68 protein-coding genes and 4 tRNA genes (2 of these 72 only partly in view) are annotated in these 54,491 nt (G+C 41.7%); 7 read left to right on the plus strand and 65 right to left on the minus strand.

What is annotated here, in order from left to right; genetic code table 11:
- The 13 genes from LEPBI_RS09465 to LEPBI_RS09525 all read right to left on the minus strand — a co-directional run.
- Window positions 1-261: the 5' portion of a cysteine desulfurase gene (locus LEPBI_RS09465; RefSeq protein WP_012388898.1), read on the minus strand. It extends 984 nt beyond the left edge of the window; only the first 261 of its 1,245 coding nucleotides appear in the window; its start codon is at window positions 259-261; its stop codon lies off the left edge, out of view.
- Window positions 258-572, minus strand: a complete 315-nt coding sequence (locus LEPBI_RS09470) for a Rieske (2Fe-2S) protein (RefSeq protein ID WP_012476291.1) — start codon at window positions 570-572, stop codon at window positions 258-260. Before LEPBI_RS09470 ends, LEPBI_RS09465 begins: the two co-directional genes overlap by 4 nt.
- Window positions 572-1,735: a SufD family Fe-S cluster assembly protein gene (locus tag LEPBI_RS09475; RefSeq protein ID WP_012388900.1), complete on the minus strand. Its 1,164-nt coding sequence runs from the start codon at window positions 1,733-1,735 to the stop codon at window positions 572-574. Before LEPBI_RS09475 ends, LEPBI_RS09470 begins: the two co-directional genes overlap by 1 nt.
- Complete coding sequence (gene sufC, locus LEPBI_RS09480) at window positions 1,732-2,484, minus strand: Fe-S cluster assembly ATPase SufC (protein WP_012388901.1); 753 nt, start codon at window positions 2,482-2,484, stop codon at window positions 1,732-1,734. Before sufC ends, LEPBI_RS09475 begins: the two co-directional genes overlap by 4 nt.
- A gap of 91 nt (window positions 2,485-2,575) precedes the next feature.
- Window positions 2,576-3,814 carry an EAL domain-containing protein gene (locus tag LEPBI_RS09485; protein WP_012388902.1) on the minus strand — a complete coding sequence of 413 codons (1,239 nt, stop codon included), beginning with the start codon at window positions 3,812-3,814 and terminating at the stop codon, window positions 2,576-2,578.
- Window positions 3,815-3,931: 117 nt separating this feature from the next.
- Window positions 3,932-5,215 carry a sugar phosphate nucleotidyltransferase gene (locus tag LEPBI_RS09490; protein ID WP_012388903.1) on the minus strand — a complete coding sequence of 428 codons (1,284 nt, stop codon included), beginning with the start codon at window positions 5,213-5,215 and terminating at the stop codon, window positions 3,932-3,934.
- A 54-nt stretch (window positions 5,216-5,269) separates the two neighbouring features.
- A complete protein-coding gene (gene purQ, locus LEPBI_RS09495) occupies window positions 5,270-5,917 on the minus strand; it encodes a phosphoribosylformylglycinamidine synthase subunit PurQ (protein WP_012388904.1) in 648 nt (215 codons plus the stop codon).
- Complete coding sequence (gene purS / locus LEPBI_RS09500; protein ID WP_012388905.1) at window positions 5,914-6,162, minus strand: phosphoribosylformylglycinamidine synthase subunit PurS; 249 nt, start codon at window positions 6,160-6,162, stop codon at window positions 5,914-5,916. The genes purQ and purS overlap by 4 nt, the downstream gene beginning before the upstream one ends.
- Window positions 6,144-7,001: a phosphoribosylaminoimidazolesuccinocarboxamide synthase gene (locus tag LEPBI_RS09505; protein ID WP_012388906.1), complete on the minus strand. Its 858-nt coding sequence runs from the start codon at window positions 6,999-7,001 to the stop codon at window positions 6,144-6,146. The genes purS and LEPBI_RS09505 overlap by 19 nt, the downstream gene beginning before the upstream one ends.
- A complete protein-coding gene (locus LEPBI_RS09510) occupies window positions 6,998-8,125 on the minus strand; it encodes a PP2C family protein-serine/threonine phosphatase (RefSeq protein WP_012388907.1) in 1,128 nt (375 codons plus the stop codon). Before LEPBI_RS09510 ends, LEPBI_RS09505 begins: the two co-directional genes overlap by 4 nt.
- 6 nt (window positions 8,126-8,131) lie before the next feature.
- Window positions 8,132-8,830 (minus strand): cytochrome c biogenesis protein CcsA, encoded by a 699-nt coding sequence (ccsA, locus tag LEPBI_RS09515; RefSeq protein ID WP_012388908.1) that lies wholly within the window; start codon window positions 8,828-8,830, stop codon window positions 8,132-8,134.
- A gap of 54 nt (window positions 8,831-8,884) precedes the next feature.
- Window positions 8,885-9,538 carry a heme exporter protein CcmB gene (locus LEPBI_RS09520; RefSeq protein ID WP_049756005.1) on the minus strand — a complete coding sequence of 218 codons (654 nt, stop codon included), beginning with the start codon at window positions 9,536-9,538 and terminating at the stop codon, window positions 8,885-8,887.
- Window positions 9,528-10,136, minus strand: a complete 609-nt coding sequence (locus tag LEPBI_RS09525) for an ABC transporter ATP-binding protein (protein WP_012388910.1) — start codon at window positions 10,134-10,136, stop codon at window positions 9,528-9,530. The genes LEPBI_RS09520 and LEPBI_RS09525 overlap by 11 nt, the downstream gene beginning before the upstream one ends.
- Before the next feature lie 8 nt (window positions 10,137-10,144).
- Here LEPBI_RS09525 and LEPBI_RS09530 point away from each other — a divergent pair, with 8 nt between their 5' ends.
- Complete coding sequence (locus LEPBI_RS09530) at window positions 10,145-11,161, plus strand: tetratricopeptide repeat protein (RefSeq protein WP_012476292.1); 1,017 nt, start codon at window positions 10,145-10,147, stop codon at window positions 11,159-11,161.
- Here the strand turns inward: LEPBI_RS09530 and LEPBI_RS09535 are convergent.
- On the minus strand, window positions 11,116-11,904 hold the full coding sequence (locus LEPBI_RS09535) for an ABC transporter ATP-binding protein (RefSeq protein WP_012388912.1): 789 nt from the start codon (window positions 11,902-11,904) through the stop codon (window positions 11,116-11,118). The two genes, LEPBI_RS09530 and LEPBI_RS09535, sit on opposite strands and share 46 nt — an antisense overlap.
- A gap of 75 nt (window positions 11,905-11,979) precedes the next feature.
- Here LEPBI_RS09535 and LEPBI_RS09540 point away from each other — a divergent pair, with 75 nt between their 5' ends.
- Both LEPBI_RS09540 and LEPBI_RS18895 read left to right on the plus strand, forming a co-directional pair.
- Window positions 11,980-12,879, plus strand: coding sequence for a hydroxymethylglutaryl-CoA lyase (locus LEPBI_RS09540; protein ID WP_012388913.1), 900 nt, complete (start codon window positions 11,980-11,982; stop codon window positions 12,877-12,879).
- A complete protein-coding gene (locus LEPBI_RS18895) occupies window positions 12,869-13,765 on the plus strand; it encodes a TIGR02757 family protein (RefSeq protein ID WP_012388914.1) in 897 nt (298 codons plus the stop codon). The genes LEPBI_RS09540 and LEPBI_RS18895 overlap by 11 nt, the downstream gene beginning before the upstream one ends.
- Here LEPBI_RS18895 and LEPBI_RS09545 read toward each other — a convergent pair.
- The 4 genes from LEPBI_RS09545 to LEPBI_RS09560 form a co-directional block, all read right to left on the minus strand.
- Window positions 13,725-13,799, minus strand: a tRNA-Glu gene (locus LEPBI_RS09545). The two genes, LEPBI_RS18895 and LEPBI_RS09545, sit on opposite strands and share 41 nt — an antisense overlap.
- Before the next feature lie 40 nt (window positions 13,800-13,839).
- A tRNA-Lys gene (locus LEPBI_RS09550) sits at window positions 13,840-13,912 on the minus strand.
- An 80-nt stretch (window positions 13,913-13,992) separates the two neighbouring features.
- Window positions 13,993-15,267: an adenylosuccinate synthase gene (locus LEPBI_RS09555; protein ID WP_012388915.1), complete on the minus strand. Its 1,275-nt coding sequence runs from the start codon at window positions 15,265-15,267 to the stop codon at window positions 13,993-13,995.
- Between the two features lie 7 nt (window positions 15,268-15,274).
- Window positions 15,275-16,300, minus strand: coding sequence for an ATP phosphoribosyltransferase regulatory subunit (locus LEPBI_RS09560; protein WP_012476293.1), 1,026 nt, complete (start codon window positions 16,298-16,300; stop codon window positions 15,275-15,277).
- A 122-nt stretch (window positions 16,301-16,422) separates the two neighbouring features.
- Here LEPBI_RS09560 and LEPBI_RS09565 point away from each other — a divergent pair, with 122 nt between their 5' ends.
- Window positions 16,423-18,441, plus strand: coding sequence for a 1-acyl-sn-glycerol-3-phosphate acyltransferase (locus tag LEPBI_RS09565; protein ID WP_012388917.1), 2,019 nt, complete (start codon window positions 16,423-16,425; stop codon window positions 18,439-18,441).
- On the opposite strand, the gene LEPBI_RS09570 is transcribed toward LEPBI_RS09565, so the two are convergent.
- The 45 genes from LEPBI_RS09570 to LEPBI_RS09780 all read right to left on the minus strand — a co-directional run bounded on the left by LEPBI_RS09570 (window position 18,431) and on the right by LEPBI_RS09780 (window position 50,293).
- A complete protein-coding gene (locus LEPBI_RS09570) occupies window positions 18,431-20,251 on the minus strand; it encodes a PAS domain-containing sensor histidine kinase (protein ID WP_012476294.1) in 1,821 nt (606 codons plus the stop codon). The genes LEPBI_RS09565 and LEPBI_RS09570 overlap by 11 nt on opposite strands.
- A gap of 112 nt (window positions 20,252-20,363) precedes the next feature.
- Window positions 20,364-20,882 (minus strand): 50S ribosomal protein L17, encoded by a 519-nt coding sequence (gene rplQ / locus LEPBI_RS09575; protein ID WP_012388919.1) that lies wholly within the window; start codon window positions 20,880-20,882, stop codon window positions 20,364-20,366.
- Between the two features lies 1 nt (window position 20,883).
- A complete protein-coding gene (locus LEPBI_RS09580) occupies window positions 20,884-21,861 on the minus strand; it encodes a DNA-directed RNA polymerase subunit alpha (RefSeq protein ID WP_012388920.1) in 978 nt (325 codons plus the stop codon).
- 25 nt (window positions 21,862-21,886) lie between these two features.
- Window positions 21,887-22,519: a 30S ribosomal protein S4 gene (gene rpsD / locus LEPBI_RS09585; protein WP_012388921.1), complete on the minus strand. Its 633-nt coding sequence runs from the start codon at window positions 22,517-22,519 to the stop codon at window positions 21,887-21,889.
- 9 nt (window positions 22,520-22,528) lie between these two features.
- Window positions 22,529-22,942: a 30S ribosomal protein S11 gene (gene rpsK, locus LEPBI_RS09590; protein ID WP_012388922.1), complete on the minus strand. Its 414-nt coding sequence runs from the start codon at window positions 22,940-22,942 to the stop codon at window positions 22,529-22,531.
- Window positions 22,943-22,953: 11 nt separating this feature from the next.
- Window positions 22,954-23,331 (minus strand): 30S ribosomal protein S13, encoded by a 378-nt coding sequence (gene rpsM, locus LEPBI_RS09595; protein ID WP_012388923.1) that lies wholly within the window; start codon window positions 23,329-23,331, stop codon window positions 22,954-22,956.
- A 6-nt stretch (window positions 23,332-23,337) separates the two neighbouring features.
- Window positions 23,338-23,451 (minus strand): 50S ribosomal protein L36, encoded by a 114-nt coding sequence (rpmJ, locus tag LEPBI_RS18900; protein WP_002974084.1) that lies wholly within the window; start codon window positions 23,449-23,451, stop codon window positions 23,338-23,340.
- Window positions 23,452-23,460: 9 nt separating this feature from the next.
- Window positions 23,461-23,679 (minus strand): translation initiation factor IF-1, encoded by a 219-nt coding sequence (gene infA / locus LEPBI_RS09600; RefSeq protein ID WP_012476295.1) that lies wholly within the window; start codon window positions 23,677-23,679, stop codon window positions 23,461-23,463.
- Window positions 23,680-23,692: 13 nt separating this feature from the next.
- The gene (locus LEPBI_RS09605; protein WP_012388924.1) at window positions 23,693-24,253 is read right to left on the minus strand and encodes an adenylate kinase; all 561 of its coding nucleotides are present in this window, start codon (window positions 24,251-24,253) and stop codon (window positions 23,693-23,695) included.
- A gap of 3 nt (window positions 24,254-24,256) precedes the next feature.
- Entirely contained in the window at window positions 24,257-25,636 is a 1,380-nt protein-coding gene (secY, locus tag LEPBI_RS09610) for a preprotein translocase subunit SecY (protein WP_012388925.1), read from the minus strand.
- Between the two features lie 6 nt (window positions 25,637-25,642).
- A complete protein-coding gene (gene rplO / locus LEPBI_RS09615) occupies window positions 25,643-26,176 on the minus strand; it encodes a 50S ribosomal protein L15 (RefSeq protein ID WP_012388926.1) in 534 nt (177 codons plus the stop codon).
- Between the two features lie 4 nt (window positions 26,177-26,180).
- Window positions 26,181-26,360 (minus strand): 50S ribosomal protein L30, encoded by a 180-nt coding sequence (gene rpmD / locus LEPBI_RS09620; protein WP_012388927.1) that lies wholly within the window; start codon window positions 26,358-26,360, stop codon window positions 26,181-26,183.
- A gap of 14 nt (window positions 26,361-26,374) precedes the next feature.
- Complete coding sequence (gene rpsE, locus LEPBI_RS09625) at window positions 26,375-26,878, minus strand: 30S ribosomal protein S5 (protein ID WP_002973816.1); 504 nt, start codon at window positions 26,876-26,878, stop codon at window positions 26,375-26,377.
- A gap of 3 nt (window positions 26,879-26,881) precedes the next feature.
- Entirely contained in the window at window positions 26,882-27,250 is a 369-nt protein-coding gene (rplR, locus tag LEPBI_RS09630; RefSeq protein WP_012388928.1) for a 50S ribosomal protein L18, read from the minus strand.
- Window positions 27,251-27,256: 6 nt separating this feature from the next.
- A complete protein-coding gene (rplF, locus tag LEPBI_RS09635; protein WP_012388929.1) occupies window positions 27,257-27,796 on the minus strand; it encodes a 50S ribosomal protein L6 in 540 nt (179 codons plus the stop codon).
- 14 nt (window positions 27,797-27,810) lie between these two features.
- On the minus strand, window positions 27,811-28,209 hold the full coding sequence (gene rpsH, locus LEPBI_RS09640) for a 30S ribosomal protein S8 (RefSeq protein ID WP_002973604.1): 399 nt from the start codon (window positions 28,207-28,209) through the stop codon (window positions 27,811-27,813).
- A gap of 17 nt (window positions 28,210-28,226) precedes the next feature.
- Window positions 28,227-28,412 (minus strand): type Z 30S ribosomal protein S14, encoded by a 186-nt coding sequence (locus LEPBI_RS18905; protein ID WP_012476296.1) that lies wholly within the window; start codon window positions 28,410-28,412, stop codon window positions 28,227-28,229.
- A 10-nt stretch (window positions 28,413-28,422) separates the two neighbouring features.
- Complete coding sequence (rplE, locus tag LEPBI_RS09645; protein WP_012388930.1) at window positions 28,423-28,974, minus strand: 50S ribosomal protein L5; 552 nt, start codon at window positions 28,972-28,974, stop codon at window positions 28,423-28,425.
- Between the two features lie 2 nt (window positions 28,975-28,976).
- Entirely contained in the window at window positions 28,977-29,360 is a 384-nt protein-coding gene (gene rplX, locus LEPBI_RS09650; RefSeq protein ID WP_012388931.1) for a 50S ribosomal protein L24, read from the minus strand.
- Window position 29,361: 1 nt separating this feature from the next.
- On the minus strand, window positions 29,362-29,754 hold the full coding sequence (gene rplN, locus LEPBI_RS09655; RefSeq protein ID WP_002974152.1) for a 50S ribosomal protein L14: 393 nt from the start codon (window positions 29,752-29,754) through the stop codon (window positions 29,362-29,364).
- The gene (rpsQ, locus tag LEPBI_RS09660) at window positions 29,751-30,020 is read right to left on the minus strand and encodes a 30S ribosomal protein S17 (RefSeq protein WP_012388932.1); all 270 of its coding nucleotides are present in this window, start codon (window positions 30,018-30,020) and stop codon (window positions 29,751-29,753) included. Before rpsQ ends, rplN begins: the two co-directional genes overlap by 4 nt.
- Window positions 30,021-30,023: 3 nt before the next feature.
- A complete protein-coding gene (gene rpmC / locus LEPBI_RS09665) occupies window positions 30,024-30,296 on the minus strand; it encodes a 50S ribosomal protein L29 (RefSeq protein ID WP_012388933.1) in 273 nt (90 codons plus the stop codon).
- Window positions 30,293-30,706, minus strand: coding sequence for a 50S ribosomal protein L16 (rplP, locus tag LEPBI_RS09670; protein WP_012388934.1), 414 nt, complete (start codon window positions 30,704-30,706; stop codon window positions 30,293-30,295). Before rplP ends, rpmC begins: the two co-directional genes overlap by 4 nt.
- A 22-nt stretch (window positions 30,707-30,728) precedes the next feature.
- Window positions 30,729-31,406 carry a 30S ribosomal protein S3 gene (rpsC, locus tag LEPBI_RS09675; protein WP_012388935.1) on the minus strand — a complete coding sequence of 226 codons (678 nt, stop codon included), beginning with the start codon at window positions 31,404-31,406 and terminating at the stop codon, window positions 30,729-30,731.
- 3 nt (window positions 31,407-31,409) lie between these two features.
- The gene (rplV, locus tag LEPBI_RS09680) at window positions 31,410-31,760 is read right to left on the minus strand and encodes a 50S ribosomal protein L22 (protein ID WP_012476297.1); all 351 of its coding nucleotides are present in this window, start codon (window positions 31,758-31,760) and stop codon (window positions 31,410-31,412) included.
- A gap of 8 nt (window positions 31,761-31,768) precedes the next feature.
- Window positions 31,769-32,047 carry a 30S ribosomal protein S19 gene (gene rpsS / locus LEPBI_RS09685; protein WP_002974021.1) on the minus strand — a complete coding sequence of 93 codons (279 nt, stop codon included), beginning with the start codon at window positions 32,045-32,047 and terminating at the stop codon, window positions 31,769-31,771.
- A 13-nt stretch (window positions 32,048-32,060) separates the two neighbouring features.
- The gene (rplB, locus tag LEPBI_RS09690) at window positions 32,061-32,897 is read right to left on the minus strand and encodes a 50S ribosomal protein L2 (RefSeq protein WP_012388937.1); all 837 of its coding nucleotides are present in this window, start codon (window positions 32,895-32,897) and stop codon (window positions 32,061-32,063) included.
- 2 nt (window positions 32,898-32,899) lie between these two features.
- Window positions 32,900-33,205 (minus strand): 50S ribosomal protein L23, encoded by a 306-nt coding sequence (locus LEPBI_RS09695; protein WP_012388938.1) that lies wholly within the window; start codon window positions 33,203-33,205, stop codon window positions 32,900-32,902.
- Window positions 33,206-33,209: 4 nt separating this feature from the next.
- Entirely contained in the window at window positions 33,210-33,845 is a 636-nt protein-coding gene (gene rplD / locus LEPBI_RS09700) for a 50S ribosomal protein L4 (RefSeq protein WP_012388939.1), read from the minus strand.
- An 11-nt stretch (window positions 33,846-33,856) separates the two neighbouring features.
- Complete coding sequence (rplC, locus tag LEPBI_RS09705) at window positions 33,857-34,480, minus strand: 50S ribosomal protein L3 (RefSeq protein ID WP_012388940.1); 624 nt, start codon at window positions 34,478-34,480, stop codon at window positions 33,857-33,859.
- An 11-nt stretch (window positions 34,481-34,491) separates the two neighbouring features.
- Window positions 34,492-34,800 carry a 30S ribosomal protein S10 gene (rpsJ, locus tag LEPBI_RS09710; RefSeq protein WP_002974412.1) on the minus strand — a complete coding sequence of 103 codons (309 nt, stop codon included), beginning with the start codon at window positions 34,798-34,800 and terminating at the stop codon, window positions 34,492-34,494.
- 4 nt (window positions 34,801-34,804) lie between these two features.
- Window positions 34,805-36,010, minus strand: coding sequence for an elongation factor Tu (gene tuf, locus LEPBI_RS09715; protein ID WP_012388941.1), 1,206 nt, complete (start codon window positions 36,008-36,010; stop codon window positions 34,805-34,807).
- A 49-nt stretch (window positions 36,011-36,059) separates the two neighbouring features.
- A complete protein-coding gene (locus LEPBI_RS09720; RefSeq protein WP_012388942.1) occupies window positions 36,060-37,991 on the minus strand; it encodes an elongation factor G-like protein in 1,932 nt (643 codons plus the stop codon).
- Window positions 37,992-38,061: 70 nt separating this feature from the next.
- Window positions 38,062-38,535, minus strand: a complete 474-nt coding sequence (gene rpsG / locus LEPBI_RS09725) for a 30S ribosomal protein S7 (RefSeq protein ID WP_012388943.1) — start codon at window positions 38,533-38,535, stop codon at window positions 38,062-38,064.
- A gap of 14 nt (window positions 38,536-38,549) precedes the next feature.
- Window positions 38,550-38,924, minus strand: coding sequence for a 30S ribosomal protein S12 (gene rpsL, locus LEPBI_RS09730; RefSeq protein ID WP_004783543.1), 375 nt, complete (start codon window positions 38,922-38,924; stop codon window positions 38,550-38,552).
- Window positions 38,925-39,071: 147 nt separating this feature from the next.
- Window positions 39,072-43,373, minus strand: a complete 4,302-nt coding sequence (gene rpoC / locus LEPBI_RS09735) for a DNA-directed RNA polymerase subunit beta' (RefSeq protein ID WP_012388944.1) — start codon at window positions 43,371-43,373, stop codon at window positions 39,072-39,074.
- Between the two features lie 14 nt (window positions 43,374-43,387).
- Complete coding sequence (gene rpoB, locus LEPBI_RS09740; protein ID WP_012388945.1) at window positions 43,388-47,074, minus strand: DNA-directed RNA polymerase subunit beta; 3,687 nt, start codon at window positions 47,072-47,074, stop codon at window positions 43,388-43,390.
- 125 nt (window positions 47,075-47,199) lie between these two features.
- Window positions 47,200-47,583, minus strand: coding sequence for a 50S ribosomal protein L7/L12 (gene rplL / locus LEPBI_RS09745; protein ID WP_012388946.1), 384 nt, complete (start codon window positions 47,581-47,583; stop codon window positions 47,200-47,202).
- A 35-nt stretch (window positions 47,584-47,618) separates the two neighbouring features.
- The gene (rplJ, locus tag LEPBI_RS09750) at window positions 47,619-48,152 is read right to left on the minus strand and encodes a 50S ribosomal protein L10 (protein ID WP_012388947.1); all 534 of its coding nucleotides are present in this window, start codon (window positions 48,150-48,152) and stop codon (window positions 47,619-47,621) included.
- A 12-nt stretch (window positions 48,153-48,164) separates the two neighbouring features.
- On the minus strand, window positions 48,165-48,857 hold the full coding sequence (gene rplA / locus LEPBI_RS09755; RefSeq protein ID WP_012388948.1) for a 50S ribosomal protein L1: 693 nt from the start codon (window positions 48,855-48,857) through the stop codon (window positions 48,165-48,167).
- 25 nt (window positions 48,858-48,882) lie between these two features.
- A complete protein-coding gene (rplK, locus tag LEPBI_RS09760; protein ID WP_012388949.1) occupies window positions 48,883-49,308 on the minus strand; it encodes a 50S ribosomal protein L11 in 426 nt (141 codons plus the stop codon).
- A gap of 39 nt (window positions 49,309-49,347) precedes the next feature.
- Window positions 49,348-49,902, minus strand: coding sequence for a transcription termination/antitermination protein NusG (gene nusG / locus LEPBI_RS09765; protein WP_012388950.1), 555 nt, complete (start codon window positions 49,900-49,902; stop codon window positions 49,348-49,350).
- Window positions 49,903-49,911: 9 nt separating this feature from the next.
- Window positions 49,912-50,100, minus strand: coding sequence for a preprotein translocase subunit SecE (gene secE / locus LEPBI_RS09770; RefSeq protein ID WP_002973751.1), 189 nt, complete (start codon window positions 50,098-50,100; stop codon window positions 49,912-49,914).
- Between the two features lie 41 nt (window positions 50,101-50,141).
- Window positions 50,142-50,215, minus strand: a tRNA-Trp gene (locus LEPBI_RS09775).
- Window positions 50,216-50,221: 6 nt separating this feature from the next.
- A tRNA-Thr gene (locus tag LEPBI_RS09780) sits at window positions 50,222-50,293 on the minus strand.
- Between the two features lie 213 nt (window positions 50,294-50,506).
- Here LEPBI_RS09780 and LEPBI_RS09785 point away from each other — a divergent pair.
- The 3 genes from LEPBI_RS09785 (at window position 50,507) to LEPBI_RS09795 (ending at window position 52,489) form a co-directional block, all read left to right on the plus strand.
- Entirely contained in the window at window positions 50,507-51,199 is a 693-nt protein-coding gene (locus LEPBI_RS09785; RefSeq protein ID WP_012388951.1) for a hypothetical protein, read from the plus strand.
- Window positions 51,200-51,272: 73 nt separating this feature from the next.
- On the plus strand, window positions 51,273-52,040 hold the full coding sequence (locus LEPBI_RS09790) for an SDR family NAD(P)-dependent oxidoreductase (RefSeq protein WP_012388952.1): 768 nt from the start codon (window positions 51,273-51,275) through the stop codon (window positions 52,038-52,040).
- 149 nt (window positions 52,041-52,189) lie between these two features.
- Window positions 52,190-52,489, plus strand: coding sequence for an ArsR/SmtB family transcription factor (locus tag LEPBI_RS09795; RefSeq protein WP_012388953.1), 300 nt, complete (start codon window positions 52,190-52,192; stop codon window positions 52,487-52,489).
- 3 nt (window positions 52,490-52,492) lie between these two features.
- Here the strand turns inward: LEPBI_RS09795 and rfaD are convergent, their stop codons facing one another.
- Together rfaD and LEPBI_RS09805 are read right to left on the minus strand one after the other, a co-directional pair.
- Window positions 52,493-53,464: an ADP-glyceromanno-heptose 6-epimerase gene (gene rfaD / locus LEPBI_RS09800; protein ID WP_012388954.1), complete on the minus strand. Its 972-nt coding sequence runs from the start codon at window positions 53,462-53,464 to the stop codon at window positions 52,493-52,495.
- A gap of 82 nt (window positions 53,465-53,546) precedes the next feature.
- Window positions 53,547-54,491, minus strand: partial view of a UbiD family decarboxylase gene (locus tag LEPBI_RS09805; protein ID WP_012388955.1) — the 3' portion only. 828 nt of this gene lie beyond the right edge of the window; the window shows 945 of its 1,773 coding nt (coding positions 829-1,773); the start codon falls outside the window, past its right edge; its stop codon occupies window positions 53,547-53,549.

Consider the following 54,491-nt stretch of genomic DNA (forward strand, 5'->3'; position numbering starts at 1 on the left):
CTTTGCACACTGTGCTTGGAAAAAATGGGATGTTTTAATCCTCGTCCTTTCAAAGAGTTCTGTTGCATGTTGTGAAAGATAATACACACCCCGATGGATGTTCGCATTTTCTTTCACATAATAATCGTTTGTTGCCTGGATCACCGAGAGTGGTTTTTGGGAAGTAGCTCCATTGTCTAAATAAACAAGTTCTTTCCCATTGGGCATGGTTTGAGAAAGGATTGGGAAATCTTTGCGTAAATTGTATGGATCTAAACTCATACGGACTCCAAATCCACTTCCAAATCATCCCCATTCACTTTTGTAGGAAACATCGTCAATGGTTCTGTCGCGGGCAATGCCAGTACACTTCCATCACGAATGTCAAATTTGGCAAAGTGCCTGGGGCAAGTGATCACACATCCTTCTAATTTTCCACAGGAAATTTCTTCCCCATCATGGGTACAGGAATCTTCAAATGCAAAATATTGATTTTGCCATTTGGTGACAACAACGGAAAAATGCCGAGTTTTGATGACAGAAAGTTTCCCTTCTTCAATTTCCTGAATGGAAATTAATTTTTTAAACGCCATCATTTCCCTCCCACAAGTAAACCATGAATGGTAGATTCCAATCCTTCTTTGATCTGATCCGAAAAACCAATTCGTTGGATGGTTTCCCCGTAGAATGCAGTGACTAGCAGTGATTTTGATTCTTCAGGGCTCAAACCCCGCGACAAAAGATAAAAATACTGTTCTTCATCAATATCCCCTACGGTAGCACCATGGGTACATGAAACATCTTCGGCAAGAACTTCGAGTTTTGGATTGGCTTCCGCTCTTGCTTTTTTATTTAGCGAGAGATTGAATGACTCTTGGTGGGCCACCACTTTTTTTAAGTTAGGTGGGATGATCAAATTACCTGTAAAAATATGATGGGACCTGTCAGTGACAATTGTTTTATAACTGATTTTACTTGTCGTATGGTCTGCATGATGGATCATTTCCATATCCAAATCTTTTAGGTTCCTTTTGGAAAGTGCAGACACTCCATCGATTGTCACCTCTGCCCCTTTACCCAATAAATGAGAATGTAAAAACAATTTTGAACGAAAACCACCAAAAGGGAAATGGTGCAGTTTTACGGAGGCATTTTCTTTGGTTAAAACAAGGACACTCCTAAATTGGATGAGGTCTTCATCACAATTTTCTTCATCCAAGATTTCAACATGAGAATCCCCTTCTGAAACAAAAACATCAAATATGGTTTGTAAGTGGAGTCGTTCAGTATCATGTTTTGTTTCTGTGTATAATTTGATTTGGGACGTATACCCTCTCGGAACATAAAAAATTCGAACCAAGGACCGAGCATCGTCTCCTAACAAACTGCGATAGACATCGTTTGTTCCATCTTCGCAGACCACAATTTGAATCTCTCTTGCAAACAAAACAGAAACATAAGTAAAATAATCTTTTGGCAAATGGTGTTTCACCAAATTCAAAATAACATCCAAGGTATCCTCCGATACCAAAGGATTCGCAGAATCGTCGGTTTGCCCTTCGTAATGATCATTTTTGAGCTTAGGATCAAAACCAAGTTCATTCCAATCAATGGAACTAATAGGAAACTTACGATAGGATTCATCTTTTTCTGTGGGAAGAGCCAAAACCTCCCAATCACCTAGAAGAGACGAACAAAATTGATTTCGTTTTTTTTGGTTTAATATAAAATGATTTTTGATGAGTGAGGAATTCATTTGACCCCTTCTCTCTCCAAAATCCAATCATAACCAACCTCTTCTAATTTTAAGGAAAGGTCTTTTCCACCAGTCTCTAAAATGCGACCATCAGCAAACACATGCACAAAATCAGGAACAATATAATTCAACATCCTTTGGTAATGTGTGATGAGTAAAATTGATCGTTCAGGGTTTCGGTTGGCATTGATCCCTTCGGAAACAATGCGAAGTGCGTCAATGTCGAGACCAGAATCGGTTTCATCCAAAATGGATAAAACTGGCTTCAACAAATTCATCTGTAAAATTTCGGCACGTTTTTTTTCACCACCAGAAAATCCATCATTCACATAACGGCCAATAAACGATTGTGGGACTTCCAGAAGATCCATGGCAGTCTTCAACTCTTGTTTGAATTCTTTCACAGGGACATCTTTGCCACGGTGGGCTTTGAGAATGGATTTTAAAAAATTACCGATGGTGACCCCTGGGAGTGCTGTTGGGTATTGGAAAGACAAAAAGAGTCCAAGTCTTGCCCTTTCGTCTGTGGATAATTTTAAAATGGATTCTCCCCGAAATAAAATATCACCAGATGTGATTGTGTATTTTGGGTGGCCCAAAATGACGTTGGATAAGGTACTCTTTCCTGAACCGTTCGGCCCCATGATGGCATGGACTTCCCCCGCCCCAATGGTCAGGTTCACCCCACGGAGGATTTGTTTGTCTCCGACATTTGCATGTAGCGATTGTATTTCGAGAATTGCGGACAAGGTCGTATCCTGTTTTTTTATTTAGAATGATTCTATATTATAGACGAATCCCTTCTACCAGGAAAAACGACCAGTCAAAAAAAACAAGATTCTATTCCGACCAACTCACTTGTGCCACAAGGATCTTCCCTGCCATCAGAGAAAAGGTAAAAATCACATATTGGTTTTGGTTATTGATGTCATACAAAGGGTAAGTCACACCCCATTTCTTACGGAAACGTTCGGACTCCTCTTTGTGTTTTAAAAAATAAGGTTTCCAAGCATAATTGTTTCCAATTTGTCTCGACCGTTCCAAATACCCACCGTTCATCCGATCCAAGTCATACGTAGGAGTGATTTGGTAACCTTCTGCATCACAGACAAACACCTTTAGGATTTCTCGTGGGAGAGAACCAAGGATTTGCCCAAAACGAAAGGGAAAGTCTTCTTCCTTTGAATCCGAAAGCTCATAGAACAAATCTTGCAATTGGTCGATGATCTTCTGTTCCCGGATTCCCTTTTCTCGGAGCTCCCGAGAACGAACGCTGGAAAAGGTTTCGAGGACGGATTTCATTTTATCGGAAAACGTATTCCGATTTAAAAAATGGGGGTTCGGTGTGGAAAAATAATACCCTTGTAAGAGATTGGCTCCCATCGAAAGGGCTAAATTCACCTCTTCCTCCGTTTCAATCCCTTCAAACAGCAGTTGGCTCCCTAATTTTTGGCTCATTTCGGAAATGGCACCTAGGACCTGTTTGAAAGAGTTTTTATTCAAACTCTCTCGCATGATCCGAATGTCCACTTTCATGATGTCGGGGTGGAGGTAACCAATTCGTTCCAAATTGGAAAATCCAGTCCCCAAATCATCAATGGCTATTTTTAAGCCATAATCCCGAAAGATTTGCACAATTTGGATGAGGCGTTCTATGGATCCATCAAATTCATCCTCGGTGATTTCAATCACAACCTGATTGCGATCAATCCCATACTTTTCGATCAGTTGGATGATATGGAAATTTTCGGCAAATAAATCGGTATGATGGACTCGTGAGAGGAAGTTCGGCATCATATTAAAAAATAGTTTAGTCCGCAGGGAACTCTCTTTTAGAGTCTGGACCGCCTTCTCTCGTAAGATCCGGTCAATATTATAAATGGGAACCGGGTCGTGTTCGCGGTTGTGGAAGAGTCCACCTAAAGATTGGTAGGTGTTCTCCTCAGGATTGAACTGCCGGCCGAGTACCTCGTAGGCAGAAATGGAGCGATTGATGGCATTGACGATGGGTTGGAAATGAGGGACAAAGTATGTCTCGTTCCAAAACTGGTTTCCTTCCGTTGATTCCGTTGTGAACATGGTTCCCTTTCTTCCAACCTAGAACTCAGTTCCAAACTGGCAAGAAAAATTCCACATTTTTGGAACAAAATGGACTCATTTTTGACCAACAGAATCCACAATTGTGTCATTTTTGACTCAAATTATGTAGCCGTCTGGGATCGCGGAGTGCCTAGGAACGACGATGATCCCATCTCGGATGCGAACGTATTCATCTTCGTACTCTTGTAAGTTTTGTTCGTTTAACAGCCGAACGTTGGCACCGATGGCACAATCTTTATCGACAATTGTCCGTCGTATTTCGCAGTTAGGTCCAATCCCAATCGGGATTTTCCCTGACTTCCGATCAAAGTAACCATAGTGGTCAAGGCCCATAATGATGGAATCGTAGATTTTGGTCCCGGAAGCTATGAGTTGCCTCACTCCAATGATGGAACGGTGCACCTCACATTGGTTAAGGATGGTCCCTTCTGAAATTAAAGCTTGGTTCACCACCGCCTGATTGATCTTTGACGGTGGCAGGGCCCTTGCCCTCGTATATATAGGGGTTTTCTCTAAGTATAAATTGAATTTCGGAATATGGTCGGTTAACATCAAATTGGCTTCATAAAAGGCTTTGATGGTCCCAATGTCCTCCCAATAACCGTCGTAAGTATACGCTTTTACCTTTCGTTCTTTAATGGCCCTCGGTAGGATTTCCTTTCCGAAATCGGCCATACTTCTGTCTTCTAATACATCAATTAATGTAGAGGTATTAAAGATATAAATCCCCATATTGGCAAGGAAGGATCCGTTTTCTGTCCGACACGATTCTACTTGTGAAAGATCTTGTGGTTTTTCAATGAACTCTTGGATACTCCCACCTACGCCTGCTTTGACGATGCCTAAACCATAAATTTGGTCTTCGGGAATGGCATTTGTGGCCACAGAGATCTGGGTTTCTGGATCCATCAAATGGCTTTGCATAAAGTCAGCAAGGTCCATATTGTACAATTGGTCACCGGAAAGGATGAGTACATACTTTGGTTTTTGTTCTCGGATATAAGGTAAAACCTTCCTTACGGCATCCGCAGTCCCTTCAAACCAATTGGCACTGGAAACTGTTTGTTCCGCCGCAATGATTTCAACAAAACTCTTTTGGTGGATGTTGTTTGTGGCATAGGTCCGATTGATGTGTCGGTTCAGCGAATACGAGTTAAACTGTGTAAGGATGAAAATTTTTTCAAATCCACTATTGAGTGAATTCGAGATGGGGATATCGATCAACCGATACTTCCCGCCAAAACTCACAGCGGGTTTGGAACGTTTTTCCGTTAGAGGCAATAACCTTGTGCCTTTTCCCCCACCTAAAATGATTGTGAGCACTTCATCTTTTTTTAAGATAAAATCCACACAGTCGATTGAGTCTTCTTGGAATCTCATACCTATCCTTATAATGGGATTAGACGAAAAAGCAAGAAAAGGAAAAAGAAGATTCTAATTTTTTAATAGTGCTTCTAAGATTTGTTTGCCGTCCATTTTTCCTGTATAAGGATTCATGGCTCGTTCAGGGTGAGGCATCATTCCCAAAACATTTCCCCTCTCATTACAAATCCCTGCGATGTCATGTAAGGATCCATTTGGATTTTCCCTGTACCGGAATACGACTTGCCCATTTTTTTCTAATCGTTCTAAGGTTTCTGGATCGGCAAAATAAGCACCTTCCCCATGGGCAATGGGAATGGAAAGAGTTCCTTCCATTTTTTTTGCAAAGCTGTTCTCTTTCACTGGGACAAGCTCCACATCCTTACAGATATATTTCAATGTCCTGTTGTGTAATAATGCTCCAGGGAGTAATCCTGATTCGGTGAGAATTTGGAATCCATTACAAACTCCAAGAACCTTCCCACCTTTATTCGCATACTTCACAACTGATTCCATCGACGGGCTAAATTTTGCCATGGCCCCGCATCGCAAGTAATCACCGAAGGAAAAACCTCCAGGTAAAACCACAAGGTCTGGAACATCCTCAAAGGATTCTTTGTACCATGTGTAAATGACTTCTGCTTGGAAGGATTCCTGTAAAACAGAACCAACATCCTTATCACAATTCGAACCAGGAAAGGTGACAACACGAACTTTCATTGAGACTCAACCACTAGTTTGTAAGTTTCAATCACTTGGTTCACAAGCACAGATTCACAAATCCCTTTGGCAATTTCTTCTGCTTCTTTTTGAGAAGAAGCATTCAATTTGATTTCAATGTACTTTCCAACGCGTAAGTCTTGGATTTGTAGTTTCCCTTGGTCGTGAAGGGTACGGAGAACGGTTTGTCCTTGTGGGTCAAGGACCGATTCTTTGAGGGTGACATTTATTTTTGCGACAAACATAAGTTGATTTTCTCTTCCAATTCCAAGTATTTTTTACGTAGTTCCTGAATCAAGGATTCGGGGAGTTGTGGTGGTGGCGGATTTTTGTCCCAAGGAGTCGTTTCGAGCCAATTTCGAAGGATTTGTTTGTCGAAACTGGCGGGAGTTTTTCCCAGGGAATACGTCGATTTGTCCCAATACCGCGAAGAGTCTGGGGTCAAAATTTCATCAATGAGGATGGGTTCGTCGCCTATGAGTCCAAATTCAAATTTGGTATCACACAGTAGGATCCCTTGTTTTGCCATCAAATCATGGGCTTCTTCATAAAGTCGTAGGGATATTTGTTTTACCTTTTGGAAGAGAACTGACCCAACTTCCCTTTCCATGGTTTCTTCGCTCACATTTTCATCATGACCCGAATCATTTTTCCTCGCGGGAGTGAAAATGGGAGAAGGAAATTGGAAAGACTCTTGGATCCCTTTCGGATAAGGAGTTTCTGCAATTGTGCCCGATTGTAAGTATTCTTTCCAAGCAGAACCAGTCAGATACCCCCGTACCACACATTCAAAATCAATTCGTTTTGCTTTTTTGACTAGGACAGAACGTCCAAGTAAACTTGGTTCGTTCTGATACGGTTTTGGAAAAAGATTGGGGTCGTCGGTGACCAAATGATTCGGAATATTTGAAAAATACCGGAACCAATTTGTAGAGATTCGAGTGAGGATTTTTCCTTTGTCTTCGACCGGTTCAGAAAATACAACATCAAAGGCTGAGATCCGATCGGTAGCAACAAGCAAAAGTTTATCCCCTAAATCATAAACATCTCTCACCTTACCTTTATAATGCGGATTTGGTATCATAATTGGATACACACCATTGCCATATCATCACTAGGAGTAGAAACCCCACAAAACTCTAAAATTTTATTTTGAACAGTGGGAAGGATATCCCCTCCAGATACTACAGACTCGTGAAAAATATCTCGCATCCCTTCTTCCGTTATATATTCCATATTTGCATTCATTGCTTCACTTGCCCCATCCGTGTACATAAAAAACTTGGATCCTTGTTTTAAGGAAACAGATTGTACTTCATCATTTGTAATCATATTGATCCCCATAATCATCGGGCTCATACCTTTGAGTAACTTGGTCTCGCCATCCAAATAAATGATAGGAGCTGGGTGTCCCCCATTGATATAAGATAAATTTAAATCTGGATCTATGATCGCATAACAAAATGTAATTGCATAATCTTCAGGTAACACAAGCTCCATATTCTTTCTTAAATGAGAAACTCGTTCTTTCAGACCCATATTGGCCACTAAGTTAAAAAGTTGCATTTTAAACATTGCCCCGATGAGAGCAGCACTCGGTCCATGCCCTGAACAATCCGCGATGACGATATGAAGTTTTTTTTCTTCGATCCAAGTATCCACAAAATCCCCACCAATTTGTAAATAGGGATGGAATAAGGTTTGGGCCTTTATCCCATTCCAAATGAAACTTTTTTCTGGGATGAGTTGGTCTTGGACACGTCTTGCCGTTTGTAATTCTTTTTCGTATTTACTTTTTTGTTGGTATAGTTCGTCTTGCAGGTCTTTTAATCGAATTACAGAATGGATCTTTGCGACTAACTCTCGTTTGTTAAATGGTTTATTGATAAAATCATCACCACCATTTTTCATCGCTTCTTGGAAACCCACTTCCCGGTCAATAGAAGTGATAAAAAGTATAGGAAGCAGTTTGAATTGATCCATCGTTCTTAATTCTCGACAAAACGAAAATCCATCCTGTTCTGGCATATTCACATCCAGTAGGAGTGTGTCGATTGATGTGTTTAGGAGTACGAGTCTTGCTTCTTCCGCTGAATAGGCGGTATAGGTTTTGAATCCTTCCTGTAACAAAAGGTATTTGAGTAGTTCCACATTTTCTGGAACATCGTCTACAATGAGAATTGTATGTTGGCTATCCTTCGGTTCCATAGAAGATTAATTCAATTCAGACCTAAGAGTATTTTTCAGTTCTTGGATCTTTTCGTTTCGATTCGAAAGTAGAAATAAAAACAAAAACAAAAAATGATAAGCCAATACGCCAAGCCACATCGTTTGTTTCATATCCGAATCCATTCCCCCTTTTCCAAGGACACTGCCTGGATGGTTGCCTGGATTTTCAATCCAACGAATGGCACCCCAAGTGAGAACGGCACTCACTGCACAAAGTACAGAAAGGTAGGCAGATAATATGGCCTTTTTTTTTCGGGAAGGCACTAAATAACGGAAGATAAAATAACTGAGTAAGGAAATGCAGAGGATAAAAAATGACTGTAACCTAGCATCTGTTTTGTCCCATGGAACACCCCATGCGCTGTATGCCCAAATAGGACCCGAAAACAAAACTCCGATCGCAAAAACAAAAGCGAGTTGGTTTGCAGTAAAGGCAAGTCGATCCCAAAGTAGATCTTTTTTAAGAAAATAAATCAAAGAAAATACAAAAGACAAGAGGGGTCCGTATAATGCAACCCAGGCGACCGGTACATGGAGGTAAAAGATTCGATGGCTTAGTCCTTGTTCCAAAATCACATTGGGATAAAGGATGGAAACAAAAACGGCAACAACCAATGTGAAACAAACAACGAAATAAAAAATAATGTCGATTGCCGGGTGAATCAGTTTGATTTTACGTTCCATTTTTTTCCAGATTTTCAGACTAGAAAAGAAATTCTAGGAGAAAATACAACTGCCCTACTCATTCTTTAAGGTTTCCACCATCACAGACCCTAAAGTCCCATAAAATAAAAGGAAAAAGAAAAGTAAACCCACCGATGGTAAATAAAACCCGTTCTCAAGCCAATACCGGTTCTCTGCCTCCAGTCCAAATAAAAACAAAGGGATGGAAAACGGTAATTGTAAGAGTGGGATGATGATTTCCTTCAATCGGCTTTCAAAGGCGATGACACCAAGGGATACACCCAAAAACACCAAACAACCACTTCCTAAATTGGCAAAAAGCCACTCCCCTAAGTACCGGTCCAAAGACATATTCTGAAAAAATACCGATAGGACAAGAACAAGGAGTGCATTCACAAGGATGGTACAAAACCAAATGGTGAGGGACTTACTGAGATAAAGTGCGGTTGGACTTACAAAACTTAAACTTGCTTCCCAACCCATCGATTCTCTTTCTTCCCATAAACTTTGGCTGATGATGACAAAATTTAAAATGAATATGATCGCCCATTTCAGGCCTCGAATGCTCCGAGTTGATAAGATCTCATTGACTTCGATCGCAGTATAAAAAATAAAAACGACTGAAACACTTAAGGTAAAAAGCGAAACGATCCCACCGAGGGACCTTCCTATCAGATAAAAATCTTTTTTTAACAGACTAAGAAACAAAAACATTCCCCTGCTGAATGGAAATTTTCCCCGAACATTCTAATTCATTGGGAATGGAATGGAGGACAACAAGGATGAGTCTAGATCCTTTTTCTTCATTGAGAATTCTACTGAGGATGTTTGCGGAATCAAAATCAAGACCCGTGTAAGGTTCGTCGAATAGAATCACTTCCGCAGAAGAAAGTAAAACCCTCATGATCGCTACTTTCTGTTTCATCCCACGAGAAAACAAATGGATGGGATCCCAAATCCGTTTTTCCAATCGAAACAATTTCAAAAGTTGGTTCCTTCGTTCGATCGAATGGGCTCCATCCAAACTAGCAAAATAATCCAAATTTTCTTCTAAACTTAAAGAGGAGTAAAATCCAAGCTCATGGCCAAGGTAGGCAATTTTCTTTTTTCCATTCGGCCAGTGCCAACCGGGTGAGGTTAAGGCTTCATGGAAGATTTTTTTCAGTAAAGTGGACTTTCCCGCGCCATTTTCACCTAGGACGGCGAAAAGGCCATTCTCAAAAAAACTAAGATTCACCTCTCTCAGGATGGTTTTTTCGCCGACAGTAATAGTGAGTCCTTTTGTCTCCAAAAGCATTCGGTTCATTCTACACCATGTTCCATTCACTCTTTACATTCGCACTTCTGTTTTTATTCCCCACTCTCCTATTGGGACAAAAACTAATCGGGAACAAGGAATACCCAGAACTCCTTTGGGGAAAGGATGAAGAGTTCGACACTACCGATTTTCCGAATGGCTCCTATATTTACCATCGAGATGACTTTATCCTCACGCGTGGAAAACTGTATACGGGAGATCCACCCAAATCCAATGGAAGTTTTGTCTATGGAACCGAAACCATTACCAATTCTGGGAAATGGAACAATGATACGATCGATTTACTATTGAATGGGAAACCGAATGGCAGAGGTGAAGTGATCAAACGCCTGGAAGCGGGTGTTCGTTTTGACCCACAGTTTTTTCCGTTCCGATATAATTTGGGAAGATTGTATTCCTTGGAAATGAAATATGAAAAAGCTCTAGTGGAATTTGAATATGCAAAGGCAGAAATGCCAGAGTATTACAAAACCTATTTGCACATTGCAATCCTTTCAGAGATCACAAGACAAATCTATTATGCCATCATGAATTATAAATTGGCAGTACAAAAAAATCCATATGATACAGAAGCGTTGATCCGACTCGCCGATCATTATTTAGCAACAGGATTAAAGAACCGCGCGCTACTTTATCTCAACAAAGCACTCAAAATTGAAGAAGAGAGTCCGAATGTCAAACTTGGATTTGCAAGGCTCGAAATGGAAAAAGGAAACTACCATATTGCCTATAAAATATTTAACCGAACTAGTTTGACAACTGGAGAGGGAAAAGTAAAACCTTACGATAAAAAATTTCATTATTATTTTGCAGAAACAGCATCTAAGGTGACAGATTACGAAACTGCGGAAGAACAATATACAAAGATGTTGAGTTTTGCCAATGATCCATTCTTTGCGACAGTATCCTCAAAGGTGATCGCAAGGAGAAGAGACATTGCGAAAAAATTTGCTGAAGCAAAACGCACTCAATTGGATGATTCTGAAGAAGAAGTCGCACCACCAAACGAATGATCTCTGGATTGTATCAATTCCTTTAAAAGATTTGATTTTGGGTCTTTTAACAACAATTTTGGGTTTCCAAATTCTGTGATCACCCCATCTTCCAAAACAAAAATCTCATCACACATATAAGATAAAAATCCTAAATCATGCGAAACAATGAGCATTCCCAATTTATTTTCTAGATTGATGGATTTTAATTCTTCTGCAATTTTTTTTTGAACCAGGACATCGAGGGCAGTCACCGGTTCATCTAAAAGCAAAAATTCTGGCTTTAATAGTATCGCACGAAGGATTGCGAATCTTTGAAGCTGACCACCACTTAACTCTTGTTTTGTTTTACTTAATAGAGAGATTGGTAAGTCAAATTTTTCGCAAAAAACCTTGATTTGATTTTCTGCTTCTGTTTTTTCTTTGTGATTCAAAAAAAGATTCTTTTGGATTCGAATTGGTTCCAGTAATAACTCACCCATGGTTCCAAAGGGAGAAAAACTTCCAAATGGATCTTGGAATACAGGCTGCAGTTTCGGATTCATTTCCTTGCCTAAACTGATCCCATTCCAGTCCATCTGCCCCTTCCATTGATAACCTTTCACTTTGGGAAGGAGGCCAAGAGCCAATCGAAAGAGAGTCGATTTTCCTGAACCAGACCTTCCAATGAGGCCAGTGATTTGATTCGATTTAGCTTCTAAATGGATCTCTTTTAAAAGGATTTGGTTCCGAATGGTCAGGGAAAGATTTTTGATTCTAAACATATTTTGAATTCGATAAAATCATTGCATTCTCATTTTTCCAAACAACAATGATTGGTAGATGAAGGAGAACAAGAATTGGAGAAAGTAAAAATCACAGAAGTAGGTCCAAGAGACGGATTACAAAATGAAAAAACCATTCTCTCCACTCAGGATAAATTCGAATTCATAAAACGTCTAGTAGAATCTGGTGCCAAACACATTGAACTCACCTCTTTTGTCAGAAAGGATCGGATTCCACAAATGGCAGATGCCATGGAACTCTCCGCTTTAGTTTTACCCTTGTATGCAAAAGATGTTCAATTTTCTTGTTTAACTCCCAATACTAAAGGGTATGAAGGAGCCAAACTTGCTGGATTCAATGAAGTGGCCGTGTTCACTGCTACCTCTGAATCGTTTACCAAAAAAAATATCAACATGACAGTGAAAGAAAGTTTTGAATCCTTCCAACCAATCTTTGGTTTGGCAAAACAAGATGGAATCAAAGTCCGAGGTTATATATCTACTGTTGTTGCCTGTCCCTATGAAGGAAAAATTCCACCTGAAAAAACCTTGGAAGTCGCAGAACGTTTATTAGATGCAGGTGCCTATGAAATTTCTCTAGGAGAAACCATTGGCGTTGCCGTTCCGAATGAAATTGAATCTCTGCTTTCAGTTTTACTGAAAAAAATACCAATCTCTTATCTCAATTGCCATTTTCACGATACCTATGGGATGGCGATTGCCAATACAAAACAAGCACTCTCGATGGGCATTCGTAGTTTTGATAGTTCCGCAGGAGGACTCGGAGGATGTCCTTATGCGAAAGGGGCAGCGGGGAATGTGGCAACAGAAGATTTGGTATATTTTTTATCGAGAGAAGGGTATGATACAGGGATCAACTTAGATTCACTCATACAAGTGAGTCAGTTTATGGAAGCCAAATTGGACCGATCATTCAATTCGAGAACCTATATTGCCAAAAAAAATGTTGGATGATGGATCCCTTCTTAAAACCAAATTAGAAAATTTAATCTCCAAATACCAAAACATATCGTATTTGGAAACAGATCCCATTTGTTTTCCCAAACAATACAAAAATCCACTCGATATCGAATTGGTTTCTCTCATCTCTTGTTTATTTGCTTATGGGAATGTCAAAAACATTCAAAATTTTCTAAAACCTATTTTCTTAGAGATGGGTCCCTCTCCCTATGAATTCTTTGTTTATTCCAACCCTTCTTTTTCAAAATTTTTAAATTCACAAAAAGGTTACCGGTTCCAAACAAAAGAGGATGTGATTGTACTTTTTCTCACCTTACAAAGGATTCTCACAAAAAAGAAACAAACCTCCCCTCTTTTTGAATCCTATTTTTTAGATACAAATGGTAGATTTGATCAAAACACATCGATCCAAAATTTCCAAAAACATTTTGAAACGGAACTGATCAGCACCCTAAAAACGGAAACACTGAGTTATGGATTACAATTTTTAATCGGAAAATGGAAATCAAAATCTCCCAAAAAAAGAATTTCACTTTTTTTACGTTGGATGGTTCGCAATGATTATCCTGATTTTGGATTGTACCAAAACATCAAACCCAATCAAATACCCTATCCAATGGATGTGCATATCCAAAAATTAATCAAGGTTCTTGGGATCAAAAACCAAAAACAAATTCAATTAAACGATGCATTTTTACTCACTGAATTTTTTAAAAAAATCAATTCCAACGATCCGTTGTTATACGATTTTTATCTCACGAGGGTTGGGATTATCGATAAATGTAGAGGGAGTTTTGAAGAGAAGATTTGTAAGGTTTGTGAGTTGAGGGAAGTGTGTTTGGTAGTGCCACGGGGAATTGAACCCCGATTGCAAGGATGAAAACCTTGTGTCCTAACCATTAGACGATGGCACCGTTTCGAAGAACGTGATAAGAGTTGTAGAACTCTTACTTTTGAGTCGTCGGGGATTCGAACCCCGGACCCATTCCTTAAAAGGGAATTGCTCTACCAGCTGAGCTAACGACTCGTTCTGTAGCCAAGAATATCGAACCACCTTTCTCGGTCAACAACTACTTAAAAAAAAGATCGTGAACTCCCCTTTTTTTTTTAGTCCATGATGATCGTGTGATCACGATCGGGTCCAGTCGATACGATCCCAATTTTTGTATTCACTAACTCTTGTAAGGACTTAATATATGACTGACACAGCGGAGGAAGTTTTGCAAAAGAATTGATTCCAGAGATATCATCTTTCCAACCTTTATATTCAGCGAACAATGGTTTAACGTCTTCAAGTCCTTGTGATGGAAAGAAATCCAATTTTTTACCTTTATACTCATATCCAACAACGACTGGGATCGTTTCATAATGACTGAGTACATCTATTTTTGTTAAAACTAGTGAATTGATACCATTTACTGTCACTGCATGTTTGATCATCTGTACATCAAACCAACCGCAACGTCTTGGTCTACCCGTTGTGGATCCATATTCACCACCTAACTTTCGTAAAACATCGCCAGCCTCACCTAAAATTTCAGAAGGGAAAGGACCTTCCCCAACTCGCGTGGCATAAGCTTTTGTAATCCCAATCACATCTTTCAAATACCGAAAACTTACACCTGAACCAGCAAGTGCACCACCCGTGGTAGGATTGGAGCTTGTTACATAGGGATAGGTTCCAAAATCAATATCAAGTCCAGTACCTTGGGCACCTTCTAGTAATACCCTTTTGCCTTTTTCCAATTCAGAATTGAGGTAATACACAGTATTAATGATGTTTTTTCCCATTTTATCAGCAAAATCCAATAAGAAGTCATACATTTCATTTGGATTCACTGGTTCCAAATCGTAGTATTTGACAAGCTCTTGGTTTTTTACTTCCAAGATATGATTCAATTTTCGTTTTAAATTTTCCTTATCAAGTAGATCACCGGCGCGAACTCCATTCCGAAGCATTTTATCCGCATAACACATACCAATCCCTTTTTTCGTGGTACCAATTTTACGTTCAGGAGAAGAACCTGCTTCTCTTGCTTCATCGATCAATCTGTGGTAAGGAAGTAGGATATGGCAGGAATCACTGATGAGAACCTTGTCTTTCACACGAAAGCCATGTGTCTCTAGGTCCGCACATTCTTTCAAAAAATACTCAGGATCGAGAACCACACCATTCCCAATCACACAAGTTGTATTGTCATAAATGATTCCAGATGGAACCAAATGGAAGATATACTTTTTTCCACCAACAACAACCGTGTGACCGGCATTAGCCCCACCTTGGTAACGTACAATGATATCTGTATCTTTTGAAAGGTAATCAATTACTTTTGCCTTTCCTTCATCACCCCACTGGGCTCCAACGACTAAATTTGCAGGCATAAATCCCTCATTTTTCCTTATTTAACATAACTTCGATTGCATCCAAATGCAGTGCAAAACCACATGCATCCTTTTGAATTCCAGTAAAACTTGCATATAAATCATTATAAACACCACCCGCAAACACAGGTTCCGGATCTTGTTCCACATATCCCTGGAACATAAAACCAGTGTAATACGAGAGATCTCGGACGAGAGCAGGATCAAAGATGCAAAAAATCCCTTTCATTTCTTTGTTCCAAACTTCGAAAAAGGAAGTAATGGATTCCAAATCATGTTTTACTTTTAATAATTCATCTTTTGATAAAACAGTTTCTAATGTTTTTTTAAAAACACCCATTTCCGAAGATAGGATCGGTTTTAGTAATAATTGGATGATCTGCATATGAGTCTCAGAAGTATTCTCCCGAGCAGCCAAAGAAACTAGTTCTGGTAAGTTTTTAGTGTATAAAAACTGTCGTAGAACATTTGTTTGTTCTTCGTTCCAACCAAGGATTTCCAAAATCGTACGAAAAAAGGAAGAATGCCCAAATACGAGAGTAAAGGTTTTATTGGGCAATGTATTGTCCCAAAGTTTTTTTAGAATTTTAATTTGCGAAATCAAATGATTTGTATCACTATTTCCCAAACTCTCCACACCTACCTGGAGGACTTCTCGCCGTGATGCGTTCCGTTTTTTATGATCTCTAATTTTTTTGGCAAAGTAATAGACGTTTTGGTTTTCTTCCCAATGAGACCTTGCCGCCATCCCTTTTACCACTTGGAGTGTTAAATCCACACCAGGCGAAAGTTCATTCCCATCCCAATCTTTGGCGACGAGTAAACTTTCCAAACCATCCTGTAATTGAGAACGAAACGAATTGGAATAATCGAAGCTGGGTAAGGTGATTTCAGAATACCCTTCTTTTTCAAAAAGTTCTGAAAACGATTGTAGTAAATTTCGCCGGTTTTTACTTTCTTCCGGACCTAAAAAATGAAATCCATCGGGTATCCATTTCTGTTCCGAGGAAATTGGTTTGTTTTTATGATTCATACCGGGATCTCGATCACCCAAGAAGTCAGTTTAGAGAAATCCTAGATTTACGCAATCAATTGTAAAAATCGAATAGACAAATCGAAACTTTTCAGTACGCTGATGTCGGTTTAGAGGGATACATGACAGAAAAAGAAGCCACTTTGGGACGTTGGCACAAAGAATTTTTTGAGAACATTCACTTATTTGTAAAATCCGGTCTTTCGGAACAAGAAGCAAAGTCCATTTTAGAAGAATTTTTAGTTTTATCCCAATCCACGCCCAAACCCAAGGTGATGGAAATTTTCCAAGAACCAGAACGCCTGGAAGAAATCGGAGTGTACACAGACATCCGTCCAGAACCACGCGATTTTATGCTCAAATTTCTGGATCCGATCATGAATAAATTTAAGGTCGAAGGGACTGAAAATTTAAAACTACTCGATGGGATCATTGGCAGATACCCTGTCACTCTCATCTCAAACCACTTGAGCCATTTGGATGCGCCTGCCATTTTTACCTTACTTTACAACTCAGGCCCAGAAGGTCGTAAGATTGCCGAATCCCTTGTTTTCATTGCAGGTCGCCTCGCCTTTGAACCAGACTTCACTCGCCTCGGTCTTTATATGTTTGGGACCTTACTTGTTTGCTCCAAAAAGGACATGGCAGACAACCCATCCCTTTCCGATGTGATGACCAAAATTAACATGCGTGCCTTCCGTAATTCTCAAAAATTACAATCAGATGGAAAGGTGATCTCCATCTTTCCGGAAGGGACAAGGTCTCGTGATGGAAGGCTTATGCCGTTTGTGGACACAGTTTACCATTATGTGGCAAACAAAGTCATCTTGCCAATCTCACTCGAAGGTACAGAAAAAATCCTTCCCATTGAAGGCTTACTTTTCAACCAAGCAGTTGGTAAACTTGTAATCGGCAAACCTGTGCTAGTCGGTGAGTTAACCAAAAAGGAAATGGAAAGTTTCCCATCTCATATTGAACAAATTTCGTTTCCTGGCACTGGTGACAAAAAACAATTCATCATTGATAACCTTGCACTCCTAGTGGGAAGTAATCTCAATAAACACAAACATGGAACATATCGAAACTTGTATCGAGGTGATGTTAGAGAAACAAACCAACTCATTTCATTACCAAAAAAACCAGAAGAACATGTGGTGATTATTGGTTCTTCCAATATGTCCGTGGCTTTCGCTTGTATCGTCGCCAACAAAAATGTAAAAGTAACAATTTACCATCCCGACTCGGAAATGGTGGCTCGTAGTAATGAAGAAAGACGTGACATCATCCACTACCCAATTTACAAACTGCCACCTAACATAGAGTTTTCGGACAAACCTGATGTGTTAGAATCAGCGACTCTTTTTGTCCAAGGAACAAACCCTTGGGAGTTTGACGCTGTTTATTCAAAAATCAGAACGTATTTACAAAAAAACAAGTCCCCAATGGTGAATGTGATCAAAGGATTTACCGGATCCAAAAAAGGACTCATCCTGGAAGATCTAAATGAATTACTTCTCATCGAAAGGGAACGTTTGGCGGTTGTATCTGGTGCCTGTTACCCAGACCAAATCATGGAACGTAAGATATCTGGTTTTGAAATCTCTGCTTTTGAAGATTCTCTCATCCCCAAATTAAAAGAACTCCTCTCGAATAATTATGTGTTCACAAGACCTGCGATCAACTCAAGAGACACCAAAGGTGTCCAACTCGGAGGAGCGCTCAAAACCATTTATGCACTTGCAATGGGACTTGTGGAAGGTTATTTCAAACGCGAATTAGGTGGTAATGTCGATAACACCCTATTCCATTTAAGCAATCGATTCTTCAATGAAATGGTTTCGATAGGAGTTTTACTCGGCGGGGATCCAACCACATTCAATGGATTGTCGGGTATGACCGATTTTATGTTGGCTTGTTTTGGATCCGACACTCGGGACCGTAAGTACGGATATGATCTTGCCTATGGTACAAGACCAGAAAAGATCACCAATGGTTTTTATGGTTTAAAGGTATTACCGAATCTCATCCAACTTGACGAAAAAAGGCACCCGATCGTCGCTTCCGCTTACAAAACTGTCATCCAAAATCAAAACTTTGACGTCGTCGCAGAAGAATTGCAGAAGCAGTTGGCTAGAGTTTAGGAAGAGAAACGAGAAAAACAGTCTGGCCAGGTTCGGAAAACAATTGAATTTGGCCTTTATGCCTTTCTTCCACTGATTGTTTGACAATCCCGAGGCCAAGCCCAGTCCCTTCTCCTTTTTCTTTTGTGGTAAAAAAAGGTTCAAAGATCCGCCTTTGCACAGCCAATGGGATTCCAGGGCCATCGTCTTTGATGGAGACCTCAACATCAGTTCCAGTTTCTTCTACTTGAATGGTTAATTTCCCTTTAAAGTGCATCGCTTGTAATGCATTATAAATCAAGTTGGTCCAGATTTGGATGAGTTCATCTGGATACCCCATAATCATAGGGTTGGCATTGTACAAACGAATGCACTCAATCCCTGACTTCATTTTATTTTGATACAAAGTAAGAACAGTTTCAATTGTATCAATGATATTGATCTGGATTTTTGCAGATCCACGGTCCATTCTTCCATAATTTTTTAAACTATAAACAATCTTTGAAGTACGTTCCACTGCCAAACGAATGGATTCAATGCTTCGTAAAGAATAGAGTTCGTTCAAAATGATACTTAAAATGGGGGTGTTTTTAAGTTTCACAACAAAATTAGTATTTTCTAATATAAAATCGGAAACGCCTAAATCAACGATACGGTCCGCTAAATCATATGGCGAATCGATGCTTACTGATACAAATAAGGCTTCTAAATTCTTTTTAATTTTCCTTGTTTCGGCAAAACTATGCGTTTTTGGTTTCGCTTGGAATAATTCGGAAATCCATTGAATGATCCCTTCTGCATCCTCATCAGAATATTTCCCCATACAATTCCTGATTTCCAGAAGACGAGATGCAAAATCACCCAATCGGTTTTGTAATTGTTCACTAAAGGCTGAGATTGCCGCAAGAGGGTTATTAATTTCATGTGCGACACTCGCGACAAGTTGGCCAAGGGTTGCCATTTTTTCGGAAAGGATCAATTGGTCTTGGGTTTTTTGTAAATCTTCCAGGATCCGATTAAGATCCTTCGTCCGTTCTTTGACTGCAAATTCGAGTGCTTCTTTGTTTTGTTTGGCTTCTGTAATATCAATGAGGATTGCAAGGAGGGTAGAACGTCCATCGTGGTTGAGTATGGTATTACCCGATACAATATGCCGAATTTCTCCAGATTTCATTCGGAGACTTGCTTCCATTCCCGTACTCCAACCTTTTTTTTGGACTTCGGCCAATAACCTCGCACGATCCAATTTGGTGATCCAAATATTCAATTCATGTGAGGTTCGTCCGATGATTTCTTCACGGTCAAATCCGACGAGTCGGCAATACGCTTCATTGACATCATCGTATCTTCCTGTTTCTGCATTCGATAAACTGACAGCTGCAGGGTTTAACCTAAACACACTTTCAAATAATTCTTTGCTGATTTTTAATTCTTTTTGGAGGGCATTGGCTAGTGTTTCTTTTTCTTTCAATGCCGAGATGTTTTGTCCCGCACTCAGAAGGTATTTGCCACCTTCCACAATTTTCCCACTGAATAGAATTGTGACCGTCTCACCCGTTTTTGTGACGAGCGGAACTTCAAAGTTCAAAACAAAACCTTCTGAATTTAATTTCGAAAGGATTATTTCCCGATCTTCGAGATTTGAATAAATACCCAAATCCACTGTCGTTTTTCCAATTACCTCATCCCTATTTCGCCCAAGCCACCTGCAATACACCTCATTTGCCTCAACATAAAGTCCAGTTTGCATATCAGTGATGGCCATCCCAATAGGACTTTCAATGAAGCTGGTTTGCCAAATGGGATCAGAAATAGGTAAAGAAGAATCCATAGTTTTCGGAGGTTAGAATTTAATGGAAATAAAAAGGTTGGCAATAAAAAAACCTACCTAAGCGGACACTTAAGTAGGTTTTTCACCACGGAATTCGTGTTAGCGGAGAAACTTAATTGGAAGCAGCGGCCTTTTCTTTTTTGGCTTTTTTAGGCTTTTCTTCTTTTTTTGCTGGTTTTTTCTCTTCACGTTTTGCTTTCGCTTCCGCTTTGAGTTCGTCTTGTGTTTTTCTGTCCACAAGTTCCAAAATTCCCATTGCCGTGTTGTCAGAAGGACGGTTTACCAATCGAATGATTCGTGTGTATCCACCCACTCTTTCTGCATATCGGTTCGCAAGGTCTTTCAAAAGTTTTGTAACGATTTCTTGATCACCAAGATGACTGTAAAGGTATCTTGTATTGTGTAAAATCGCAGCATTTTTCTTTTGTTCGTCAAGATTGGCTAAATTTGCATCCAAATTTCGTTTTGCTCTAGTGATGATTCGTTCTGCATAAGAACGAGCCACCTTCAGTTTCGCAACGGAAGATTCAATTCTTTCGTGGCGAAGTAAAGAGATTACCATATTTTGGATCATAGCTTTTCTATGATCAGCGGATCTGTTGAGTTGTTTAACTTTATTACGTTTATTCATCTTAAAAATCTCTCATACCGAACGAAAGTCCCATAGAGGAAAGTTTTGCTTTCAACTCTAACAAACTTTGTTCGCTGAAATGTTTTGATTTCGTCATTTCGTCTTCTGATCTCTTCACGAGCTCACCAATGAAGTCAATTTCCAAACTGCGAAGAACGTTTGTAGAACGAACAGAAAGTTCCAATTCTTCAACGTGTTTTGATAAAGCTGCTTTCAGTTTTTCATCAGCTTCATCCAACTCTTCTTCTTCTTCTTCGATTTCTTCTTCAAAGTTAATGAAAACAGTTAAGTGGTCTTTTAGAATTTTGGCTGCTTGCGCTACTGCATCTTCTGGAGATACAGAACCGTCAGTCCAAACTTCCATCGTCAATTTTTCGTAATCAGAACGTTGTGCGACTCGAGTTTCTGATACTTCAAACAATACTTTTTGAATCGGTGAAAAGATAGAATCGATTGGAATCGTTCCCAATACTTCAATGTCTTTCTTTTTGTCTTCCGCAGGAACGTAACCACGTCCTCTTTGGATTTCCAAATCCATTATCAAATTGGCATCCTCATTGAGGGTTGCAATATGAAGGTCTGGGTTCATGATTTCAATCGAAGAATCAACTGCTAGGTCAGCCGCACGAAAGTAACCTGCACCTTTTAATTCAAGGTGGATCACTTTGCTTGCTTCTTTGTCTTCCGGCTCGTATTTGATTCGAACTTGTTTTAAGTTAAGAATGATACGAGTTACGTCTTCTGCTACACCTTCAATATAAGAGAACTCGTGTGAGACTCCTTCAATCCGAATCGCGGAGATCGCCGCGCCTTCAATAGAAGACATAAGTGTACGACGAAGGGAGTTCCCAATCGTTGTACCAATTCCTCTTTCGAAAGGTTCTGCAACAAACTTACCGTAGTTTGGTGTATTCACATCGGTAGTGAATTCGATTTTTTTGGGTCTTTTAAAACCTTTTAATAAATTCTTTGGAGACAATGTCGTATCCTTCTTCTCTAAATTCTTACTTCGAGTACAACTCTACGATTACCTGTTCTTTCACAGGGATATCAATATGATCTCTTGTTGGAAGTGACAACACTTCTCCTGAGAACTTGGCATAATCAACGCTCACCCAAGAAGCAGTACGATTGATCGCTTGGGCTAATTTGATATTTTCTTCGATAAACGCGGATTTTTGGAATTTCTCACGGATTTCGATTTTATCACCAATATTCACTCGATAAGAACAAATGTCCACTCGGTGTCCATTCACAAGGATGTGTCTGTGTGCCACAAAGTTACGAGCTTGTCTTCTAGTTACAGCAAATCCCATACGATAAAGAACGTTATCCAATCTTCTTTCGAGGAATTGGAGTAAGTTCTCACCAGGAATTCCTGGAGTGTGAGACGCTTCTTCAAAGTATCTACGGAATTGTTTTTCTAAAACTCCGTAAGCGCGTTTTACTTTTTGTTTTTCACGAAGCTGAGCTCCGTATTCAGTGATCTTTCCTTTTTTCTTAGGAGGAAGACCTGGTGGGTACTTTCTCTTTTCAAGGGAAGATTTTTCTTTATGTAATGTATGACTATTTTTGAGAAAGAGGTTAAGTCCCTCTCTTCTCATCAATTTAACAACTGGACCTCGGTAACGTGCCATATCTAATTCCTACACCCTTCTTCTTTTTCGTGGTCGGCACCCATTGTGCGGGAGCGGAGTTACGTCTTTAATGAGTTTGATTGATAGACCTTTTGTGGTCAAAGAACGAATGGCAGATTCACGTCCAATCCCTGGACCTGATACCATTACATCCACTTCAGAAAGACCTGCTGCTTCAATTGCTTTGTCTGCAGCGTTGGTTGCTGCCACTTGTGCAGCATAAGGAGTGGATTTTTTGGATCCACGAAATCCCATCATTCCAGAAGAAGACCAAGATAGAACGTTTCCAGCCATATCCGTAATGGATACGATTGTATTGTTAAACGAAGCTTGGATATAAACCTTACCCCGTGGAACGTTCTTCTTCTCTTTTTTCTTAACCTTTTTGGTATCTTTTTTATTTTTTGCGTCTTTTTCAGCCATGGATTAGTCCTCTACTTAGTAGCCTTTTTCTTGTTAGCTACAGTTTTCTTGACTCCCTTACGGGTTCTTGCGTTGGTTCTCGTTCTTTGTCCGTTGACTGGTAGTCCACGTCTATGTCGGAACCCTCTGTAGCAACCAACGTCCATCAATCGTTTGATGTTAAGGTTGACTTCAGAACGAAGATCCCCTTCTACCTGGTATGATTCTTCAATGACTCGTCGGATCGCGGCTTCATGTTCGTCCGAGAGGTCCTTCACCCTGATAGATTCGTCAATTCCTGCTTTTTTCAGGATATTTTGAGAGGATGTCTTACCAATACCAAATATGTATGTAAGACCGATCACTATTCTTTTGTTTGATGGTAAATCAACACCCGCGATACGTGCCATATCTTCCTATCTTTGCCTTTGTTTGTGTTTTGGGTTCGTGCAAATCACTCGGATTACACCTTTTCTGCGAATGACTTTGCATTCCGGACAGATTTTTTTGACTGATGCTCTAACTTTCATTATAGGTTCCTATTTCTTTCTGTAAGTGATACGGCCCTTGGTTAAGTCATAAGGAGAAAGTTCCACAGTGACTTTGTCTCCAGGTAGGATACGAATGTAATGCATACGCATCTTTCCTGAAATGTGCGCTAGAACTTTGTGCCCATTCTCTAGTTCCACACGGAACATCGCATTTGGTAAAGGTTCTAAAACGGTTCCGTCAATAGTGATTGCTTCTTCCTTAGCCAGGGTCTATCTCCTACTAGATTGATTTTAAAATAGTGTTAGTGATTTCTTCCATACTTCCCAAACCATTGATTTGCCGAAGGATCCCTGTGGCTTTATAAAAGTCAATGAGGGGCAACGTCTTGGTGTTGTAAGTATGCAGACGGTTTTTGATGGTCTCTTCGTTGTCATCCGAGCGTCCTTCTTTGATCGCTCTACCTAGCAACCGTTTGACGAGTTCTTCGTCAGGAACGTCTAGGTTGACAACGGAGTCGAGCTCCATGTGAAGCTCTTTGAGGATTTCCGAGAGAGCCTTTGCTTGCTCCACCGTCCTAGGAAATCCATCCAAAATGAATCCATTTGCACAATCAGCTTCGACCAAACGGTCGCGGATAATGCCTATAACGACAGCATCTGGAACAAGGTCTCCAGCGTCCATATATTTTTTTGCTTCAATCCCCATAGCGGTGCCATTTTTTACAGCCGCACGGAGGATATCACCTGTGGAAATCTGAGGGATATTGTATTTCTCTTTGATGATGTCAGCTTGTGTTCCCTTTCCAGCACCTGGAGGGCCCATAAATATGAGTCTCTTCATTCGTTACACTCTTCCCTTGATTTTAGTCTTTTTCATGAAACCTTCGTAATTTCTCATGAGGAGTTGGGCTTCGATCTGTTTTAAGGTTTCGAGTGCCACACCCACCATAATGAGTAGAGAAGTTCCCCCGAATGTATACACTAAAGTTCCGCCACCGGTATTAGATCCGAGATTTAAGAATTTAATGATAAGATAAGGAGCAAGAGCAAGACCAGCAAGGAAAAGAGCACCCGGTAAGGTGATTCGATTCAGAATTTTCTCAATCATTTCTTTGGTTTGGCTTCCTGGACGAACTCCTGGAATGAACCCACCATATTTTTTTAAGTTATCAGCTAACTCTTGTGGGTTGAACTGAATCGCTGTATAAAAATAAGCAAAGAAGATGATGAGAGAAGTATAAATCACATAATAAAATAAAGCATGGTACCAGATTTGTGAAAATGGATTAAAATAGTCCATAATCACAGCCCAACCTGCCCATTGACCACCCTTCGACGATAACCACTGAACAATTGTTTGTGGGAATAGAATCAAAGATGATGCAAAGATAATTGGCATTACATTCGCACTGTTCACTTTAAAAGGGATGGATTGGCTACGAGCCTGAACCATCTTTCTACCCACCATTTGTTTTCCATAATTCAATGGTACCCGGCGGACCCCTTGGGTTAAAATCACAGTTAAGGAAATGAGAACAATAAAGATGATGATGAGAATGAGAATGCTAAGCGCATCTGAAGTATCAGAAGTAAACATCGCAATGAGTGCTTCTGGCATACGACCAATGATACCCGCGAAAATAATGAGAGAGATACCGTTTCCGATCCCTCGTTCCGTGATCTGTTCCCCGAGCCAAATGAGAAGCACAGTCCCTGTTGTGATGGAAAGCATCGCAATTGGTAAAAAGTAACCTTCCACTGACGGATTGATAAGACCAGGATACTTGGCTTGTGCGTTTCCTGATCCAGTAGACCAAGAATTTGCCAATTGGATCACAGCAAGAGACTGAATCGCACAAAGGATGAGCGTTCCGTACTTCGTATACTGTTGGATCTTTTTTCTGCCCTCTTCTCCTTCCTTTTGCATCTTTTGCAGACTTGGAATGAGAACCATCACAAGTTGCATGATGATGGAAGAAGAGATATAAGGCATGATCCCTAATGCAAAAATAGAAAATTTGAGAAGAGCACCACCAGCAAACAAATCCACCATTCCAAGGAAACCTTCACTTGGATCGGCAGTAATGCCCGTCACAATCAAACTGTTGATACCAGGAATGGTCACGTGAGTTCCCATTCTAAAAAGTAACAACATACCGATCGTAAATAGGATTTTAGATCTTAATTCCGGGATTCGAAAGATGTTAGCGATGGTTTGAAACATGGGTAATTAGTTTTTTTTCTCTTCTTTTTTCTTTTCTCTGATGATGACTTTTCCACCTGCTTTTTCAATTTTCTCTTTTGCAGAGGCAGAAAAAGCATCCACCGTGATGGTAATGGCAGTCGTCACTTCGCCAGTTCCGAGCAATTTGATGGGACCAGCTTCCGACTTAATCAAAGATTTTGCTTTGAGAATGGCAGGAGTCACTTCCCCAGATAGACCCGCTTTTGTTAAAGAGATCAAGTTGACTGGTTGGAACACTTCAGAGAAGATATTGGTAAAACCACGTTTTGGCAAACGTTTGTGAAGGGGCATCTGTCCACCTTCGAAACCACGTTTCATAGAAGATGCACGAGCTCTTTGTCCTTTGGAACCACGAGTGGAAGTTTTTCCCATCCCCGATCCTGGACCTTGGCCCACACGTTTCGGAGAGGTTTTTGCACCTACCGGAACTGGAACCAAGTTTTTGTTGCCGAGAGATGTGGATTTTTTCGCACGTTTTGCGCCAAACCCACGACCTTGTTCGATTCTATCTTGTGCCATACAATTATACCTTTTCCACTTTCAACAAGTAACCTACTTGTCGTAACATCCCTTTCAATTGGGGAGTCATTTTGTGTTTTTTGGATTGACCTTTCTTTTTAAGGCCGAGTGCAATGAGAGTTTTTTTGTGCATTGGGATAATCCCAATTGAACTTCTATCTTGCGTTACGATCACTTCTTCCATAGTCAGATTCCTTCTTATAGATCTTGCCCAAACAAATGTTTGAGACTAACACCACGTCGTTTCACCGCCATAGACGGAGTTTCCAATTGTTGTAATGCATCCATAGTCGCCTTCACAATGTTCATCGGGTTTGAAGATCCCCATGATTTTGTCAAAACATCTTGGATCCCTGCTCTTTCCAAAACGGAACGAACAGAAGCTCCCGCGATGATCCCCGTTCCCGGAGAAGCAGGCTTCAAAATCACTCGAGCAGATTTGAACTGTCCCACAACATCGTGCGGAACTGTATGACCGATATAGTGAATGGATTTTAAATTCTTTTTAGCCGATTCAATGGACTTTCGGATGGCATCTGGAACTTCGTTTGCTTTTCCAAATCCAATTCCTACTTTTCCTTTCGAGTCGCCGACGACAGAAAGTGCGTTGAAAGAGAAACGACGTCCCCCTTTCACAACTTTGGCAACTCGGTCGATTTTAACGACCTTCTCAGTAAATTCTTTTGTTTCTTCTTCTAACATCATTTAGAACTCCAATCCACCTTCGCGGGCAGAATCAGCAAACGCAGCGATCCTTCCGTGGTATACCATCCCAGAACGGTCAAGAACCACTTGGGAAACACCCGCTTTTTTCGCCTTGTCAGCGACTACTTTACCGAGTTCGGTTGCAGCCGATTTACTCTTCTTAGAATTTTCATGTTTCGGAAAATCTTTCTCGAGGGTGGTTGCGTAAACTAATGTTACACCTTTTGCATCATCAATGATTTGTGCAGTGAGGTAACGGTTTGTTTTGTTAAACACTAACCGAGGTCTTTCCGATGTTTGGCGGAGTTTGTATCGAACTCTCTCCGCTCTTCTCAATCTTTTCGTATTTTTAGCTGTCTTGTTGATCATGACGTTCTACTTCTTACCGGTCTTTCCGGCCTTTCTACGGATGTATTCGTTCTGGTATTTGATCCCTTTGCCTTTGTAAGGCTCAGGAGGTCTTTTGGAACGAATATCAGCCGCAACTTGTCCAACCAGTTGTCGGTCAATTCCCGATACTTTGATTTTGAGCTGATCTGCGACTTCAATTTTGATGCCATTGGGTTCAGGGAACACCACTTCATGAGAATAACCAAGTGCCATCACTAGATCCTTACCACGTTTTTGTGCACGGTAACCGACCCCGGTGATTTCCAGGTTTTTTTCCCAACCAGAAGTGACTCCTTTCACGCAGTTCATCGCAAGGGAACGAACGAGACCATGGAGTGCCACAGTCTTTTGGTCTTCACTTTTACGAGTAAAAACCAATTCTCCGTTTTCTACGTTGGCACTTACACCTTCGTAGATTGGAGTTTTTAATTCCCCTAACGGCCCTTTGATGGTAAGGGCTTCTGCATCTGCTTTTACTTCTACCTTTGCAGGCAATTTGATGATACTTTTTCCGACTCTAGACATAGTGTTATCGTTCTCTAGAATACCTTACAGAGAACTTCCCCTCCTACTCTGAGTTTACGAGCACGTTTCCCAGTCATCACACCTTTCGAAGTCGAAAGGATGAGCGTTCCGATGTTATTTCGGAATGGGCGGATTTCACCAGATTGGATGTATACTCGACGACCTGGAGTCGAAACTCTCTCGATCATACGAATCACCGGTTTCTTTTCCGTGTCATATTTTAGTTTTACTTGGAAGTCATCAAAACTTCCATTTTTTACAGTTTGGACATCATCTACAAAACCTTCTTCTTTGAGAAGATCTAGGATGGACTTTTTGATTTTGCTACCAGGAATCACACAAAGCTCATGTTTAGCTTGTTGTGCGTTTCTAATTCTTGTTAGCATATCTGCGATTGGATCTGAAAGACTCATATCTTACCTTAACCTAATTACCAGGAGGACTTTTTCACACCGGGGATCTGAGCCTTGCTAGCAAGGTCCCGGAAGCAAAGACGACACATATCAAAGCGGCGCAAATAAGCGCGTGATCGACCACAAAGAGGGCAACGATTGTACTCTCTCACTTTGAATTTTTGCTCTTTGGCGTGGCGTTCCATCATTGATTTTTTCGCCATGAGTAATCTCCTACTTACCTGCCGTTCGGTAAGGCATACCGAAGGCTTGGAATAATTCGAACGCTTCTTTGTCCACTTCCGTGTTCGTTACGAAAGTGATATTGATTCCATAGATCGTATTGATTTTATCAAATTGGATCTCTGGGAAAATGATCTGTTCTCTGACAGAAAGGTTGTAATTCCCTCTTCCATCAAAACCTTTCGGGTTGACACCACGAAAGTCACGAACCCTTGGAAGGGCTACGTTAATGAAACGATCAAGGAACTCATACATATGATGACCACGAAGAGTCACTTTGCAACCAAGCACCATTCCTTCTCTCACTTTGAAACCAGCGATGGATTTCTTTGCGAAAGTTTTGACCGGTCTTTGGCCAGTGATTTGGCCAATTTCCACAAGGCATGCTTCCATTGCTTTCGGGTTGGTATGAGCTTCGCCCATCCCGACATTGATTACGATTTTTTCGAGTTTAGGAACTCTCATCACACTTTGAAAGCCGAGTGACTTTTGAAGTGTAGGACGAATTTCCTTTTCGTATTTTGATTTAAGCCTAGGTACCATATCTATACTTCTTTCCCTTCTGGTCGAGTCACTCGTACGGATTTACCATCCTTCTTGGCAAAGCCCAAGCGTACAGCCTTAATTTTCTTCTTAGGCTTCGCTTTGTTCTCTGCTTTTGCGTCGTGAAACATCACATTGGAAATATGGATTGGGAATTCGATTTCAATCGCTCCCCCACCAGGGTTTTCTTGCGTCGGACGAACGAATCTTTTTCGTTTGTTCACACCTTCGATGTAAACGCGGTCTTTGCGTTTATCAACAGCAAGAACCTTCCCTTTTTTTCCTTTTTCTTTTCCAGAAATCACAAGGACTTCATCGTCCTTTTTGATTTTTGTTTTTTTGAATTTAGTAGGCTCGGAACCTCTATATGCTAATTTAGTCGCCATTCTAGAGAACCTCCGGAGCTAGAGATATAATTTTCATGTATTTTTTATCACGAAGTTCGCGGGCAACAGGTCCGAAGATCCTTGTTCCTTTTGGATTCCCTTTATCATCGATAATGGCAACCGCATTGTCATCAAAACGGATATAGGTTCCGTCTGGACGACGAACTTCTTTTTTCGTTCTTACGACAACGGCTCTTTGAACCGCTTTGTTATGCACCTTCTTACCTTGCCCGTCACGAAGACCATATGCAGGTTGTGCTTCCTTCACAGCGACGATGATTTCGTCACCAAGCGTTGCGTAGCGTTTTTTGGAACCGCCAAGCACTTTTACGCACATGACTTTTTTCACACCCGAGTTATCGGCTACTTGTAAAATAGTTTCTTGTTGGATCATACTAATTTAGCCTTCTCAATTACCTTTACAAGTTTATGGTGTTTCTGTTTAGAAAGTGGTCTTGTTTCCACAGCGATGACTCGATCACCAACTTGACACTCGTTCTTCTCATCGTGAATTTTCACGCGGGAAGTTCTGGTCATAATTTTCTTAAACCGTGGGTGCACTTTTCTTGTGATGATTTCAATCACTACGGTTTTATCCATAGCATCGCTCACGACTACACCCTGAATGGTTAAAGACTTTTTAGAGTTTTTATCTTCCATAACCTACTTCTTCTTACCTTTGCTCGTTTTAGCAGCTTTTGGAGCTGAACCAGCCTTTGGTGCGATTTGTTTGAGTTTACCTTTCGCAGTGAGTTCCTTCTCACGAAGAACCGTCAACGCTTGGGCAATTCTCTTCTTATGATTGCGGATTACTTTTGGATTCTCAAGAGATCTTGTGACACCAAATTGGAATCTTGCTTTTCTTACTTCTTCGGAAGAGGAAAGAATTTCTTTCTTCAAATCTTCTGGAGTAAGTGATTTGAAATCGTCTTTCATAGAACGTTCCTCTTTACAAATGAAGTTTCAACTGGCAGTTTGAACGCTGCTAAATGAAGTGCTTTTCTTGCTGTTTCTTCATCAACACCAGCCATTTCAAAAAGAACACGACCTGGACGGATTTCAGCAATCCAGAACTCAGGGTTACCTTTACCTTTACCCATACGAGTTTCGGCAGGTTTTTTCGTGATTGGTAGATGAGGGAAGATCCTGATCCATAATTTCCCACCTCGTTTGACTTGGCGGTTGATGGTGATCCTTGCAGCCTCAATTTGGCGCGCAGTGATGCGACCGGAAGAAATGGCTTTTAAACCAAACTCTCCGAACGCAACGTAAGAACCTCTTTCGTCCTTACCTTTTAAGCGCCCTCTTTGGCGTTTTCTAAATTTTACTCGTTTAGGTGCTAACATGATGGTTTCTCTTTAGTACTTCTTAACTCGTTCTACGTTTTACAGCGTATTTATCTTCATCGGACTCTTCTTTTGTTGGGAAGTAGTCCCCTGTATAAGTCCATACTTTCACACCAATCTGACCGAAAGTCGTGAGAGCTTCTTTGAATCCAAAATCAATTTTGGCACGGAGAGTATGAAGAGGAACTCGTCCTTCCATATATTTTTCCGTTCTTGCCATATCAGCTCCGTTGAGTCGTCCGGAGATTTGAATTTTCACACCTTCCACTCCACCGCGCATGGCACGACGAAGTTCTGCTTTCATCACACGTCGGAATGGCATCCTTTGTTCGATTTGAAGGGCCACTGTTTCCGCAATTGCTTGTGCAATGATCTCAGGTTTTTTCACCTCGATGATGTTCATTCCAATCGGTTTATCAGCGAATTTTTTAAGTTCTTGTTTCACCGCTTCGATGTTTTGGCCTTTTTGACCAATCACCATACCTGGTTTAGAAGTATGGAGGTTTACGTTGATCTTCTCAGGGAATCTTTCGATGATGATTTTGACAACGGATGCATTTTTGAATTTCTTCTGAAGGAATCTACGGATCTTGATATCTTCGTGAAGATTTTTAATGTAATCTTGTTTGGAAAACCAAACCGAATCCCAGTTACGTGTGATTCCGATTCGTAGTCCGATTGGATTTACTTTCTGACCCATAAATTAGCTAACCTTCTTTTCGATTTCAGATACAACAACAGTGATGTGGCTCAAACGTTTACGGATCCTGGAAGCACGACCTCGTGCTCTTGGTCGGAAACGTTTCATGATAGGGCCGTCATCCACATAGATTTTTTTAACAAAGAGTGAATTTGGATCCAAACTTTCGTTCATCTGGATGGCATTTGCCACTGCTGAATTGAGAAGGTTAATGATCATTGAACTTGCGGCTTTATTTGTAAAACGCAAGATATCAATGGCTTCCTTATAATCGTATCCACGAACTTCATCAGCAACCAGGCGAGCTTTTCTGGCAGAAATTCTTAGGTGTTTTCCAACTGCTTTTGCTTCCATCACTCTACCTATTTCTTCGCTACTTTTTTGTCTCCACCATGACCCTTGAAGGTTCTAGTGGGAGCAAATTCACCAAGTTTGTGACCGATCATGTTTTCATTCACATAAACAGGAACAAACGCTTTGCCATTATGAATCATCACAGTGTGACCAATCATATCTGGATAAATTGTACTTCTTCTGGACCAAGACTTGAAGGGAGTTTTTTTCCCTTCAGAATTTAACTTGGTAATTTTTTTCATGAGGTGGTCGTCGATGAACGGACCTTTTTTTAAGCTTCTAGCCATGAGTATCTAGACCCTACCTATTCCTGTTTTTCTTACGTCTTTGGACAATAAAACGATCAGACGGTCTCGTCTTACGCGTTTTAAAACCTTTCGTAGGTTTACCCCATGGAGTCACTGGGTGACGTCCACCGGAAGTTCTACCTTCACCACCACCGAGTGGGTGGTCCACAGGGTTCATAACGACCCCTCTTACTTTCGGTCTCTTTCCTAACCAACGGTTACGACCTGCTTTTCCAATGATGACTAAATTGTGGTCCTTATTGGAAAGTTCCCCAATGGTTGCCAAACACTCTTTACGAACCTTTCGGATTTCCGAAGAAGGAAGTTTGAGTGAAACATAGTCTCCATCTTTTGCAGAGATGACAGCAAAGGAACCAGCCGTTCTTGCGATTTGGCCACCCTTACCGATATGGAGTTCGATGTTGTGAACGTTTGTTCCTGCAGGGATTTTATCTAAAGGAAGTGTATTCCCTAGTTTGATCTCTGCTGCTGGACCTGATTCAATTTTGTCCCCAACTTTTAAACCGTTAGGAGCTAAAATGTATCGGTATTCTCCATCCGCATAACAAACAAGTGCAATGAATGCAGAACGATTCGGATCGTACTCGATTGTTTTTACTGTTGCAGGGATTCCAAATTTATTACGTTTGAAGTCGATGATCCGGAACTTTCTTTTGTTACGTCCACCTTTGCGTCTAACAGCAATTCGTCCCTTATTGTCACGACCAGCTTTATAGGAAATGTTGGCAGTGAGCGGCTTGTAAGGAACCACTTCTGTGATTTCTTTGAAATCTAAAACCGAATAATACCGGCTAGACTGCGTTGTGGGTTTAAGTTTTCTAATTCCCATAATTAAACCTTAGCAAAATCCAAATTTGCTCCGTCTGCAAACGTCACTACAGCTTTTTTGTAGTGAGGTCTTTGTGACGGCATGTTTCTAAAACGTTTCATTTTTCCGCGGTAAACAGCGACGTTTACATTTGTCGGAACGACGTTATACATTTGTTTCAGAGCCTGTTTGATCAAAGTTTTGTTCGCATCCGGGTGGACTTTGAACGTATACTTGACAGTTCTTTTTCCCATACGTTCTCCAATTGTTTGAAGGTCTTGCGACTTTTCTGTAACAACTGGTGATAAGATTACATTCTCTAGGTTCACTGTCTTATCCTTTCTTAGAATACTGAGCCTGAAGCTCTTTTAAAGCGCTTTCAGAGATTACTAAATTGTTATTATAGAGGATGTCTCGGCAAACGACACGTTTGCTGTTCACATATTTGAGGTTCTCTATATTGCGAGTGGATTTTTTGAGGAATTGGTTTTCACCAGCTACCACAAAACCCACGTTACCCTTCTCTGCAATGTCCATGTTCTTCAAAATGTTGTAGATGGACTTTGTGGAGTAAGAAGAAGGTTCTACGTCTTCTATGATCGCGATTCTGTTTTCTTCTGCCTTTTTGTTAAGGATGGAGAGAACAGCCTTTTTCTTTACGCTGCGTGACAAGTTAGAGGAATAATCTCTTGGTTTTGGTCCATGAATGATACCACCACCAACGAAATGTGGAGCTCTGATGGATCCTTGTCTTGCACGACCAGTTCCTTTTTGAGCCCAAGGTTTGATTCCCCCACCGCGAACTTCGGAACGATCCTTTGTAGAATGTGTCCCTTGTCTATTGTTCGCATTTTCAGCTTTCACCGCATCATAGATGGCTCCAAGCGAAATGCCGGTAGCAAATAATTCTGCCGGAAGTTCAACTTCGCTTACGAATACGCCTTCTTTATTGTATTTACGCGCTTTCATGTTCTACCTATCTATCCGATTTTTTCTATCGTAACGATACCACGTTCCCTTCCTGGAACTGGACCGGATACAAATACCAAGTTGGCGTCTGCATCAATTTTTACTACTTTGAGGTTACGAACAGTAGTCTGCTCAGAACCCATTCTTCCGCCCATTTTCAAACCCTTGAACACGCGTCCAGGAGTTGTGTTCGATCCAATCGAACCAGGGTGTCTTTGAAAACGAGAACCGTGTCCTGCGGGACCACCAGCAAATCCATGGCGTTTTACAACACCTTGTGTTCCCTTCCCTTTTGAAGTTCCGGTCACTTTCACTGTATCATCCAAAGCAAAGATATCTGCGAGTTTCACTTCTGAACCCACTGCCACACCCTCAAATCCTTTGAATTCAACCAAAGTTTTTTTAGGAGTCGCGATATTCGCTTTTTTAATATGTCCGAGCTCAGCCTTTGTTAAGTGTTTTTCTTTGGCATCTCCGAATGCTAACTGGACTGCTTCATAGCCGTCGTTAGCTTCCGTTTTTACCTGGGACACAAAACAAGGACCCACGCGTAAAACAGTTACAGTAACCATCTTACCGTCGTTATTGAATATGTGGGCCATGCCCAATTTTTCGCCGATTAAACCTTTAGCCATGGATCCTATCCTTAGGATTTAATATCTACGGAAACTCCAGCAGGGAGTTGAAGCTTCATCAGGGCTTCGACCGTATCTTCATTCGTATTTAAAATATCGATGAGTCTCTTATGAGTTCTCATTTCAAATTGTTCTCTAGCTTTTTTATTCACGTGCGGAGAACGTAATACCGTGTAGATTTCTTTTTTCGTTGGGAGTGGGATTGGACCGGAGACAGTTGCCCCGGTCCTCTTCGCAGTCGCAACGATTTCAAAGGTTGATTGGTCAATCAACCGATGATCGAAAGCTTTTAATTTAACGCGAATTCTTTGTCCAGCCATTGTATTACTCGACGATCTCCGCAACAACACCAGAACCAATTGTTCTTCCACCCTCACGGATAGCGAACTTCAAACCTTGGTCCATAGCAATTGGGTGAATTAGTTCGATTGACATCGTAACGTTATCACCTGGCATTACCATCTCCATTCCACCAGGAAGGTTACAAACACCAGTGATGTCAGTAGTTCTGAAGTAGAATTGAGGGCGGTAGTTGTTAAAGAATGGAGTATGACGTCCACCTTCGTCTTTTGTAAGAACGTAAACTTCTGCCTTAAACTTTCTGTGTGGAGTGATTGTACCCGGTTTCGCAAGAACTTGACCTCTTTCGATGTCTTCTTTTTTCGTTCCGCGAAGAAGAGCACCAATATTGTCTCCAGCTTCTGCTTGATCGAGTAGTTTACGGAACATTTCAATACCAGTAACAACTGATTTTGTAGTATCACGAATACCAACAATCTCGATCTCGTCGTTGATCTTAAGAACACCTTGCTCTACACGACCTGTTGCAACAGTTCCACGACCAGTAATTGAGAACACGTCCTCAACTGGCATTAGGAAAGGTTTATCAACAATACGAGTAGGGTTTGGAACGTAAGTATCAACTGCTTCCATTAGTTTTAAAATGGATTTCATACCTAGGTCAGAATCTTCACCCTCAAGAGCTTTTAATGCAGAACCAGAGATGAAAGGTGTTTTATCACCTGGAAAGTTGTATTTGTTAAGGAGGTCTTTGATTTCCTCTTTTACCATTTCAACCATATCGTCTCTTTCATCAGCAGCTAACATATCAGCTTTGTTGAGGTAAACCACGATGTAAGGAACACCAACTTGGCGAGCAAGTAGGATGTGTTCTTTCGTTTGTGGCATAGCACCGTCAGTGGCAGATACTACGAGAATCGCAGCGTCCATCTGAGCAGCACCAGTAATCATGTTTTTTACATAGTCAGCGTGACCTGGACAATCTACGTGTGCATAGTGACGGTTAGGAGTTTCATATTCCTGGTGAGACGTTGCAATAGTAATCCCACGAGCCTTTTCTTCTGGCGCGTTGTCGATTTGGTCATAAGCAATCGCTTTGTTTTTTCCACCTACTAACTTCGCAAGCGTTGTTGTGATTGCTGCCGTTAGGGTTGTTTTACCGTGGTCAACGTGACCAATTGTTCCGATGTTTAAGTGTGGTTTTGAACGGTCAAATTTTTCTTTAGCCATTGTTAGAATCTACTCCTCAATCGTGGTGCAAGACCCGATATTCGGTTCTTTACTCCTTTAGAACTGCATAAAATTCAGAGGTAAAAGCAGTCCTTTCCCAAGAAATGCCAATCCCTTTGGTCATGTTTCTAAGAGCCCCTGAAAAGCCAAGCAGGTTTTGGGCCGGTGCATTGGCTTTTAAGTGACTCTTCCCTGCCACAGCCTCAATGATGGAAACCACCTTTGCGTCCCTGCGACTTAGATCAGAAAGAACTACACCTAAGTGGTCTGAGTCTACCATCACTTCAATTTCAGTGAGGGGACCAACCAAATATGTGTTTGACGGAAAACATTCCTTCACTCCCGCAAGTATTGCTACTTTGAGAAGAGTGAGAGTGGTTTGTAAGTCTCCCTTCGGCATCTCATAAGAGAGAATACGAAGCCTAAGACCACAAACTTCCTCACCGTAAAACCCGTGTAAGCAGGCTTCCTTAAAGGACATTTCTATCGAATTTTTTACTTCTTCCGGAAGACTTACCTCGAAGGCAATTTGCTTCGAAAAATCGGCAGTATCTTCCAGGACTGCGATGAGCGTGCCGCTTGACTTTTGGTCTTCAAAGGCACGATGCTCTAGGGCAACCTTATGAGACATTTTTTTAAAAAGCTCTAATTTGGCAATGTTTATCGAACTAAAAGTGAGTTTTTTTTCTGTTTTCCCGGAAATTCGTTTGATCCCAATTTCCAAATGGAGTTCCCCTCGCCCAAAGAGGACAATTTGTCCTGTATCTTCCTTGATTGCCGTCTGATACCCCGGGTCTTCCCACACGAGTTCCTCTAGGCGACATAACCAAAACTCTTTGTCCGAGGATTCTTCCGGTTCAATCACAAGAGAAAAGGGACTTGGGGAACGTTGGTCTTTTTGGTTCTCGTTTCCTATTCCCTGAACATTCCGTAAGGCAACGGGCTCACCTGGATACAGAAGAAAACGTTCATTGTGTTTCAAGAGGACAAGTTTTCCCTTATGGATCTCTTGGGTTGTTTCTTCCGTCTCCGGGTCGATGAATTGGAAAAGACCAGCGTTCGAAGCGTTCGGAGGCAAAGGAACGGATTGGAGAAAGGTTTCCGTCATGGAAAGAAGGTCTAATTCGCTCAAATCCTTTAGTGGATACACAACGGCATAAGGACCAATTCCCTCCGCCATCCTTCGGGATAAAACAAGTAGAGGATAGGCCAATGGGATTATGTCAGTTGGAACTTTGGGATTTGTCCAAAGGAGGAGGTCTAAAAGTTCCCGAACCCCTTCCCCTGTTTTAGCAGAACCTCCATACACAGGAAAAAGTTTTCCGGATTTGGGACCATCCTTCAAACCGATCCTCGCAAAATCTGCCGAAGACGAAGATTGGCTCCAAGAAGAAATCAAAAGTTCATCATTCCAAGAGAGAAGTTCCTCATCCACCTTCTTCGCAAAAGAATGAGAATGGTTTAGATAGTATTCTAATGCTCCTGACTCTGTTTTTTGAAATAGGCAAACAGGTGCCACACCTAAAATTTCCTCGAGGGACACCAGCGTGTCCAAGTATTCATCACCAAATCGGTCCAGTTTGTTAATAAAAAAGACAATGGGCACACTTGCCTTTCGCAGTTCTTCTATCACGAGTCGTGCCTGCGATTGTACCACTGTACCTGCTTCCAAAACCACAACCGCTGTTTCCATCGCAGGGAGAAGATCCGTGACTTGGTTTCGAAAGTCAATATGACCGGGCGTGTCTACTAATTGGATTTGGAATGTCCCGAAGTCGGTTTGCCAAGGTAAGGAATGGAAAGTGGTTCGAATGGAAATCCCACGTTCAATCTCCTCTTGTAAAGAATCCGATTCCGTATTTCCATCTTCAATGGAACCCACCGCCGAAATTTTTCCAGACTCATATAATATCCGTTCGGTGAGGGTAGTTTTTCCCGAATCAATGTGTGCAAAAATTCCTACTGTTCGGTAATATTTCATATTGGTGTGTTAAAACAAAAAAGCCAGGTTTCCACCTGGCTCATCAATGTTTGGAATCGATTGGATACTACTACCAGCGGTAGTGAGAGAATGCCTTGTTGGCATCTGCCATCTTTCTGATATCTTCTTTTTTCTTGATCGCAGATCCTGTGCCTTTTTGAGCTTCCATAAATTCTGCAGCCAATTTATTTTTCATAGATTTTTCGTTTCTACCACGGCTGTATTTGATCAGCCATCGGATTCCGAGGGCAAGTCTTCTTTCCGGACGAACTTCGATTGGTACTTGGTATGTCACACCACCCACACGGCGGGATTTCACTTCCACTTGTGGTTTTGCATTTTCCAAAGCTTCTTGGAAAACAGCAAACGGATCTTGTCCTGTTTTTTTCGCAATGACTTCTAATGCATCGTAGAACACAGATTCAGCGACACTTTTTTTACCATCTACCATCAGGCAGTTGATGAATTTCGAGATCACTTTGTCGTTGTATTTTGGATCGCCTTCGATGTGGCGCGGTTCAACTTTTCCTCTTCTTCTAGACATATACCTTTCTCCGATTACGCTTTAGGACGCTTCGCGCCGTATTTAGAACGTCCTTTGCGACGTTTGTCCACACCGAGTGTATCCAGTGTTCCACGAATGATATGATAACGAACCCCTGGTAAATCTTTTACCCTTCCCCCACGAATGAGAACCACGTTGTGTTCTTGGAGGTTATGGCCTTCGCCCGGAATATAAGCAGTCACTTCGATCCCCGTTGTCAAACGAACCCTTGCCACTTTACGAAGTGCCGAGTTCGGTTTTTTAGGAGTGAAAGTCATTACCCGTGTGCAAACACCACGTCTTTGTGGGCATGCTTTTAGAGCGGGAGATTTAGTTCTTTTCTTTTGGTCTTCTCTTCCAATGCGGATGAGCTGGTTAATTGTAGGCATTCGATTCCTTCTTCTACTTCTCTTTTTAAAAAAATAATGACGTTTTCGTCCAAAATTCCAGACAGGGACATTTTGTAAACGAAAACATGTTTTTGTCCCTTGAAACCATCCAAAATTGGAATGGTTTCAAGCAATTACGATTGTTGACTAATCGTCATCGTCCTCATCATCTGAATCGTCAGCTTCTTCTTCCAATTCGTCTTCATCTTCATCTTCTTCTGCCACGAGTTTGGATAAAGTTGCCGTTGAAACAGGTGCTGCTTCTGAAAGTTCAGAAAGTTCTTCTTCCTCTTCTTCTGAATCGAGATCCCAATCTAAGTCCCCAGGCATTTCTTTGAAGACTTCGATGTCACGGTATTTTTTCATACCAGTTCCCGCAGGGATCATATGACCGATGATGACGTTCTCTTTGAGACCCATGAGATTGTCTGTTTTTCCTTTGATGGCCGCATCCGTTAAAACCTTTGTGGTTTCTTGGAAGGAAGCCGCAGAGAAATACGACTCGGTATTGAGGGATGCTTTGGTAAGCCCTAGGAGAACCGGAGTTCCTTGTGCAGGAGATCCCCCCTCTTGTTCGACTCTGTCGTTTTCTTCATCAAAGAGGAATTTATCCACTTGTTGTTGGTTCACGAAGGATGTGTCCCCACTGTCAGTGATGATCACCTTACGAAGCATGGAACGAACCACCACTTCAATGTGTTTATCATTGATATGAACCCCTTGCAAACGGTAGACCTCTTGCACTTCGGATACCAAGTATTCGTGGAGTGCGCTTGGCCCTTTGATCGCAAGGATGTCATGCGGATCAAAATTCCCTTCATCCAACTGGTCACCCCGTTTCACAAAGTCACCTTGGCGAACACGGATTTGTTTTCCGATTGGGATCGCTACTTTTACTTTCTCCTGTTCTGGAGAATCTGGTAGGATATAAAGGATCCGTTTTTCTTTTACGATTTCACCCTTATCTTCAATTTTACCATCGATTTCGGCAAGTGTGCAGGCGTCTTTAGGACGACGAGCTTCAAAAAGTTCATCGACCCGTGGAAGACCACCCGTGATATCACGAGTTTTTTCTGCCACCGATGGGATTTTGAAGATCACATCCCCTTCCCTGACCTTGTCTCCATTTTGGAATTGGAGGAGTGCGTCCACAGGAACAGAATACCCATCGGAACCTACGATGACTTTTGGAACGAGACGGTCTTTTTTCTGTTCAACCACTTTGAGAATGATATTGGAAGTTTTTGGATCCACATCGCGACGAACGTTTTTCCCAATTTCTAAATCTTCCCAAACAATGGTTCCAGCCGTTTCTGAGACAGCAACTTCGTTGTAAGGGTCAAACTCAGCGAGTGCTTTGTTTTCCTCTACAATTTGGCCTTCTTCTGATTTTAAAATCGTTCCGATTTTGACTGGGATGACAATGTCATCACCGAGAATGCGTAAGGTTGTTCCGATGAGGGAAACAGTTCCTGCTTGGTCTGAAGTGATGCGTTGTTCGATGGATTCACCCACTTGTGACGCGAACACTTCCCCTTTTTCCAAACGTTGGCCATCCACAATCCGAACACTCGATAAAGATTCAGTATTGAATTCTTGGATGAGTCGGTTGACAATGATGGTTCCGCGACGAGCAAAAACTTTTGATCCATTTGCGTTTGTCACCAAACGTCCGTTAATGGATTTTACAAGAGATCGGAAAGGAACTTTGTGTTCTTTTTCTTGGATCGTAGCCGATGCCGCACCACCCACGTGGAAGGTTCTCATCGTCAGCTGTGTTCCCGGTTGGCCGATGGATTGTGCCGCAATGGTTCCCACTGCTTCCCCAATCTCTGCAGGCACAAGGCGCGCCATGTCCATACCGTAACATTTTGTGCAAATCCCGTGACGTGAACGGCAAGTCAGAGGTGATCTTACTTTGATTTTATCGTAACCAAGGTTTTCAATCTGTTGGCCAAGTGCTCTTGTGATGAGAGTGTCTTTTGGAAACACCACTTTTTCTGTCACAGGGTCCACAAGATCTTCCGCCGTATACCGACCGAACACTCTGTCCGCAAGGGAAACAATCACGTTTTCCCCTTCTTTTACGATTCCAAGAGTGATATTGGCTTTGGTTCCGCAATCATCTTCAGAAACAATCACGTCCTGAGAGATATCCACAAGACGACGAGTGAGGTAACCGGCATCGGCAGTTTTTAACGCTGTATCCGCAAGACCTTTCCTCGCACCATGTGTAGAGATAAAAAATTCTAATACCCCAAGGCCTTCACGGAAGTTGGAACGAATCGCAAGTTCGATGATTTCCCCAGACGGTTTCGCCATAAGACCTCGCATCCCTGCAAGCTGGCGGATCTGTTGTTTCGAACCACGGGCACCGGATGCTGCCATGACGTATACCGGGTTAAAACCCGCTTGGTCTTTTTCGAGTTCCTTAAACATCCCTTCGGTAATGCGGTCATTGGTTTTGGTCCAAATCTCAATTACCTTTTTACGACGTTCTTCGTTTGTGATGATCCCTTTACGATACTCCATATCCGCTTTTTCAACTTCTTTGTTGGCATCGTTTACGAGTCCCTCTTTTTGAGGAGAAACGCGGATGTCATCAATGGAAATCGTAGGAGCAAATACAGTCGCGTATCGGTAACCGAGGCGTTTGATTTCATCTAACATCACAACAGTGATCCCAGGTCCAAACTTCTCGTATACGTCTGCAATGATTTTGTTTGTTTCTTTATCACCGAGGGTTCTGTTGATATAAACATACCCTTTTGGCATCACTTGGTTGAAGATAAGCCTTCCCGGTGTGGTTTCGATGATTTTCCCTTCGTGTAAAACAGAGATTTTGGAGCGAATTTCTACAGTTTTTGTTTCAATCGCATACATAACCTCTTCAAGCCCTGTGAAGAATTTTCCTTCTCCCTTCGCGTCTTTTACTTCTGAAGTGAGGTAATAAATTCCAAGAACGATATCTTGTGTAGGTCCGCATATCGGCTGTCCATTGGCAGGATTCAAAATGTTATGTGGAGATAACATTAACATCCAAGTTTCGAGCTGTGCTTTAGGAGCGAGCGGAACGTGGATTGCCATTTGGTCCCCGTCAAAGTCGGCGTTAAACGCGTGACAGACGAGAGGGTGGAGTTTGATTGCTTTTCCTTCTACAAGGACTGGTAAAAATGCTTGGATTCCAAGTCTGTGAAGTGTAGGAGCACGGTTTAAGAGAACAGGGTGTTCTTTCACCACAGTTTCCAATACATCAAAAACTTCTTTGTCTTCTGCTTCGATTTTTTTCTTCGCAGATTTGATGTTTGGTGCCAGCTCCAAATCCACAAGGCGTTTCATAATGAATGGTTTGAAAAGTTCCAAAGCCATTTTTTTAGGAAGTCCCATTTGGTGGTATTTGAGTTCTGGACCCACAACGATGACCGAACGACCAGAATAATCCACCCGTTTTCCGAGTAGGTTTTGGCGAAAACGTCCCTGTTTTCCTTTGAGCATATCGGAAATCGACTTTAATGGTCGATTTCCTTTTCCTTTCACAGTTCGTTTGCGTCGGCTGTTATCAAAAAGAGCACCCACTGCTTCTTGTAACATCCGTTTTTCGTTCCGTACGATGATCTCTGGAGCTTTGAGTGCAAGAAGGCGTTTCAAACGGTTGTTACGGTTGATCACACGGCGATACAAATCGTTTAGGTCGGAAGTCGCAAAACGTCCCCCCTCTAATTGCACCATTGGACGTAGTTCTGGTGGAATCACAGGAACTACATCGAGAACCATCCATTCAGGACGGTTTCCGGAATCCCGGAACGCTTCCAAAACTTCTAGGCGTTTGAAAATACGTTTGTCGGAGATTTTGTTTTTATCTTGGATCTTTTGGCGGATCACCCGAGCTTCTGCATCCACGTCGATACGCGCGAGAAGTTCTTTGATGGCGTCCCCACCGATCCCAGCGATAAACTTATCACCGTATTCATCTAAATAATTATGGTATTCATCTTCATCGATGAGTTCCCCTCTGTTCCTTCCGGAATCAGCAGGGTCAATGATCACATACTTCTCAAAGTAAAGGACACTTTTGAGTTGGTTGATCGTCATATCGAGAAGGAGTCCCATACGAGATGGAACAGAACGGTAGTACCAAATGTGTGACACTGGTGCCGCAAGTTCGATATGGCCCATTCTTTCACGACGCACTTTGGAGTGAGTGACCTCTACCCCACATTTGTCGCAAACCACTCCCTTATAACGGATGGATTTGAATTTACCGCAGTAACATTCCCAATCCTTAGTGGTTCCGAAGATTTTTTCACAGAAAAGACCATCTCGTTCCGGTTTTAGGGTACGGTAGTTGATCGTTTCCGGTTTTTTGACTTCCCCGAAAGACCACTCTTTGATCCGCTCGGGTGATGCCAAACGGATCGTAATCGATTCAAAACTATTGTAATTTCTCATACTTTTTCCCTTCCCTAAACGTTTTCAATGGTCTCGAATTTAATTTTCTTTTTGTTTTTCGAGAACTCATCTTCGTAATCAGAGATATCCACTTCCAATCCTTCGGAGTCTTTGATGATGATATCAAGTGCGAGACCTCGGAGTTCTTGTACAAGAACGTTGAAGGATTCAGGGATACCCGGTTTGATCGAGTGGATCCCTTTCACAATTGCTTCGTAAATTCTGGCACGTCCGAGCATGTCATCTGACTTGATGGTCAGTAATTCTTGTAAGGTGTGTGAGGCACCGTATGCTTCGAGTGCCCAAACTTCCATCTCCCCTAACCTTTGTCCCCCGAACTGCGCCTTACCACCCAGTGGTTGTTGTGTTACGAGTGAGTAAGGTCCAGTGGATCTTGCGTGAATTTTGTCATCCACCAAGTGAGCCAGTTTCAACATGTAAATGTATCCACAGAATACTTGGTTGATGAATTTTTCACCAGTCCTTCCATCATATAACTGAAATTTGCTGTTTTCCGGTAATCCTGCTTTTTTGCAGAAATCGTTTACATCACCTTCGGAAGCTCCGTCAAACACAGGGGTTTCAAAATTGATCCCTAGTTTTTTTGCAGCAAATCCAAGTTGAGTTTCAAAGATCTGACCGAGGTTCATACGCGAAGGAACACCGAGTGGGTTGAGTACGATGTCAACTGGAGATCCGTCTTCCATGTATGGCATATCTTCTTGTGCCATCACACGTGCTACGACCCCTTTGTTCCCGTGTCTTCCGGCCATCTTATCACCCACGAGGAGTTTCCGTTTGCGAGCCACGTAAACTTTTACCATTTCTTCCACGCCAGCAGCGAGTTCATCGCCTGTTTCACGGGAATAACGTTTGATATCGATGACAGTTCCTTCGAAACCGTTTGGCATACGGAGTGAGGAATCCCTAACTTCTTTTGCCTTCTCTCCAAAAATGGAGTGTAATAGTTTGTATTCAGGTGTGAGGTCTGTTTCCCCTTTTGGAGTCACCATCCCAACTAGGATGTCTCCAGGTTTTACCTCTGCACCCACACGGATCACACCAGACTCATCCAAATCACGGAACGCTTTGTCCGAAAGGTTTGGAATGTCACGAGTGATTTGTTCTTGTCCGAGTTTCGTTTCCCGAGCTTGGATTTCGAATTCTTCAATGTGGATGGAAGAGAAAACATCGTCTTTGATGATTCGTTCAGAAATTAAAATCGCATCCTCAAAGTTGTATCCTTCCCAAGGCATAAAGGCAACGAGAACATTTCGTCCAAGTGCCAAATACCCAGCGTCAGTGGATGGCCCGTTGGCTAGGACAGTTCCTTTTTGAAGGATCTGACCGAAGTCACCGTATTTTTCCCCTTTGATGATTTGTCCGGCAACTGGAGCTCCAATTCCTACCTCTTGTCCTTCTTTGACAACAGCATGGAACTGAACTTCATCAGAAAGAAGAAGTTCATGAGTTTCTTTTTCTCCGTTAGGAGTTGTCACTTCGACACGTTCTTTCGAAACCTTACTTACCTTGCCACCAGTTGTGGTGTGTAACATGGATACGTTTGGTTTTTGGTTAAAACAAGTACCTTGGTTGGTTTTTTTGAATTTAATGAGTGGGTAATGGACAATCTCTTTGGATTGGTCTTCTTTGATCCAAACACCTGTTGCATCCACTTTGGAAACCACACCATCTTTTTTCGCAACGATACAAACCCCTGCGTCATAAGCCGCACGAGCTTCCATACCAGTTCCGACAAAAGGAGCCTCTTCTGTTAAGAGTGGTACCGCTTGGCGTTGCATGTTGGAACCCATGAGGGCACGGTTCGCGTCATCATGTTCTAAGAACGGAATGAGAGCTGTGGAAACTGAGACCACTTGCAAGGGAGCAAGATCCATGTATTGGATTTCAGCTGGGCTACGGAAAGGGAAATCCCCTCTATGACGAGTGGAAATGAGTTTGGAAGTGAATTCTCCCTTCTCATCCACAGTCGAATTTGACTGCGCCATATAATGGTATTCTTCTTTGTCCGCAGTGAGGTATTCCACTTGTTTTTGGACTTTTCCATTCTTTACAAGGCGGTATGGAGTTTCAATGAATCCATAATCGTTCACACGTGCAAAACTAGACATGGAAAGAATGAGACCAATGTTTGGACCTTCCGGTGTTTCAATGGGGCACATACGACCGTAGTGAGAATAATGAACGTCACGAACCTCAAAACCTGCTCTATCACGAGAAAGTCCACCAGGCCCAAGAGCGTTTAACCTACGTTTGTGCGTAAGTTCTGCCAAGGGATTGGTTTGGTCCATAAACTGAGAGAGTTGCGAAGATCCAAAAAACTCATTGATCACTGCTGTGATTGGTTTGATGGAGATAAGAAGCTGAGGAGTTTGTTGTTCCGGCTCCTGTACTGTCATCCTTTCTTTGATGACTCGTTCCACTCTGGAAAAACCAAGTTTCAATTGGTTAGCGATGAGTTCCCCCACCGAACGGATCCTTCTGTTTCCTAAGTGGTCAATGTCATCTGGGTAATAATTTTCCGCTTCTGACATAAGCATCACAAGGTAACGAACGGTTTCGATGATGTCTTGTTTTCGGAGAACCCGATCATCTGCTTTTGAGAATTCTTTTGGATTGTTGAACTCGAATTTGCTATTGATTTTGTAACGACCAACAATTCCTAAATCAAACGTTTTTGGAGAGAAAAAGAGGCGTTTTAACTCAGCTTCCGCGTTTTCAATCGTAGAAGGTTCCCCTGGACGCATGATCGTGTGAAATTTTTTCACTGCATCCTCGTAGTCGTTCACTCCGTCTTTTTCTAGGCAATTGATGAGAACTGGATTGTCTTTTCCTTTTGGAAATTCGATGACATCCACTTCTTTTACCTTCATTTCACGAAGGATGGAGATATTGTCTTCGTTAATTTTGGAACCAGCATCGAGCATTACCTCACCGGTTTCCATATTGATAATATCCGCAATGGTTCGGCGGCCAATCAGACGTTTGAGGTCTTTTGGATTGGCACCAGCGATTTTCATTTTGCTAGATCCGTAGAAAAGGCGAAGTACTTCTTCGTTTGTTCCCATACCCATGGCTTTCACAAGGAGAGTCGCTGGGAATTTTTTCTTACGGTCGATTTTGGCAACGAGGATTCCCTTGTTGTCCATCTCGAATTCTAACCATGATCCACGATAAGGAATCACTCGGGCAGAAAATGTATCTCGTACTTGGTCATACGAAAAGAAAATACCAGGAGATCGGTGTAACTGGCTTACCACTACCCTTTCGGCACCATTGATGATGAAAGTTCCGTGGTCTGTCATCACAGGAAGGTCACCCATGTAGACGACTTGTTCGCGGATTTCACCGGTGTCTTTGATGATGAGACGGATGACTGCTTTCAGTGGAACAGCAAAAGAAGAATCAGTGTCTTTGCACTCTTGGGGATCGCGTTTCGGCTCTCCCAAAACGTAATGGCCATATTCCATGACCATATCGTTGTTTGGTGATTCGATTGGGAATGATTCGCGGAATACCGCTTCCAACCCTTGGTTCAAACGTTTCGTCGGATCTTTCACTTCCGACTGGAGGAACCAATCAAAGGATTTTTTCTGTACGTAGATAAGATTAGGAAGTAAATTGAGGTCGGTAATTTTACCGAAATTTACCCGGTTTCTAATTTGCATTCGGGTATGCATGGAATACTCTCCCTAGAGACGTCAAAATAATAGATGGTATGATAAACGAAAAAATAGAGGTGGGGACGCCTACGGCCTCCCTGCCTCTAAGTTTTTGAAGACTGGGTTTAAAAATTGGCAACCGATTAACCGGCAGCAGCAACTTCTACTTGAGCCCCAACACCTTCGAGTTTTTTCTTAATATCAGCAGCTTCGTCTTTAGAAACCCCTTCTTTCACTGATTTTCCACCAGCTTCTACAAGAGTTTTCGCATCTGCCAATCCAAGACCAGTGATTTCGCGAACGAGTTTAATAACGTCGATCTTTTTGTCACCGTGTGCTTTCAAGATAACATTGAAAGTTGCTGGTTCTTCAGCAGCAGCAGCGCCACCACCTGCACCCGCAACAGCCGCTACCGCAACCGGTGCAGCAGCAGAAATCCCGAATTTCTCCTCCATCTTTTTCACTAGGTCAGCAGCCTGAACTAATGTAAGACTTCCAATTTGTTCTAATAGCGCGTCAACAGACATCTATATTCTCCTTATCCTACTAATCACTATGATTACTAATTGCCGTTTTTCTCGGCTACAGCATTGATGGCGCGTGCCAATGATGCCATGATTTGATTGATTCCAGAAGCAATTTGCGTCGCAGGAGCATTGATCCCACGAGCCACTTGCGCGAGAAGTTCTTGTTTGGACGGAAGTCCAGCAATCGCCTCTACTCCAGATTTTCCCAAAACCTCACCGTCCATATAGCCGGTTTTGATTTCGAGTTCCTTCTTATCTTTTGCAAAGTCCTTACAAACCTTCGCTACTGCTGGAAGTGCATCCAGAGAGAAAATTGCTGCAAGGGGGCCTTTGTAAACATCCCCAAAATCAATGGAGTTGTTTTTATGTTCAGAAGACTCTTTTAATGCACGGAGGAACAGGTTGTTTTTAATCACCTTCATCTCCGATCCTTCTTTGCGAAGCTTCGCACGAAGGTTGGACATATCTTCAACAGTTAAACCACTGTAAGATGCTAAAATAAAGTTAGGTCGTTTTTCCAAACGAGTCTTTAGTTCTGTTACTGCTTCAATTTTAGATGGATTTGCCATGTTTCTTACTCGTTATATGTTCGCGTTTACTAGTTCTTTTACATCGACTTTTACGCCGATTCCCATCGTTGCCGCAACAGAGAAAGACTTTAAGTAGTCACCCTTCGCATCAGAAGGTTTGTCTTTCATAAGGGCAGCCACAACCGCATTGATGTTGTCAGAAAGTTTGTCGTCAGAGAAGGAACATTTTCCCACTCCCAAGTGAACCACTCCCCCTTTGTCAGGGCGGTATTCAATTCGACCCGCTTTGAGTTCTTTCACTGCTTTGGAAACATCAGTTGTCACAGTTCCTGCTTTTGGTTTTGGCATAAGGCCTTTACGACCAAGGACAGGTCCAAGTTTACCCACTTCCTTCATCATATCAGGAGTTGCCACACAAGCATCAAAATCAGTCCAACCACCGGATACTTTCTCGATTAAGTCCATATCCCCAACAAAGTCAGCACCCGCTTCCCTTGCTTCGTTTTGTTTGTCTCCTTTGCAGAAAACCAAAACTTTGATCGTTTTTCCAGTTCCATGCGGAAGAGAGATTGTCCCTCTTACGTTTTGGAGAGATTTATAATTGATTTTTGTCGAGATCTCTAAAGTTCCGTCGAACTTTGAGTAACTGGTCGCTTTCGCTAAACCGACTGCCTCACCAAGGGTATAAGCCTTTGTGCGATCGACTTTTTCTTTGAGTTGGATGTACTTTTTGCCGCGTTTCATGACTTCGGTTCCCGTTTCTTTATGATTACTCGACGTTAACACCCATGGAACGGCATGTTCCAGCAATGATTTTCACTGCTGCATCCATATCGTTTGCATTGAGGTCTTCCATCTTCGTTTTTGCTATTTCTTCAAGTTGTGCGCGTTTGATTGTTCCCACTTTCACAGTGTGTGGAGTGGCTGATCCGCCTTGTAAACCAAGAGCCTTCATCACAAGAAGAGCTGCTGGAGGGGATTTGGTGACGAAAGTAAAACTTCTGTCTGAATAAACAGTGATCACCACTGGGAGTTTGAGTCCCATTTGGTTTTTCGATCTTTCGTTGAACTGTTTACAAAATTCCATAATGTTCAGTCCGGCCTGACCTAACGCAGGACCTACCGGAGGAGCTGGGTTTGCTTTCCCTGCTTCTACTTGGAGTTTAATTTGTTTTACTACTTTCTTTGCAGCCATCTCGTTTCAAGTTCCTTACTAAAAGTCAATCTACCAGTTCTATTGTTCCGATTTTACCTGGAGGTAATCCAACTCCACGGGAGTGGATCTTCCGAAAATTTCGACTCGAACACGAAGCCTTCCCTTATCAGGAAAAATTTCGTCCACAAGTCCTGTGAAATTCGCAAACGGACCATCTATAATTTTCAATGTTTCGCCCACTTTGAAGAGGAAACGTGGTCGTGATACTTCTTCCGACTCCACATTCCCCACATCACTGAAAAGATTTTTGATCTCATCCAGTGAAAGTGGTTCCGGACCTTTTCCTTTTCCGCCTACAAACGTAGACACAGAAGGTAAGTTCTGGATTTTAAATCGAAGGTCATCCGTCATGTTCATCTCAACAAGAACATAACCCGGCATGAGTTTTTTCTTGGTGACCTTCTTTTTGCCGTTTTTCATTTCGGCAACTTCCATCGATGGAATTTTTACCGAAAAAATTTGGTCTTCCAGTTTTTGTTGTTGGACCATCTTTTCAATGTTTGTTTTCACCTTATTCTCGTGACCGGAATAAGTCTGAAGCACATACCATTTTTTATCTAAAGAATCGCCCACTACTCTTACCTATGTTCCTAATGCCCAGAACCACTTTAACAACTTCAGGAAAACAAAATCCGAAGCTGATAAAAATAGGGAAAAGATAAATACTGTAACTAGGACTACAACGGTAGAACTCACTACTTCTTGGCGCGTAGGCCAATGTACTTTTTCAAGTTCTGCTTTACATTCCTGAATGAAACTCGTAGCTTTCATTGATCCTTGTCCTGTTCTCTAATTCTATATATTCTGTAGTCTGGCAGGGCTGGAGAGAATCGAACTCCCACCAAGGACTTTGGAGATCCTAGTTCTACCATTAAACTACAGCCCTAATACAAGCCCTCTACCAGGCTTGAACTGGTGACCCCTTCCTTACCATGGAAGTGCTCTACCACTGAGCTAAGAGGGCAAACGTTTCCCACCCAAGCGCGGGTTTCCAAGCGAGGCTAGGTTTTTTACACTATTTTAAATGAGGCTCATTGGTCAATGGAAAATGAGTTTATTTCCTGGAAATGGTAAAAAAACAGGAAAATTGGTGAAATTCCTGTGTGATTTTAGTTGTGGATTTCCCGGTTCGATAATAGAACCATGTGGGAAACACCCACCGCATAAGGAATGATTCGTGGCGAAACCGTTTGTAGAATTAGAAGCACAAATACCCGATTTAGTAAAGGCAAAATCGAAAATCGTCGTCCGTTCCTCACGGATGAATCGCCAACTCGAACAATATGTTTTAGGTCTCATCACGAACATCCTTTCGGAAGTGGGCCAATCCCAATTTGTTGAGATGCTATATACCATCTCAAAAGAGCTCACGATCAACGGAATCAAAGCGAACCAAAAACGAGTTTTTTTTGAAGACGAAGGGCTCGACATCACCGATGAAACAGATTATTTTAAAGGGATCAAAGAATACTCAAAAAAATTCTCGGAAAAGATGGCTGATGAATATGGGAAACGTTGCCTGGCCCGTGGTGTCTATGTGCAAATCAAATTCCATTATTGTTTGGACGGCCTTCTAGTCGAAGTGACAAACAATACTCCCGTCATCAAAACAGAAGAAGTTCGGATGCGGGAAAAAATGAAGAAGTCCATGGGTTATAATGACATCGCTGAATTTTATATGGACAATATGGACAATACCGAAGGCGCAGGACTTGGGATTGCTCTCATCATGATCCTTCTGAAAAACGAAGGAGTTGATCCCAATTTATTTCGGATCATCACACATGCTGACCGCACCGTTGCTAGGGTTGAAATCCCATTTAACGATAATTATGTGTCGTTTCGAAGCGCAGAACTTGCGGAAATTTAATTCGTAATTCCACCTCCCCTACTCTCCTAGATTTGTATCGACCTAGTGTCCACCCTTTTTGAAACTGGTGGACATGGAATTAAAAGGTGCAAACATTCTCGTCACCGGATCTGCCGGTGGACTCGGAAAGGCAATGGCATACCGATTGGGTAAGTCAGGTGCCAATATCATTCTCTCGGACATTCAAAAAGACAAATTGGACGAAACCGTATCTCTCTTCCAAAAAGAGGGAATCAAAACCACAGGGATCGTTGCCAATGTGGCCAAAGAAGAAGACAGCATCCGACTGATTGAAGAAGCGGCGGCTTTCCAAGGAAGCCTTGATGTTGCGATCCTCAATGCTGGGATCTTACGGGATGGACTCCTCATCCGCGTAGACAAAGAAACAGGAAAAGTGAAAGGTAAGATGGGTCTTGACCAATGGCAATCGGTGATCGATGTCAATTTAACCGGAGTTTTCCTGACTGGTAGAGAAGCCGCGGCAAAAATGGTCGAACAAAAAAAGGGAGTCATCATCCCCATTGCCTCCATTGCCATGCATGGAAACTCAGGGCAAACCAATTACAGTGCCGCAAAAGCTGGTGTCGCTGCAATGACTGTCACCTGGTCAAAAGAACTCGCTAAATTTGGAATCAGAGTGGCAGGGATTGCTCCAGGATTCATAGGAACTGAAATGGTTCTAAAAGATATGAACCCAGAAGCTCTTGAAAAGTGGAAGTCCATCATTCCTGTCGGAAGGCTTGGAGAACCAGATGAAATTGCATCCACTGCTGAATTCATTATCACAAACGATCTTGTGACTGGAGTCGTATTAGAAATCTCTGGTGGTGTCCGAATCTAACTTTGATTAGTCCTTTTTTGCCTTCTTTTATAGCACTGAGGGCAAAAAGGGTACGCTCATTGATTCATTATTTTTTTAACATTCTGCAAAAATTTCGTAGGTAAATAAGGTATTCATTCGTCATAAGGATATAACGGAAATCCTTACTGATGAAAATAAAAACAGAACTTTCGAAACAACAATTGGAACAAGCGATCAAAGGAATACAAGGGATTGCGCATCCAATTCGTTTACTCATCCTTTATACCCTCGCCAAAGAAGAAAAAACTGTTGGCCAACTTGTAGAATTACTGGGAACAAGCCAATCAGCAGCCTCTCAACACTTAAGCAAAATGAAAAACAATGGAATATTAGAATCAAGAAAATCTTCGAACCAAGTCTTTTATCGTTTGAAAGACGCGAAGTTCAAAGATCTCATCCAAACCATTGTGAAAGTGTACAAAAAGTAAGCGTCATTTCGCCTCTTGTTCTAAGAGGTGGACATATTCTTGAATGGAATCCTGGAGGTTGGTAAAACCAAAGGGATAGCCAACTCCTGCTAACTTTTCCATATCCGCGCAGGTATAGTATTGGTATTTGCCTTTGAGTGATTCGGGCATTTCTACATATTCAATGTTTACTTGTGTGTTCATGGCTTTAAAGAGTGCGGAAGCTAAATCATTCCAAGTTTCCGCCATACCACGTCCCACATTGTACAATCCGAATTTTCGTTCACTCAGTAAATAGATACTGATCTTACTGGCATCCTTGACATAAAGAAAATCACGTTTTTGTTCTCCATCTTTGTATTCGGGTTTATAAGACTTAAACAGTTTGAGTTTGCCTGTGTCTCGGATTTGTTCATACCCTTTGAGAACTAAACTGCGCATGTCACCTTTATGCGCTTCTCCATAACCAAACACATTGAAATACTTTAGGCCGATGAGTTTGTCGGCAATTTTTGTTTGTTTGGCATACAGATCAAAAAGATGTTTCGAGTATCCATACATATTCAAAGGTTTTAGGTTTTCAATGGGAGCTTTGTCATCATAACCAAATTCCCCTTCACCATAAGTGGCAGCACTCGAAGCATATAAAAAGGGAATGTTTTTTCCTACAGCAAATTCCGCGAGCTTTTTCGTATAACGGAAGTTATTCTGGATTAGGTAAGTTGCATCTTTTTCTGTGGTGGCAGAACAAGCACCAAGATGGTAAATTTCAGAAATGTCTGAGAGGATGGAATGGCCCGAATCTAAAAATGACTCAAACTGGTCTTTTTCATAATAGTCCAAAAAAAAATTACGCTGGAGGTTCTTCCATTTTTCAGTGGTTCCCAAATGATCCACAACCAAAATATCGGTCTTCCCATTGTGATTTAGGTCTTCTATGATCTGCGAACCAATAAGACCCGCGCCGCCTGTAACTAATGTGAGTTTTTTTGCCATCTCTCTGATGATTCTTTTTTCCTAAGAGAATCCATCTATCAACTTTTCTTTGGGAATTAGGAAAAGAAATCCAATTCCCAACTTATAAGGTATCAATCCATTTCCCAAATCGTTCCTCTACCAGTTTGACAGTTTCAGGAAGTGGGATGAGGACTTCCGGAATCCAAGGTTTCATTCGGCAATCAAATACGATGGGGATTTGGTAGGAGATATGATTTCGAATGGTTTCTGTTCTCGCATACACATCGGAGGCAGGTTCCATTCGCGTAAACATGGTCCAGATAAAATCCGAATCAGTTTTTACGGCATCTTCCGAGTCATCCACTAAAAACACATATGAGAAGTGACCCAAATCCTCAGACAGTAAGGCTTCCGCCAAACGATCATTTGGTTGGAATTCCGATCCTTTGACGACGAGAACCCCCGGTAAAAATACCTTAGGGTTTTGGAAACGTTTGTCTTTGAACCTTCCATTGAATTGTGTGGGAAGGTTTGGATTCGGACTTGGTTTGTTCGGGTCTGTGATCCCCATCCACAAAAGTTTACTCCCCTTGTTTACGGTCCCACTGGTATAATCAAGTGTGTCTTGGCTGATATTGCTAAAGATAAAAAAATCAGTCTTTGGGTCACAACGTTCTGTAATCACTCGAAACGTTTCTGAAAAATTTTTTAAGTTCACTCGTTCATTGGTCACAAGCAAACACTTCGTTAACGAAAGTTGCCCTTCTCCTAAAATGCGAAGTGCCCCCATAAAAGCTTCCCGGAAATACCGTTCCTTCACAATGGCAGCTGCCAGAGAATGAACCCCTGACTCTTCATACGCCCATACTCCGAGCACCTGTGGCATCACAAGGGGAAACATTGGCGATAACAAATCTTGCAAAAATTCTGCTATGTAATGGTCTTCCTGGGGAGGTCGTCCCACAACTGTGGCAGCCCAAATCGCATCCTTTCTATGCAGGATATGATTGAGATCCAAATATGGATAGTCGTGTAATAATGAATAATACCCATAATGGTCACCAAA

The organism is Leptospira biflexa serovar Patoc strain 'Patoc 1 (Paris)' (genome assembly GCF_000017685.1).
In the GTDB taxonomy this organism is placed as follows: domain Bacteria; phylum Spirochaetota; class Leptospiria; order Leptospirales; family Leptospiraceae; genus Leptospira_A; species Leptospira_A biflexa.

What these genes read in the sequence shown, in the direction of transcription:
- LEPBI_RS09470 (WP_012476291.1), bottom strand. Translation starts at nt 572, where the DNA reads ATGGCGTTTAAAAAATTAATTTCCATTCAGGAAATTGAAGAAGGGAAA.
- LEPBI_RS09475 (WP_012388900.1), bottom strand. Translation starts at nt 1,735, where the DNA reads ATGAATTCCTCACTCATCAAAAATCATTTTATATTAAACCAAAAAAAA.
- LEPBI_RS09485 (WP_012388902.1), bottom strand. Translation starts at nt 3,814, where the DNA reads ATGTTCACAACGGAATCAACGGAAGGAAACCAGTTTTGGAACGAGACA.
- LEPBI_RS09490 (WP_012388903.1), bottom strand. Translation starts at nt 5,215, where the DNA reads ATGAGATTCCAAGAAGACTCAATCGACTGTGTGGATTTTATCTTAAAA.
- purQ (WP_012388904.1), bottom strand. Translation starts at nt 5,917, where the DNA reads ATGAAAGTTCGTGTTGTCACCTTTCCTGGTTCGAATTGTGATAAGGAT.
- purS (WP_012388905.1), bottom strand. Translation starts at nt 6,162, where the DNA reads ATGTTTGTCGCAAAAATAAATGTCACCCTCAAAGAATCGGTCCTTGAC.
- LEPBI_RS09505 (WP_012388906.1), bottom strand. Translation starts at nt 7,001, where the DNA reads ATGATACCAAATCCGCATTATAAAGGTAAGGTGAGAGATGTTTATGAT.
- LEPBI_RS09510 (WP_012388907.1), bottom strand. Translation starts at nt 8,125, where the DNA reads ATGGAACCGAAGGATAGCCAACATACAATTCTCATTGTAGACGATGTT.
- ccsA (WP_012388908.1), bottom strand. Translation starts at nt 8,830, where the DNA reads ATGGAACGTAAAATCAAACTGATTCACCCGGCAATCGACATTATTTTT.
- LEPBI_RS09525 (WP_012388910.1), bottom strand. Translation starts at nt 10,136, where the DNA reads ATGAACCGAATGCTTTTGGAGACAAAAGGACTCACTATTACTGTCGGC.
- LEPBI_RS09530 (WP_012476292.1), top strand. Translation starts at nt 10,145, where the DNA reads ATGTTCCATTCACTCTTTACATTCGCACTTCTGTTTTTATTCCCCACT.
- LEPBI_RS09535 (WP_012388912.1), bottom strand. Translation starts at nt 11,904, where the DNA reads ATGTTTAGAATCAAAAATCTTTCCCTGACCATTCGGAACCAAATCCTT.
- LEPBI_RS18895 (WP_012388914.1), top strand. Translation starts at nt 12,869, where the DNA reads ATGTTGGATGATGGATCCCTTCTTAAAACCAAATTAGAAAATTTAATC.
- LEPBI_RS09555 (WP_012388915.1), bottom strand. Translation starts at nt 15,267, where the DNA reads ATGCCTGCAAATTTAGTCGTTGGAGCCCAGTGGGGTGATGAAGGAAAG.
- LEPBI_RS09560 (WP_012476293.1), bottom strand. Translation starts at nt 16,300, where the DNA reads ATGAATCATAAAAACAAACCAATTTCCTCGGAACAGAAATGGATACCC.
- LEPBI_RS09565 (WP_012388917.1), top strand. Translation starts at nt 16,423, where the DNA reads ATGACAGAAAAAGAAGCCACTTTGGGACGTTGGCACAAAGAATTTTTT.
- LEPBI_RS09570 (WP_012476294.1), bottom strand. Translation starts at nt 20,251, where the DNA reads ATGGATTCTTCTTTACCTATTTCTGATCCCATTTGGCAAACCAGCTTC.
- rplQ (WP_012388919.1), bottom strand. Translation starts at nt 20,882, where the DNA reads ATGAATAAACGTAATAAAGTTAAACAACTCAACAGATCCGCTGATCAT.
- rpsD (WP_012388921.1), bottom strand. Translation starts at nt 22,519, where the DNA reads ATGGCACGTTACCGAGGTCCAGTTGTTAAATTGATGAGAAGAGAGGGA.
- rpsK (WP_012388922.1), bottom strand. Translation starts at nt 22,942, where the DNA reads ATGGCTGAAAAAGACGCAAAAAATAAAAAAGATACCAAAAAGGTTAAG.
- rpsM (WP_012388923.1), bottom strand. Translation starts at nt 23,331, where the DNA reads ATGGCACGTATCGCGGGTGTTGATTTACCATCAAACAAAAGAATAGTG.
- rpmJ (WP_002974084.1), bottom strand. Translation starts at nt 23,451, where the DNA reads ATGAAAGTTAGAGCATCAGTCAAAAAAATCTGTCCGGAATGCAAAGTC.
- LEPBI_RS09605 (WP_012388924.1), bottom strand. Translation starts at nt 24,253, where the DNA reads ATGAAGAGACTCATATTTATGGGCCCTCCAGGTGCTGGAAAGGGAACA.
- secY (WP_012388925.1), bottom strand. Translation starts at nt 25,636, where the DNA reads ATGTTTCAAACCATCGCTAACATCTTTCGAATCCCGGAATTAAGATCT.
- rplO (WP_012388926.1), bottom strand. Translation starts at nt 26,176, where the DNA reads ATGGCACAAGATAGAATCGAACAAGGTCGTGGGTTTGGCGCAAAACGT.
- rpmD (WP_012388927.1), bottom strand. Translation starts at nt 26,360, where the DNA reads ATGGAAGAAGTGATCGTAACGCAAGATAGAAGTTCAATTGGGATTATC.
- rpsE (WP_002973816.1), bottom strand. Translation starts at nt 26,878, where the DNA reads ATGTTAGAAGAAGAAACAAAAGAATTTACTGAGAAGGTCGTTAAAATC.
- rplR (WP_012388928.1), bottom strand. Translation starts at nt 27,250, where the DNA reads ATGATCAACAAGACAGCTAAAAATACGAAAAGATTGAGAAGAGCGGAG.
- rplF (WP_012388929.1), bottom strand. Translation starts at nt 27,796, where the DNA reads ATGTCTAGAGTCGGAAAAAGTATCATCAAATTGCCTGCAAAGGTAGAA.
- rpsH (WP_002973604.1), bottom strand. Translation starts at nt 28,209, where the DNA reads ATGAGTCTTTCAGATCCAATCGCAGATATGCTAACAAGAATTAGAAAC.
- LEPBI_RS18905 (WP_012476296.1), bottom strand. Translation starts at nt 28,412, where the DNA reads ATGGCGAAAAAATCAATGATGGAACGCCACGCCAAAGAGCAAAAATTC.
- rplE (WP_012388930.1), bottom strand. Translation starts at nt 28,974, where the DNA reads ATGGTACCTAGGCTTAAATCAAAATACGAAAAGGAAATTCGTCCTACA.
- rplX (WP_012388931.1), bottom strand. Translation starts at nt 29,360, where the DNA reads ATGGCGACTAAATTAGCATATAGAGGTTCCGAGCCTACTAAATTCAAA.
- rplN (WP_002974152.1), bottom strand. Translation starts at nt 29,754, where the DNA reads ATGATCCAACAAGAAACTATTTTACAAGTAGCCGATAACTCGGGTGTG.
- rpsQ (WP_012388932.1), bottom strand. Translation starts at nt 30,020, where the DNA reads ATGGAAGATAAAAACTCTAAAAAGTCTTTAACCATTCAGGGTGTAGTC.
- rpmC (WP_012388933.1), bottom strand. Translation starts at nt 30,296, where the DNA reads ATGAAAGACGATTTCAAATCACTTACTCCAGAAGATTTGAAGAAAGAA.
- rplP (WP_012388934.1), bottom strand. Translation starts at nt 30,706, where the DNA reads ATGTTAGCACCTAAACGAGTAAAATTTAGAAAACGCCAAAGAGGGCGC.
- rpsC (WP_012388935.1), bottom strand. Translation starts at nt 31,406, where the DNA reads ATGGGTCAGAAAGTAAATCCAATCGGACTACGAATCGGAATCACACGT.
- rplV (WP_012476297.1), bottom strand. Translation starts at nt 31,760, where the DNA reads ATGGAAGCAAAAGCAGTTGGAAAACACCTAAGAATTTCTGCCAGAAAA.
- rpsS (WP_002974021.1), bottom strand. Translation starts at nt 32,047, where the DNA reads ATGGCTAGAAGCTTAAAAAAAGGTCCGTTCATCGACGACCACCTCATG.
- rplB (WP_012388937.1), bottom strand. Translation starts at nt 32,897, where the DNA reads ATGGGAATTAGAAAACTTAAACCCACAACGCAGTCTAGCCGGTATTAT.
- rplD (WP_012388939.1), bottom strand. Translation starts at nt 33,845, where the DNA reads ATGAAAGCGCGTAAATACAATAAAGAAGGCGTATTCGTAAGCGAAGTT.
- rplC (WP_012388940.1), bottom strand. Translation starts at nt 34,480, where the DNA reads ATGGCTAAAGGTTTAATCGGCGAAAAATTGGGCATGGCCCACATATTC.
- rpsJ (WP_002974412.1), bottom strand. Translation starts at nt 34,800, where the DNA reads ATGGCTGGACAAAGAATTCGCGTTAAATTAAAAGCTTTCGATCATCGG.
- tuf (WP_012388941.1), bottom strand. Translation starts at nt 36,010, where the DNA reads ATGGCTAAAGAAAAATTTGACCGTTCAAAACCACACTTAAACATCGGA.
- LEPBI_RS09720 (WP_012388942.1), bottom strand. Translation starts at nt 37,991, where the DNA reads ATGAAATATTACCGAACAGTAGGAATTTTTGCACACATTGATTCGGGA.
- rpsG (WP_012388943.1), bottom strand. Translation starts at nt 38,535, where the DNA reads ATGTCTAGAAGAAGAGGAAAAGTTGAACCGCGCCACATCGAAGGCGAT.
- rpsL (WP_004783543.1), bottom strand. Translation starts at nt 38,924, where the DNA reads ATGCCTACAATTAACCAGCTCATCCGCATTGGAAGAGAAGACCAAAAG.
- rpoC (WP_012388944.1), bottom strand. Translation starts at nt 43,373, where the DNA reads ATGAGAAATTACAATAGTTTTGAATCGATTACGATCCGTTTGGCATCA.
- rpoB (WP_012388945.1), bottom strand. Translation starts at nt 47,074, where the DNA reads ATGCATACCCGAATGCAAATTAGAAACCGGGTAAATTTCGGTAAAATT.
- rplL (WP_012388946.1), bottom strand. Translation starts at nt 47,583, where the DNA reads ATGTCTGTTGACGCGCTATTAGAACAAATTGGAAGTCTTACATTAGTT.
- rplJ (WP_012388947.1), bottom strand. Translation starts at nt 48,152, where the DNA reads ATGGCAAATCCATCTAAAATTGAAGCAGTAACAGAACTAAAGACTCGT.
- rplA (WP_012388948.1), bottom strand. Translation starts at nt 48,857, where the DNA reads ATGAAACGCGGCAAAAAGTACATCCAACTCAAAGAAAAAGTCGATCGC.
- rplK (WP_012388949.1), bottom strand. Translation starts at nt 49,308, where the DNA reads ATGGCTGCAAAGAAAGTAGTAAAACAAATTAAACTCCAAGTAGAAGCA.
- secE (WP_002973751.1), bottom strand. Translation starts at nt 50,100, where the DNA reads ATGAAAGCTACGAGTTTCATTCAGGAATGTAAAGCAGAACTTGAAAAA.
- LEPBI_RS09790 (WP_012388952.1), top strand. Translation starts at nt 51,273, where the DNA reads ATGGAATTAAAAGGTGCAAACATTCTCGTCACCGGATCTGCCGGTGGA.
- LEPBI_RS09795 (WP_012388953.1), top strand. Translation starts at nt 52,190, where the DNA reads ATGAAAATAAAAACAGAACTTTCGAAACAACAATTGGAACAAGCGATC.
- rfaD (WP_012388954.1), bottom strand. Translation starts at nt 53,464, where the DNA reads ATGGCAAAAAAACTCACATTAGTTACAGGCGGCGCGGGTCTTATTGGT.